Below are 57,671 nucleotides of genomic sequence, written 5' to 3'. Positions count from 1 at the left end.
GGCGTCCGGGGAGTACGCCATGCTGGTGTAGCCGGCCTTGAAGCGTGCCGATTGCGCAGCGATGCGCAGGTCGCAGCACAGCGTCAGGTCCATGCCGGCGCCCACAGCGGTGCCATTGATTGCGGCGATGGTCGGTTTTTCCAGGCTGTACAGGCGGCTCATCAGGGCGTGGGCGGTTTCGGTCCAGCCGTAGCTTTCGAGCGCGCCACGGGCTTCGGCTTCGGCCCATTCAGCGAGGTCGGCACCGGCACAGAAACTGCGGCCACTGCCGGTCAATACGACAACACGCACGGCAGGGTCGGCGTTGAATTCGTCGAGCAGGGCGTGGAGGTTTTTCAGGGTCGGGATGTCCAGCGCATTGCGCTGAGCGGTGCGATTGAGGGTGATCCAGGCAACGCCTGCTTCGACCTGGCTGAGCAGAGAAGGTTGAGTAGTCATTGCGAGTCCTCGAATTATTTTGATTGGAATGAGGTGATGCGACTTGGGGCCATACTAAACGAGTGTTCAGTAAGGCGGCAATTGGGGGGATGAATGGCTGTAACAGACGCGAAAACCACTTATCTTTCTGTTTTTTAAGGATTTTTTGTTTCTTAACGCGAAGACAGGGATGGGTTTGTTACAACTTTGAACAACTGGGTACACCGAGGGCTTTTCCGAACTCCACAATTCATCCGATACCCCGATACCCCCTGGAGCGCCGGGGGCGATTGGCGGGCATAAAAAAACGCGACGGTCACCCGTCGCGTTTTTCAGTTTGCCCCGCGCAGTTACACGGACGGCAAGCTCGGCGCTAGCACGCCCTGGCGTTTTCGGTAGATCAGGAAGTAAGCGCTGTAGCAGACCATAATGAAACCAAAGCCCCAATACAGCGAAGGACGTTGCGTCTCATCCAGTGCCAGGAACACAAACAGCGAGCAGCACAGTGCAATGCACGTCAGCGGAATCAGCGGGAACAACGGCGCACGGTATTTCAGGTCGCTGAGTTTGCCGCCATCACGCAGGAAGGCTTTGCGGAACTTGTACTGCGCCAGAGCGATGACGATCCAGGTCACGGTGCCCGACATGCCACTGACCGCCATCAACACCATGAACAACGTGTCCGCCGCGATGAAGCTGGTCATCAGTGACACGAGCGCGAAGCACAGGGTGATGCTCAGCGCCCGCAATGGCACGCCACGTTTGCTCAACGTCGACAGGCCTCTTGGCGCCATGCCGGTTTTCGACATGGCCCACAAAATGCGCGTCGAGGCATACAGACCCGAGTTACCGACCGACAGAATCGCGGTAAGGATCACGAAGTTCATCAAGTCGGCGGCGTACGGAATGCCGACCATGTCGAACACCTGCACGAACGGACTCTCCATCAGCCCCGCCTGCTCCCACGGCACAATGGCCGAGAGCACCACAATGGCCAGCACATAGAAAATCAGTACACGAAACACGACATTGCGGACCGCGCGGGGAATGCTTTTTTCCGGCTGATCGGTTTCGCCAGCCGCCACGCCCATGATTTCGCAGCCCTGGAACGCGTAGACCACGGTCATCATCACCGCGAACACCGCTGAAAGGCCGTGGGGGAACAGCGAGTCACCCACCAGGTTCGTCAACAGAGGCGCCGGTGCGCCGCTGGTCAACGGAATAGCGCCGAAGATCACCAGAATACCGACCACGATGAACCCGAGAATCGCCGCAACCTTGATGCCGGAGAACCAGTACTCCGCCTCACCGAAGGCACGGGTCGCCAGCGCGTTCAGGCCGAACAACACTGCCACGAACAATGCTGACCAGTACCAGATCGGGATGTCCGGAAACCAGCGCTGCATCAACATGCCAGCGGCGGTGAATTCCAGGCCGACGGTGGTGGCCCAGCTCATCCAGTACACCCAGCCGATCATGAAGCCTGTGGCCGGTCCGATGAATTTGGTGGCGTGGGTCTGGAAGGATCCCGACACCGGCATTTGCACGGACAGCTCGCCCAGGCAAACCATCACCAGGTACATCAGGAAACCGGCGACCAGATAAGCCAGAATCGCGCCCACCGGGCCGCTTTGATTGATGATGACGCCAGACCCCATGAACAATCCGGTGCCGATCACGCCGCCCAGCGACAACATGAAAATATGCCGGCTTTTCAGGGCTCGGGTGAGATGAATGCCTTCGCGTTCGATAGGTTTGCTCATATCGGCACCTCAGTATTTGACGAGGTGCATGGCGAATGACAGGACGTCACGGCGCGGGGAAGAGTCAGCATTACGGCGTTTCATTATTATTATCTCCAATAAGCTTCGAAGACCGCGCTTGCGGCGGTTGCCATCGATTATTGGAAGACCATGTAAGCTGGAGTTGAACGCAAGGATCAAAGATGTAAAAAGTCGTAACAAACTTGTACGTCAGGCGTGTAACAGTTCGCCCAAGGTCTGGCGGGAGTGCCGCAGTTGCTCATGAACCTGCGGTGCCAGCACTCGCAACGCCGCTTCGTCATTGATTAGCGCGGCCTCCTCCAGCGCTCGCAGTACGTTGGCCAATGCGCGGAATCCAAGTGAATCACTGCTGCCGGCTAACCGGTGCGCCAGGTGCGCGACTTCGGTGCAATCGCCGGCATCAATGGCTTCCGTCAGTGCTTCGCTGTGCTGCTTGATCGAGTCGCGCAACACCTCCAGCAAGCCCAGGAGTTTCTGTTCTCCGAGCAAGGTGCGATGCGTGTCCAGCAGCGGCCAATCCATCGCGTCGTCATCACGTTGCGGCACCGGCAACGGCAACGGCAATTGACCGGACAATGCCTGACGCAGATTGTCGAGCTTCAGCGGTTTGGCGAGGATGGCGTCCATGCCGGCATCCAGGTAGCCGCGCACCAGGGCCGGCTGTACGCTGGCGGTCAGGGCGAAGATTCGGCTGTGACGATTGGGCCCGTCTTCACTGCGCAGCTGTTTGCACAACTCGACGCCACTGATGCCAGGCAAATGCACGTCGAGCAGGATCAAATCGAACCTCTGCGCGGTGCATAGCGTCAGTGCCTGCCGGGCTTCTTCGGCGAACCAGACCTGATGCCCGTCCCGCTGCAACAATCCGTTGACCACTTCGCGGTTCAGCGCCACGTCCTCGACCACCAGAATGTTCAGCGCGCGGCCCGGGACGCTGCTCAACTTCACACTGGCCGCCGCAGCGGTAGGTTGCAACGCCAGTTCAAACCAGAAACAGCTGCCCCGCCCGACTTCACTGTCAACGCCGATCCGCCCGCCCAACTGCTCCACCAGGTGCTTGCTGATCGCCAGCCCGAGCCCGGTGCCGCCGAAGCGTTGCGCGACTTCTTCACTGGCCTGGGTGAAGCGTTCGAAGATCTTTTCCTGCATCGCCGGCGCGATGCCAATGCCGTTGTCGGTCACGCTCACGCGTAGCCACTGAGCAGCGTGATCAGAAACGGCAGGCAGCAGGATGACCTCCACCGTGACCTCGCCGCCTTCGGTGAACTTGATCGCATTCGCCAGCAAGTTACTGAGCACCTGACGCAGGAATTGCTCGGCCCCAAGATGTCGGTCCGCCACCTGTGGATCGACCCGGCATTGCAGCATCGTGTCGTTGCTCGATGCCCGTGGCTCAAGCAGCGTCAACACTTCATCGAGCAATTGTCGCAGGGAAAAATTGACCGGCTCGGGATGGCTTTCACCCTCTTCCAGCCGGGCGAAATACAGCACCTCGTTGAGGATCGACAGCAACCCTTCGCCAGCCTTGTACAACGCATCCAGACGTTTGCCGTCGCGCTCGTCCAGACGGGCGTCGCGCAGCAATTCGGCCATGCCAAGAATGCCGTTGAGCGGTGTGCGCAATTCGTGGCTCATGGTCGCGAGGAAACGCGATTTGGCGAGGTTGGCCGCTTCCGCTTCGTCCTTGGCGCGCATCAGGCTGGCGGTGCGGCGCTCGACCCTGCGCTGCAGTTCATCGCGGTTGGTCTGCAGGGCCAATCGATCGGTTTCGCGCCGGGCAATGTCGCTGAGTATCGCTCGACGCATGTCGTCCAGCGCGTAGGCCACGGTGTCGATTTCGTCTTCGTCAGGGTGCGATTTTTTGTCCAGGTGCAGCGGCTCGTGCCAGTCGCCCGCAGCGATGCGTCGGGCAAAGTCGGCCATCACTTGCAGATGACGCGTGACCAAGCGGTAAAACAATCCCGAGAGCGTCACGGCCAATCCGCACAGAAACACGCTCATCCACAACAGGCTGGTCAAACCGGTGGTGTACAGGCGTTCATACACGGCACCAAGGTCGGTGCTGACTTCCAGTTGCCCCAGATGCCGCAAAGGTCCCGACGGTGGCTGGTAGTCCAGCTCAAAACGCTCGATGCGCAACGGCCCCACCGGGTTCGGGTTCCCCTGCAACAAATCGAAATCGGGGCTGATCAGACGAACGCGCGCCACGTCGGAGAAGTCGACCAGGCCACGCAATTGCACGTTGAGTTGATCCTGGTTCAGGTCCCAGAGACTGCGTTCGAGACTGGCCAGGTAACCGGCGCGGATCAGCTCCATTCGCGAGTCGATGTCACGCATCTCGCGACGGTATTCGAAGTACAACTGAACGCTGCTCGCGAGCACGGTGAAGCACAGGCTGAACAACAGGATAAACCGCAGGAGACGCCGCAGAAGTCCGACCGGCCGCGCTTGAATCATGGTGAACTCGCCGGCAGGTTAATCATGTCGCGGTAGGTGACTTCACTCTCGTGCAGCAAACGATCGACCTCTCCTGAGGCAACCATGCGCTGCAACTGCGCATCGATGTCTGGCATTCGGGTGGCCAGTGGAGAACGGCGTGATACCGCTACGCGCAGATAATCCACGCCGAAGGATTCGGGTAAGGCGACGATGTCTTGTGCCCCCGGCAAGGTCTCTACCCGCATTTGCCCGGTGCGGCGCTCAGTGACGATAAAGTCGATGCGTGCGCGCATCAGTTTTCCGAAATTTTGCCGGCTGTCAGAGACCCTTTCGATGTTTTGATGTTTGGCGACGAAGCGGTCGAACACCACGCCATAGCTTTCACCGAACAGCAACCCGCCGCGGTAGTTGGCCAGGTCTTCCAGGCGATTGATCCTGACCGGGTGCTGGCGGTTGACGAACACGGCGACCTCTTCGCGCAACACCGGCACCATCGAGAAAACCATGCTCTGCTCGCGCTCCGCAGTTTTGTACATCAGCACCACGTCGACCCGGCCTTCGGCAGCGTCCAGCACACAGCGATTCCAGTTATCCAGTTCGAGTATCTCGACTTCGTAACCCAACTCCCCGAACAGTTTCTTGATGACGTTGGGGGCAACGCCACGCACCTGCGTGCCGTCGCTCCAGGAGATCGGTGGGTACACCGGATAGTCGCAGTAGCGAACTTTTTCAACCGCCATCGCGTTGTGTGTCGCCAGCGCCAACAGCAATAAAAGCAATCGCCGCATCGTGCTCAGGCCGCCGCGCTGGCGGTGAACAGATAGCCGGCACCATGGATGGTAATGATCAATTGCGGCTCGGCCGGATCGTCGTGCAACTTGCGACGCAAGCGCCCGACCAGCACGTCGATGGAACGGTCGTTAGGCACCCATTCACGGTTGCGGATCTGGTCCATCAACTGATCGCGACTCAGGGTATGGCCGCTGTTGCGCAGGAACACGCTGAGCAGCTGGTACTCGCCGTGGGTCAGCAGGGTTTCGCAGCCACTCTGGTCGATCAGACGCCGACGATCGGTGTCCAGCGCCCAGGCTGCGAACTGTTTCACCGGCCGGGAAATACTCGCAACCGGTTGCGGGGTATGGGCATGACGAACCCGGCGGATGAGGTTCTTCGCCCGGGAGACCAGTTCGCGTGGATTGAGGGGTTTGATCACGTAATCATCGGCGCCGCACTCAAGGCCGACGATACGATCGATTTCATCGTTACGACCGGTGATCAGAATGATCCCGACCTCGGAGCGAACCCGCAGTTCTCGGGTCAGGGTCAGGCCGTCCTTGCCCGGCAAGCGGATATCGAGCATCACCAGATCGACGGAATGGCTCGCCAGAAAGGTTTCGGCCAGTTCCGCGGTGGCGGCGCAATGCACTTCATAACCTTCCTGGGACAGGTAGGCCTGCAGCAGTTCGCGAATCAGCGGATCGTCATCGACGATCAATACCCGAGGAGTCATCGCTAGGTTCCCGCGTGTGCCCGAAGGCGTGTTTCTTATTAGAGTTTTTTACTGCACTGACGCCAGAGAGTATCCACTGCTGAACGATCGATCAACAGCCCGTCGTCTGGACGCAAAATCTCTGTCGACCGCCGGCTTGCAATCCATCGACCCAGGCTTCACAAATCTGGATGCCCTGTTCCGGGGTGAAGGTGCCGGGGTTCAATCCGGATTCCAGCCACAAGCCGTCGAGCAATGCACTGAGGCTGATGGCCGCCAGGTCGGAATCAAAGTTTTCCCAGCCCTCCTCCTGTGCCAGCTCATTCAGCACCTTGCGCAGGATGCCGCGGTACTCACCGTAGGAATGTTCGTGCGCAAGGTTGATCGCTTCCGCCGTTTTCACCGCGCCCCAGAACGCCAGCCAGGCATCGAGCAGTTGCGGGTCCAGCAGTTCTGCGGAAAACGAGCCCCGGAAGAAGGCCGAAAAACGCTCGCGGGCATTGGGTGCTGCCTGCTCCATCGCGGCGCGTAACAAGCCCATCACACGGCCGGTCACCGCCAGATAGGCTTCTGCGACCAGTTCGTCTTTGCCGGAATAGTGATGACTGATGAGGCCGACGGAGACACCGGCCTCGGCGGAAATCTTGCGGATGGAGGCGCCCTGAAAGCCATGGCGCTTGAGGCAAACGAGCGTTGCTTCGATGAGATTGGTTTTGCGCAGTTCTGGCGCCATTCTGGAGAATCGGACTTCCTGTGTCATTGGAGGACGTTCCTGGAGGCGAGAGTTGAGCCCTGAGCGAGCCGTTCACGAACTGAACGACTGTACAGCAACTACCCTCGCCGACTCCAGATGTAGATCCCGTTTACATCTCGGGGAATATATCGGAAGGAACAATGGCGCCGCCCTTCATGACCACCGGTGTTTTCTCGAGGATTGAGATGTCGGCGATCGGATCGCCATCGACGGCGATCATGTCGGCAAATCGACCGGCACTCACGGCGCCTACGTCCTGCTGCCAATTCAGCAAGTCGGCGGCAACCAAGGTAGCGGATTGGATCGCCTGCATGGGGGTCATGCCGTACTTCACCATGTAGGCAAACTGCCGGGCATTTTTGCCATGCGGGTAAATGCCCGCATCCGTGCCATAGGCGATTTTAACCCCGGCCTTCACCGCTTTGCGGAAACCTTCGCGCTGGACTTCAGTGGTTTCAGTATTTTTACGCAAGTAGTCTTCCGGCCACTTTTCCTCGCGCCCCACTTTATCGATGTAGTCACCGTTGTAGATGTCCATGACCAGATAGGTCTCGTTGTCCTTGGCCAACTTGACGCCTTCGTCGTCGAGTAACGAAGCATGTTCCACGGATTTCACCCCTGCGCGAATGGCAGCTTTGATGCCGTCGGCGCCATGGGCGTTAACAGTGGCATAGCTTTTATGAACCTTGGCTTCCTGCACCACCGCCCGCATTTCGTCTTCGGTCATTTCCATCTGACCGGGTTCGGTCCCTTCGGCCAGTACCGCGCCTGTACCGACCATCTTGATGGTGTCCACGCCATGCTGGAACAGGTAGCGGGTCTTGAGTTTTGCGTCATTGGTGATTCTTAGTTGTCTGACGCTATCTCCGGTAAAAGCGTGTTCGGCATACCGCACTCGAACCGACAGATCCTTCAACGGACCGCTTTCAACAACTGTTTTAAGGTCAACATCTCGCTCTATTTGCTTATCCGAATGAGCGAAGTAGGCATACAAACCATCAGGATCGACTTTTTCATTATCGATATCGAACCCGTAGATGTATTTGAAAGACAACGTCGTATGCAAGACGCCCGTTGAGCCAAAATCATATTCATACGCCAATCCGACTGATTGTTCTCCGGGGCCGTTGAAGTCCCCGTACTGCGAAGAGTTAGCTAAATAAATAGAGTCCATGCAGGTGCCGTCCGAAGCCATCAAATAATCAAACGGCTGACTCCCGTGTATTTTTTGATAGGACAGCGTGAAGGTGTGTGGACCGTTGGCATAGGCACTCGCTAACGACCAGGCAGTGACGTTGATATCCCCGGCACGGGCCTGGCCCTCGTCCAGAGAGCGATAGAGGTTGAAGTCGAAGCTCAGGGATTGTTCGGCATCCAACGCCAGGCTGTAGTTTCCGTTGACGTAGTACTGGCGCCACAGGTCTTGCGCGCGGGAGGCGTAGAAGCCGACGCTGCCTTCCTCCACCGGCGTGTAAGTCAAGCCGGCGTAGTCCACATCGCCAGCTTCCACTGCGGCGTAACCGGCCATGAAACCACCGTCGTGGTTAGTGCTGGTGTAGCCTCGCGTAGAGTAAAAATGCCCAATATCGATGTTGACCTTGTCGATATCATCACTTAACAACTGTATGCCCCGGGTGGTCATGGGCATCAGTCGCAGGTCGGGCGTTGCGAACACCGGGTTATAGGGGCGCAGGTCGCCATACTTCAAAATCGTGTTCGACACTTTCATTTTTACCGACGCATTGAGTGTCGATGACTCGGTTCTTTCATCGTCACCGTCAGCTTGATCGTCCTGTGTAAGTCAATTAACGCCATGTAACACCGTTATTACATCCCCCTCCAGGCATTTCTGCCCGTTGATCTGCCAGAAGTCCATCAGTAAAGAAATCTGTTGATTTTTTACTTACGGTAAATTCTTATAGAAAAATAATAATTGCCGAAAAACGGCCATTCGGCTTCAGCCTGCCTGGAGTACCTGCACCATGCCGACCTCGTCCAGCGCTTTTGCGCACCTTTTCGAACCGTTGCAGTTGCGTGGAAAACGCCTGAAAAACCGCATCATGTCGAGCGGCCACGACACCTCGATGCCCACCGACAACCTGGTGAATGATCAATTGATCGCGTACCACAAAGCACGAGCTGAAGGCGGTGCCGGGCTGATCGTGCTGCAGGTGGCCGGTGTGCATGACAGCGCCCGTTACACCTCCCACGTGCTGATGGCCACCGATGACGCGTGCATCGAGGGTTACCGCAAACTGGCACAAACCTGCCATGAACACGGCACGGTGGTGCTGTCGCAGGTGTTCCATCCGGGGCGTGAAATCATGGAGTCCAGTGATGGCCTGCTGGCGGTGGCCTACTCCGCTTCAGCAGTGCCCAACGAGCGGTTTCGGGTGATGCCACGGGCGCTGGATCAAGTGATGATCGACGAGATCGTCGCCGGCTATGGTGCAGCGGCGAAACGTCTTTATCAGGCCGGGATCGATGGCGTGGAAGTGGTCGCCAGCCATGGTTATCTACCGGCGCAATTTATCAACCCGCGGGTCAACCGTCGCACCGACGACTACAACGGCGAGCTGGAACAGCGCCTGCGTTTCCTGCGTGAAGTGATTGCGTCGGTGCGCGCCAGCACCGACGAACACTTCATCATCGGCCTGCGTATCTCCGCCGATGAGCGTGATCCCGAAGGGCTGACCGAGGACGAATCCCTGGCCGCCGTACAGTCGCTGCAACCGCTGCTGGATTACGTGCACATCGTCGCGGGAACATCGGCCTCGCTGGGTGGTGCGGTGCACATCGTGCCGCCCATGGCCATCGAAGCTGCGTACCTGGCCAAGGAGGCAGGGACGTTCAAGGCGGGCCTGTCGATCCCGCTGTTCGTCACCGGACGCATCAATCAACCTCAGGAAGCCGAGTTGATCCTGGCGCGCGGTCAGGCCGACGTCTGCGGCATGACCCGCGCACTCATCTGCGACCCGCAAATGCCCAACAAGACCGACACTGGACATGTCGAGGATGTACGGGCGTGCATCGCCTGCAATCAGGCGTGCATCGGCCACTTCCATAAAGGTCTGCCGATCTCCTGCATTCAAGCCCCGGAGACCGGGCGCGAGCTGATCTTTGGCCAGCGGCAACCTACGGGACAGCGTAAACGCATCATGATTGCCGGCGGCGGACCTGCCGGGATGAAAGCCGCTGCGGTCGCCGCTCAGCGTGGGCACGACGTCACCCTCTACGAGGCCAGTTCGCAGCTGGGTGGCCAGGTTCTGCTGGCGCAGCTTCTACCCCGGCGCAGTGAATTCGGCGGCGCCAGCACCAACCTGCAGCGGGAGATGGAACTGGCCGGCGTGCGCGTCGTGCGCAATACCCGTGTCGACCGGGCATTGGTGGAGCGTGAACGACCCGACATGGTGATCGTCGCGACAGGCGCCGAGCCGTATTGGCCAGCCTTCGAACGCGGCGGCGAGTTGCAGGTGGTGGACGCCTGGCAAGTGCTGCGCGATGAGGTGCAGATCGGGCGTTCGGTGGTGGTGGTCGATTGGCGTTGCGACTGGATCGGCCCCGGCATCGCCGAACGATTGGTGCGCGCAGGGCATCAGGTGCAACTCGCGGTGAACGGCACGCACTGCGGGGAAAACCTGCCGCTGTATGTGCGCGATCAACTGGCTGGAGAACTGCACAAACTGGGCATTCCGATTACGCCGTACGCCCGACTGTATGGTTGCGACGACAACACCGTTTACCTGCAGCACACCGCCAGCGGCGAGCCGATGCTGTTCGAAAACGTCGACACACTGGTGCTCTGCCAGGGACATCAACCCGTCGATACCCTGGGCGCAGAACTGCAAGGCCTGGTGGAGTTTCGGCGCATCGGCGACTGCCTTGCACCGCGCACCGCCGAAGAGGCGATTTACGAAGGTTTGAAAGTCGCCTGGGAGCTTTGAGCCTGTTTTATACTCCGGGGCTTTTACACGCAGGCTCGCGCGCGAGCCTCACCCCGGTTCGGAGCACGCCATGAGCAACAGCAGCAAGATGCCGCCTGCCCGCAGCGCGCCCACACAGGACAGCTCCCCGGCAGAGCCGCAGTTCCTGGGTACGCGCATTCGCGGCCTGCGCAAACGCCGGGGCATGACCCTGGCTGAACTGGCGCAAATGAGCGAACTGACGGCGGGGTACATCAGCCAGCTGGAACGCAACCTGGCTTACCCCTCCATCCCTGCCCTGTTCAATATCGCCCGCAGCCTGGGCGTGACCATCCAGTGGTTCTTCGCCAGCGAGGCCAACACCGCACCCGAGGACAACGGCGTCGTGGTGCGCAAGAACACGCGAATGAGTGTGCATTACGAAGACGGGATTGTTGATCAACTACTGACACCGCAACCGAACCGGCAATTGGAGATGCTGCACTCACGTTTTCCGCCCGGCACTTACAGCCAGCAAAGTTACAGCCATGAAGGCGAAGAGGCTGGGTATTTGCTGTCGGGGATTTTTGAGTTGTGGGTGGGGGAACGGCATTTTCAGTTAAGTGAGGGAGATAGTTTCAGTTTTTCCAGTCAGGAGCCCCATCGGTACGGCAATCCTGGGGAGGTGGATGCGGTGGTGATTTGGGTGATTACGCCGCCTACGTTTTGAAGCGGTGGATGCAATGGAGAGGCCTCGAAGCTTTGTTAGTTTCGGGGCTTTTTTTAGATGGGGGAACGAAGTTTTTTCCTACAGTCACTTCCTGATTTTTCCGAACTACTGGCGGGAGTTTATTTAACACTTAAGATCTGCGATAGCCCACGAGATCCTAATGATTCACTGTTAAATAATTATCACGACAAGGACAAAAGGAAATGGCATTTGACGCGTACCTGAAGATAGAGGGGATTCCCGGTGAAGCTCTGGATGAGCAGCATAAGGACTGGATAGAAACTACAGGTTACAGCTTTGGCACCCATCAGAGCACTTCGGCTACCGCAAGCTCTGCGGGAGGGGCTTCCTCAGGTAGAACGACCGTCACCGATTTAACCATTACCAAGCTTCTGGACAAATCCAGCTGCAAGCTGATCGAAGCCAGCTGTGCAGGCGAGCACCTTAAAGAAGTAGTTTTGTCCCTACACAGGGCGGGCGGAGATAAATTAAAATATTTTGAGATCACACTTGAAGAAGTGATTATTTCAAATTACTCGCAAGTTGCGAACGATGGCGTCCCAACCGAAACGATCAGCTTGAACTATGGGCGTATCAAAACGACTTACACTCAGCAAAAACGAGCGGATGGCGCTGGGGGAGGTAACGTCGCAGGTGGTTGGGACCGAATTAATAACAGAAAATACTCCTGAGGCGTTAACTTATGCCTGAGGTTTACAGCTTTATTAATCCACGAGTGCAACCCTATTCGTATTTGAAATCGAATCTACAGCTTGGGAAAAGTGTGAGCCGAAAATTCGACATTCTGAACGTGCACATCTTCAACACCGTGGTATTGCCGGGTGAGATTGTAATTATCGGGGATAACTCGACCCCGTCTTGTACGACTGAAGAAGCTTTTTATATGCGAAAAGCTTCTGAGACTCATATCGCATTAATGACAAACGGAATGCAAAATGATGGCTTCTTAATCGAAAACCACCAATTTTTGACTAAAATGCTCGGCTACTCTTCACTTGGTATGGGTACGGTAGGTGGTGCATGGAGCAAACACCTTGAGGGCATCCAGAGCACCCTGCTCGATATTGAAGCAGCGCATAACGATCACCTGAGAAGTCGCACGAAGCAAAGTCGAGATGATTTCTACTCAAGGCGCAGAGTGCTGTTTGACAAACTCGACAGCCAACTGAAAAGCTTTGGGGGCTATGGTTCAGGGATGCGGAACCAAGGTCCGATCAAAAATATGCTTGGGATCTCGACCAAGAGCTTTTTACATAAGGGAATCATCACGGGTTACGCGGACACCATCAGCGGTGTGGCGAAAGCTTCCAGCCTGATAAAAAATGGCACATACCTGGGGATTGGGTTAAACGTCGCAGCGACTGGAACTTCAATCTACGCAGCGTGCTCCAGCGGTCGAGAACAAGAGTGCCGAAAGGCCAAATATACGGAGGGGGGTAAGTTGGCGACGGGTATTGGTCTTGGAATGCTTGGTGGCACAGTCGGAAGCGCATTGGCTATTTCTGGTTGCGCCGTTGCATTTAGTCCCGTCACATTCGGAGGTAGCATTTTCGTCTGCGCATTGGTTGGCGGGGGTTTAGGAGGCTGGGCGGGAGGCGAATATGGCGGCAGAAGCGGAGAGTTTATCGGCGATATTATCTATGAGTACTCCCAATGAGCAGTAGCTTAACGTTAGTTATTGCCGGTATATTTATAATGACTGGACAAATCTCTTCAGTTATCTGGATCATCATCTCTGCGCACAAATTAACTGGACTAGCAGAAAACCACTTAAAAAAAAGCATATTCGTAGAGATCAACCGAAAAAGCTTTGAAAGTTTTGGAATTTTTGGAAAAGTCATCAGATACGGTCCGATAGCTCTGATGTTTTTAGCACCTAAATTTTTTGAGAGACGCGGGATGATCGACGCAAATGAGTTATCGAACATGCCGATCAACCTCAGAAACAAGCTTTTACTGCCGTGGATCGTCGGCATAGTATTTGCGATCGCTCTTTTTGCGTTTCCGTATATTGGAAAAAACCTTACATAAACTACTAAAAGGGACGGAGCCGTGAATTACCAGCGCAAAAATGGGACTGATCTATTTTTCGCCAGCACCCAGGCCCAGTCTACCCCCGTTTTAACCCGGCGAAGCCAGTGAGTGTAGCTGTGACGAGGCGCGGAAATCGCAACGATCGCGGGGAACGAAAAGCTCATTAACTTGTTTAGTTGCTGAGCTTTTTTTGTTTAACTCTATGGCGAACGCTAGTTTCGTCTGACATCCACTTCCTGATTTTGCTGATAGCCGGACATAACTAATATTTGCCTCTAAGCTCAGAAACGTTTGGGGCTGAACGGCCCTGGCATTAACATCTATTTGAACTCGAAAGGAGTTTCATCATGGCTAGAGACAAGGCGAAAGACGACAAGTACTTTAACTGCACTCAGAACCACGAGGCCGATTACGTGGCGGGGCTTTATCCTCATGCGAAAGAACAGGTCAAAACTTTCCTCGCGTCGGCGTGCGAGAAAAAGACCCTGAATAATTCTACCCATAAAGAGGTGTATGACCTGATCAAAAAGGAACTGGGTCACTCGCAGCCGTAAGCTTTAAGATCCGAGTGAAGCTGCTCTGATCGAGCAGCTTCACCCTGTGGATTCTAGATTTCCTTCACCGGGGTCTGACCGTGAGTCCCGATGATCAAGTTGATGGCATGCACGCAGTCAGCCTTATTGATATACGACTCCCCGCTGGCAATCGTTTCATGGTTACCCGCCCTCAAACGCCACCGCCACTGACCCATGCCAGTTTTTTCGGTGCCCCGGGTTTGCCTGTAAATCTCAAAATACATTGCTCGCTCCTTGCGATTGCTGGTGAAGACAGATGTGTGATCTGCGAAACCAGAGTAGATGAAGATTTTTCCGGGTAGCGGGTTTCAGTGTCAGGGGATGTTTCTTGAGACCAGGATTGATTGCTTGGGAGAACAAGGGCTACGAGCGTGGCTGAATCAGGAAGCGCGAAGAGGAATCTTTCCTTTGGAACGCGCTGATTTTTCGTACGGTCAGGAGATATCAGCGGGTCGTGGAAGTGATGCGATCATTCGATCAAAGACTGCCACCGCGTACCGTTCATCAAGGTTCTTCAAAGCTGGCATTTCTGCAGGAAAACCGAATTGCACTCTGCCGGGAAGTACTGCATCCATCGCTGAGTACCAGGTCAACAGCGTTTGTTGGAGGCGCACGTGTAACTCGAATCCACTCCGGCGGCGTGTGGTGTCGGCTTTGGCTCGCTCGCGCGCGAGCTGAGGATCGATGCTGCCAACAATGTAACAGTCAGCAAAGCCAATACGTCCTTGCGCGATCGTTTCTCTCGTGGCGTTCAACTCGCATTGCCAGTCGCGTTCGCTCGCCTCGCCGATCTGCCAAAGACACCAGATGTAGTGGAGCTTGAGGGGGGCGCTGTCGCACAAAGCCCACGAAGAAATGTCCTCCATGACCAGCGCTTTTTGCCAGCGCTCCACGTTTCGCTCTGCCCAAAAAGAGGCAGTTCCTACGGGATCCCTTTTTCGATCCGGCACATCTTCAAAACGGCCGTTTTCAGGAACAACCTGTTGCCCTCCATGCTTGGCGCACCAAGTGGTTTTCCCGCTGGCGCTGATACCCTCAACAACCAAAATCATCGTGACAACTACTCCGTTAATTGCGCGAGCTTTTTGAGTGTTCAAGTATGGGGCTTGCCTGATTTTTTGCGTCAGGCACTGTGCGTTAGCATCATCCTTGATTTGTAGGCGCGCATTAGAACTGCAGCCTCGGAAAACGAAAAAGCCCCGTAACTTTTCAGCTACGGGGCTTTTTCTATGTAATGGCGGAGAGATAGGGATTCGAACCCTAGGTACCGGTGAAGGTACAACGGATTTCGAATCCGTCCCATTCGGCCACTCTGGCATCTCTCCAACGGCGCGCATCATAACAATACTTTTGCCGGAAGCGAACCCCCTAAGCGAAATATTTCTGTGCTATCAGATGCTTGCGTCGATTACAGCGGTACGCCCAGACGGTTGGCGACTTCTTCGTAGGCTTCGATGACGTCACCGAGGCCCTGACGGAAGCGGTCCTTGTCCATTTTCTTGCCGGTGGCCTTGTCCCACAGGCGGCAGCCGTCCGGGCTGAATTCGTCGCCCAGGACGATGGAGCCGTCGCTGAACACGCCGAATTCAAGTTTGAAGTCGACCAGCAGCAGGCCGGCGTCGTCGAACAGTTTGTTCAGGACTTCGTTGACCTTGAGCGACAGTTCTTTCATGCGAACCAGTTGCTCGGCGGTGCCCCAACCGAATGCCACGACGTGGGATTCGTTGATGAACGGGTCGCCCTTGGCGTCGTCCTTCAGGAACAGTTCGAAGGTGTAAGGGTTGAGCTTCATGCCTTCTTCGACGCCCAGGCGTTTGACCAGGCTGCCGGCTGCGTAGTTACGCACGACGCACTCGACCGGGATCATGTCGAGTTTTTTCACCAGGCATTCGTTGTCGCCCAGCAGTTTGTCGAATTGAGTCGGCACGCCGGCGGCTTCGAGTTTCTGCATGATGAAGGCGTTGAACTTGTTGTTCACCATGCCTTTGCGGTCGAGCTGTTCGATGCGCTTGCCGTCGAACGCCGAGGTGTCGTTGCGAAACAGCAGGATCAAGCGGTCAGCGTCGTCGGTCTTGAAAACCGATTTGGCTTTGCCGCGGTAGAGTTCTTCACGTTTTTCCATGATGGGCTCCGCTTGCTAAGTAGGTGGGCTAGGCGATATGTCGCCAGTCGAGCCCTGAATCTTGATCGGCCAGTTGCAGCCAGTCCGGATCGCACCCGAGGGTGTCGACAAAACATTGCCGGGCCAGCTGCGGCAGGTTGTTCTTGCTGCTCAGATGGGCCAGGACCAGGTGTTGCAGGCCTTGCCAGCCCAACTCGGACACCAGGAATGCCGCCTGGTGGTTGTTCAAATGTCCCAACTCCCCGCCTACCCGCTGCTTGAGAAAGTACGGGTAGTGACCGCGAGCCAGCATGTCACGGCAATGGTTGGACTCGATCATCAACGCATCGAGGTCCCGATAGCCGTCCAGCACTTTGTTGCAGTACGAGCCCAGGTCGGTCAACAGGCCGAAGCGCCGCTCACCATCGCTGAAGACGTACTGCGTCGGCTCCTGTGCATCGTGGGCCACGGCAATGACGCCGATGCTCAGAGCGCCGATCTGCAGTTGCTCGCCGCCAGCCAGAAGGCCAGCAGGTTCAATCGGTTTGCGCATCCCGCGCAGGGTGCCGCGACTGAGGTAGACAGGCAGATTGTAACGCCGAGACAGCAAACCCACGCCATGCACGTGGTCGGCATGTTCGTGGGTTACGAGTATCGCGCTCAGTTGCGCCGGGTTTACACCCAGGCGCAACAGGCGTTTTTCGGTTTCCCGAAGAGAGAAACCACAATCCACCAGCACATACGTGTCAGCGCTGGCGATCAGCGTGCCGTTCCCTTGGCTACCGCTGCCGAGAACGGCAAAACGCATGTGATCAGCCCAAGTTGTCCTGAATAACGCTCAACACTTTGCGCGCAACCTCTGCAGGCGCGACGGTGTTGATGTTCTTCTCGACGGTGACCTGGACGTTCTCGCCAACCTTGCTCAGGCGAACCTGATAACGCTCGGCACGGGCTTCAACTTCTTCCTTGCTCGGCGCACTGCCAAACAGGCTGCTGAAGAAGCCAGGCTTGTCGTCCTTCTTCTCGGCCTTTTCAGACAAGTTGATGTAGTACAGGCCCAGGCTGCGGTTGATGTCTTCAACGCGCCATTCGCCCTGTTCCAGCGCACGGCCGACGCTCGACCAGGCGCGATCCAGGTCAGGACCCACGTTCAGTACCGGGTTGCCGCTACCGTCTTCGCTCAGGCTGACGCGGTTAGGGGTATCGAAATCACGGGAGGCCAGCATGGAGACGGAGCCGCCCTTCTCGGAAATGCGGCTCATGCTCGCGAGCATGTCATCTACCAGAGCAGCGTCCAGCCCGGTGTTGACCGAACGGTTAGGGAAGTCTACGTCTGCGGTGCTGCCAGCAGGACGTTCGGCACTCACCACGTAGATTTCACTGGTGTTGCGCTGCACGCCTGGCTCGATGCGCACCCGCACGCGGGTTTCGCTGTCAGTGCTGACACCGGCGGCGCTCAGGCGCTTGGCCATGGCGGCGGACAGTTCGTCGGAGTGCTGCCAGGTGGTGGTGAATTCACCGGTTTGCGGGCGCTGTTCGTCCAGACGGAAACCGTTGTCCTGGAAGAATTGCACCGCCACTGGCCAAGCTTCGGCCGGTGGGTTCTGGGCAACGATCCAGCGCGTATCACCGCTCTTCTGCAGCGAGTAGGCGCTGGCATCAGCCGAGGCCGTCAGCGGTTGCGGGCGAGGAACGATGTATTCACCTTTGACGGTGTCATCTGCCACGTTGCGCGGGATCGGCAAGAGCGGATCCAGACGTTTGGCGGTGGTGACATCCGGCGGCAATTGCATCGGTGCAGTCTGTTGCGCTTCGAGGTAATCGCTACCACGGTCACGGAAATAACCTTCCGGGCCCCAGACCCATCCGCAGCCACTGGTGCTGGAGATGATCAAGGCAAGTGCGGAAAGTCCGGCCAATCGCTTCATGCGTAGTGCTTCCTCAATTAAACCAGGACGCCGGACTGGCGCATGGCCTGCCGCAGCGGTTCGTGACAGGCAGTGCTGAGCCAGGTGAGCGGCAGACGGATACCGTCCGGCATCAAGCCCATTTCATGCAGTGCCCATTTCACGGGAATAGGGTTGGATTCGATAAACAGGGTTTTATTGAGCGGCATCAGCTTTTCGTGAATCGCACGAGCCGTGACGGCATCGCCTTTCAAGGCGGCGTTGCACAGGTCGGCCATGTCACGCGGGGCAACGTTGGCGGTAACGGAAATATTGCCCTTGCCGCCCAGCAGGATCAGCTCGACAGCCGTAGGATCGTCACCCGAAATCACCAGGAAGTCGTCGCTCACGCCGTCGATGATGGCTTTGGCACGCTTCAGGTCGCCCGTGGCTTCCTTGATACCGATGATGTTTTTCACGGTCGACAGGCGGATCACCGTCTCGGTCAGCATGTCGCATGCCGTCCGACCTGGCACGTTGTACAGGATCTGCGGAATGTCGACGGCTTCGGCGATGGCTTTGAAGTGCTGGTACAGGCCTTCCTGAGTCGGCTTGTTGTAATACGGCGTCACCAGCAGGCAGGCATCGGCACCGGCGGACTTCGCATTGCTGGTCAGCTCGATGGCTTCGCGCGTGGAGTTGGCGCCTGTGCCGGCGATCACCGGGATGCGCCCCGCAACCTGCTTCACCACGAAGCGAATCACTTCGATGTGCTCGTTCACGTCGAGGGTGGCCGATTCACCTGTAGTACCGACCGCCACGATGGCGTGGGTGCCGTTTTGCAGGTGAAAGTCCACCAGTTTGCTCAGGCTGTCCCAGTCGAGACGACCCTGTGCATCCATGGGTGTGACCAGTGCCACCATACTGCCCGCAATCATGCAACCGCTCCTGCCGGAAAAAGAGAGCGGTAATGGTACTGGCGCCAAGATGCTTGTACAAGCGAAGTACTGCGCTGCTGCCATTCCCCTTGGCGCTGCTTTTCGCTACCCTTCAGACTTTGATCGGTACTGATAAGCTCGTACGCCGTGTTTCAGCCTCCTTTTTCGGCATCACAAGCCCCGATCCAGCGTTGCCACCCTTCGCTCTTGCCACACTGGAGCACGTTGCAACCTGCCACTCGGGTTTTCTGAATTCGCATCCGCAGGCCCGTTTCCGGTAACAAGAGCCCTTCGAAGTATCGACCGCTCATCGCTTTAGGAATGCTGCATGTCCACCCCCACAGTTCGCGAACAATTCCTTGTCATCAGTGCCCTCGGCGCCAACCCTATGGAGCTGACTAACGTCCTGTGCCGCGCCAGCCATGAAAATCGCTGCGCCGTGGTCACCTCTCGCCTGACGCGTCATGGCGAATGCAGCGCGTTGGTCCTCGAGATTTCCGGCAGCTGGGACGCCCTGGCGCGCCTGGAAGGCAGCCTGCCGAGCCTGGCCAAGAAGCACGCTTTCACCGTCAACGTGGTGCGCAGTGCCGCCCTGGAGAATCGTCCCCAGGCCCTGCCGTACGTCGCTTATGTCAGCTCGGCCTATCGCTCGGACATCATCAACGAGCTATGCCAGTTCTTCATGGACCACAACGTCGAGCTGGAAAACCTGACCTGCGACACCTATCAAGCCCCTCAAACCGGCGGCACCATGCTCAATGCCACGTTTACCGTGACGTTGCCTGCCGGCGTGCAGATCAGCTGGTTGCGCGATCAGTTCCTGGATTTTGCCGACGCGCTGAACCTGGATGCCCTGATCGAACCGTGGCGCCCACAAAACCCAATGTAAGGAAGCTTTTCATGGCCGTTGCCATCGACCAACCGGTTGCCGACTTCGAAGCGCCTGCCACTAGCGGGCAGACCGTCAGCCTCGCCAGTCTCAAAGGCAAGCAGGTGGTGATCTACTTCTATCCGAAGGACAGCACGCCGGGTTGCACGACTCAGGGTCAAGGTTTTCGTGATCAGCTTGACGCGTTCAAGGCTGCCAACACTGAAGTGTTCGGCGTGTCCCGTGACAGCCTCAAATCCCATGAAAACTTCAAGGCCAAGCAAGCGTTCAACTTCGAGCTGATCAGCGACAAGGAAGAAGCCCTTTGCCAGCTATTCGATGTGATCAAGCTGAAGAAGCTGTATGGCAAGGAATACATGGGTGTTGATCGCAGCACGTTCCTGATCGACAAGGACGGCGTGCTGCGTCAGGAATGGCGTGGCGTGAAAGTGCCGGGGCATGTGGACGCTGTTTTGGCGGCAGCTCAGGCGCTGAACAAGGGCTGAGTTTTGTGGTGTCCATCAGGGCGCCATCGCGTGCAAGCCTTGCTCCCACTGTTGACTGCGTTGGTCATTCAGACGCGAATCAATGTGGGAGCGACGATTCGACCTGCTCTCGATGAAGCCCTCAGCCTCATATACCGTTAAAGCAGCGGCGCGACCACCGGCTCCTTCCGAGGCCAGGCATCCAGCACAGCCTTGAACAGCGTCGCGAGCGGTATCGCAAAGAACACGCCCCAAAATCCCCACAGCCCGCCGAACAACAGCACCGCGCAAATGATTGCCACCGGGTGCAGGTTCACGGCTTCCGAGAACAGCAGCGGCACCAGTACGTTGCCGTCCAGGACCTGGATGATTCCGTAGACCGCCATCAAATAGATGAACTGATCGCTCCAGCCCCACTGGAACAGCGCAATCAGCAATACCGGCACGGTCACCACCACAGCGCCGACGTAGGGCACGACCACCGACACACCCACCAACAGCGCGAGCAACGCCGCATAGTTGAGCCCCAGAACAACGAAGCCGATGTAGGTCACGCCGCCGCAGATGAAGATCTCGATCACCTTGCCGCGAATGTAGTTGGCGATCTGCCGGTTCATTTCATGGGCGACGCGGGTGATGAGCGCTCGCTCGCGAGGCAGATAGCCGCGCACCCACTGACCGATCATTTCCCGGTCCTTGAGAAAGAAGAACACCAGGATCGGCACCAGCACCAGGTAAATCATGATGTTCACCAGCAGCGGCAAGCTCGACAGGGAGAACGTCAGCGCCCACTGGCCGAAATTGCCGATCTCGCCTCGCGCCACTTCGATGGCCCGCAGCACTTGCTCATCGGATACCAGATGCGGGTAGCGCTCCGGCAGCAGCAATAGCAACGACTGCCATTTCGCTAGCATGCCCGGGAGCTCGTTGAACAGTGTGATCAGCTGATGCCAGAGCAACGGCAACACCACCACGATGAACACCAGCAACACACCCATGAACAGCGCGAACACCAATCCCACAGCCGCTCCACCCGGCACGCGCAAGCGTTCGAGGGTTACCACCAACCCTTGCATCAGGTACGCCAGCACCATGCCGGCCAGCACTGGCGCGAGCATGCCGCCCAGGGTCAATACAGCGGTGAACGCCAGAAACAGCAGGACCGCCAACACCACCGCTTCTTCATCGGAAAAATAGCGCTGGATCCAGTCGCGTAACACTTTGAACATCAAAAATCCTTAGAAACGAACGCTGCGGTTTTCAGGCTTTTTTCAACCAGTAGCGGTATACGCCTGCTTCATCTTCCTCGCGAAGCAGCGTATGACCGGCCAAACGAGCAAAGGTGCGGAAGTCGCGCTGTGAACCCGCGTCCGTGGCGATCACCTTGAGTACCGCGCCGCTGGCCATGCGATTGAGTTCCAGCTTGGCCTTGAGCAGTGGTAACGGGCAATTCAAGCCACTGGCGTCCAGTTCGGCATCATGGGCTACAGCGTCGGTCATTGCGTCACTCCGGGTCAGGCGATTGAGCGGGTTAGAATATCTGGTCCGAAGCGAAGTGTCCGGCTACAGTAAGGTCTTTGTCGACTAAGGCTTTGTGCATGACTTTTTTGCGCCCTACCCTGCTGACGCTCGCTTGCCTGCTCGCCTCTCCGGGCTTCGCCGACGACCTGCCGTCACTCGGCGACGCCAGTTCTGCCATCGTCTCGCCGCAACAGGAATACCAACTGGGCCGCGCCTGGCTTGCCCTGTTGCGCAGCCAGATCTCGCAGCTCAACGATCCACAGCTCAAAGACTACGTCGAATCCAGCGTTTACCGGTTGGTCGAAACCAGTCAGGTCAATGACCGGCGCCTGGAGTTCATCCTGATCAACAGCCCGCAGCTCAACGCCTTTGCGGCGCCGGGCGGGATCGTTGGGGTCAACGGCGGTTTGTTCCTTAATGCCCAGACCGAAGGCGAATATGCCTCGGTACTCGCTCACGAATTGGCTCACTTGTCCCAACGCCACTTTGCTCGCGGTGTTGAAGCGCAACAACGCATGCAGGTGCCGATGATGGCCGCGCTGCTGGCCGGGATCGTGATTGCTGCGGCAGGCGCCGGCGATGCCGGTATCGCGGCGATTGCCGGCACGCAGGCAGCGGCGATCCAGGAGCAGCGGCGCTTCTCCCGCCAGAATGAACAGGAAGCCGACCGCATTGGCATACTCAATCTGGAAAAAGCCGGGTATGACCCGCGCTCGATGCCGAGCATGTTCGAACGCCTGGGGCGCCAGTATCGTTTCGACGCCAAACCACCGGAATTCCTGCTGACTCACCCGGTCACCGAATCGCGTATTGCCGACACCCGAAACCGTGCGGAACAGGCCAAGCACGGCGGTATAGAAGACACCCTGCGTTATCAGTTGATTCGTGCACGGGTTCAACTGATCTACGAAGAAACACCAGGTCTTGGCGCGAAACGCTTCAGGGCCCAGCTTGATGAGAACCCGAAAAACGATGTCGCGCGCTATGGTTTGGCAATCGCCCAAATCAAGGGTGGCCAGCTGAATGAAGCGCGGGAGAGTCTCAAGCTACTGCTGGATAAGGCGCCGAACGAGATCATCTACAACCTGGCGCAGGTGGACCTGGACATCACTAACAATCGCCTGGCGGACGCTCAGTCGCGCGTTGACCGCATGCTGACTCAGTACCCCGGCAACTATCCGCTGAACCAGGTGCGTGTCGACCTGTTGCTGAAACAGAATCGCGCCGCCGATGCTGAAAAAGCCCTTGAAGGCCTGCTTAAGTCGCGCCCGGATGATCCGGACGTGTGGTATCAGGTAGCCGAGACGCGTGGCTTGTCTGGCAACATCATCGGTCTTCATCAGGCACGCGCTGAATATTTCGCCCTCGTGGGCGACTACCGTCAGGCCATCCAGCAGCTGGACTTTGCCAAACGCAAGGCCGGCAGCAACTTCCCGCTGTCGTCACGCATCGACGCTCGACAACGCGAGCTGATGGAGCAAGAGCGTATGGTCAAAGACATGATGGGCTGAGCAGGTTCAGCAGCGGTTTCAGAGATTGCCGGACACAAAAAAACCGCCTCTTTCGAGGCGGTTTTTTATTTAACCAACAACCGGTTTATTCAGCCAGTTTGAAGGTGATGAAGCTCGCGCGACCTTGACGCAGGACTCGCATCGACACCGAGCGATTCTTCGGCAATGCCTTGGCGATCTCAGTGAACTCCTTGGTGGAACCAATCGCCTGATTGTTCAGGTGAGTGATCACATCATTAGGCTGCAGGCCTATCAAGGAGGCAGGACCGTCCTGGACTTCCTTGATGACGACGCCGCCTTTGAGATCAAACGTCTTCTTCTGTTCATCGGTCAGCTCGGCCACCGAAACACCCAGGCGATTGCTGCTTCGCTCGACACCCGATTTCGGCAAGGCATCCAGCTCTTTGCCTTCTTCCGGAATGGCGCCAACGGTCAGCTCGACATTCTGACGCTTACCGTCACGAATCACTTCAAGCTTGGCCTTGGAGCCCGCTTTCAACGCGCCGACCAGGTGTGGCAAATCGGCAGACATGACGATCGGCTGACCGTTCATGCTGAGGATCACGTCACCGACTCGCAAGTCACCCTTGGCAGCCGGGCCATCGTCCTGGATCTGCGCGACCAGTGCACCGGCCGGTTTATCAAGACCGAACGACTCGGCCAGGTCCTTGTTGACTTCCTGAATCACTACACCCAACCAGCCGCGGCTGACTTTGCCACCGCTTTTCAACTGATTGGACACATCCATGGCCACGTCGATCGGGATTGCAAACGACACGCCCATGAAGCCGCCGGAGCGGGTGTAGATCTGCGAGTTGATACCCACGACTTCGCCATTCAGGTTGAAGAGCGGACCACCCGAGTTACCCGGGTTGATCGGCACGTCAGTCTGGATGAACGGCACGTAGTTTTCGTTCGGCAGGCTACGACCGATGGCGCTGACAATACCTTGCGTCACCGTGTGGTCAAAACCGAAAGGCGAGCCGATGGCCACCACCCATTGGCCAGCTTTCAGGTCCTGGGATTTGCCGAGCTTGAGTACTGGCAGATCCTTGCCTTCGATTTTCAGCAGCGCCACGTCAGAACGTGGATCGGTGCCGATCAGCTTGGCCTTCAATTCACTGCGGTCGGCGAGACGGACGAGAATTTCGTCGGCATCGGCAATTACGTGGTTGTTGGTGAGGATGTAGCCATCAGACGAGATGATGAAACCAGACCCCAGAGATTGGGCTTGCTGGCGATCACCCCGAGGTGAACGCGGCGTGCGGGGTTGAGGCATACCGCGCTCAAAGAACTCGCGCAACATCGGCGGCAAGCCTTCAAGGTCGGGCATATCCTCGCTGGACACTTTACGGTCCGGCAGTTTCTGCGTGGTACTGATGTTCACAACGGCGGGCGAGGCTTGCTCGACCAGTTGCGTGAAGTCAGGCAATTCGACCGCCTGGACAGCAACTGCCTGACCGAGCACCAGCACGGTAGCGAAGATGGAAAGGTAAGACTTCAAGCGTGGTATCGACATACGGCTCCCGTTACGACGAGCATGGTTAAGCGATATGGAGCAAGGAACACCGGGAACGATACGCCGGTATTTTTGTTCCGGGAACAACAAACAAGGCCAGAGCCGAGAGGCCCTGACCTATAAAAAACTTTGGGGGTATTTGCAAATTGAAATGCTCACCAAACATTTCGATATCGGCTCACTACTTGGTTGCAGTGGCGTCGGTGCGCATGGACAGCGCGATCCGTTCTGCGGTGCCGATTGGAATTTCACCGACGACGGTCACCATCATTTCGCCTTGAGGGGTGGTCAAGCGCCGAGAAACGGCAACGGTCGGCCCCAACTGGGTGCGCGTATCGGTGACAGTTGCACCGTTCAACGGCTCGAGAAACACCGAGAAACGAGCAAGCCCATCGTCGTACAGCAAGCTGTTGACCTGGGTTTTGGTTTCAGGATCTTTGCGGGCACTACTGCTTGTCAATTCGAAGCCCGGAGGCAACCAGTCCGAATGCCAGGATTGGGTCACTTTGGCAGCCGAAGCCTTGTCACTGTCCAGGTTAACGGTCTTGCAATCAGCCCCTGCACGCAAGTCGCTGTCAGAGGGAACATCTGCAGTGTTCAGTTGGGTGAACTGGAAACGCTCCAGCAACTGGCCCTTGTCGTTCAATAACAACGATTTAAGCGGCAGGCCGGTTTCTTTATCCAGATGCAGTTCAAAACCATATCGATGCTGATCACGCGGCGTCAGTGAAACGATCACTGCCGGACGCCCAGCCACACGCGATTTGCCGATGACGGCAAGGTCATACCAATTCTTGAGCTTTTGAGGATCGAGTGCACGCGCGGTGGAATTGGGAGAATCTCCAAGCCCCGCAATCAGGGTGCCGCTGACGCATTGAGTATGTCCATCAACGCGCACGACTTCCTGAGCCGAACCGTCGAGCTGCAGTAAACGCTCGCGGACCTTGCCATCCTGGACGCGGTGCCAGATGTTGTGGGTAGAGAAACTACCGTTACGCTCGTAAACGAAAGTACCGTAAAAGCTTTGCTTTTGCTCAGCTTGGCCCAGGCGGGTCAACCAGTCCTGGGCTTCATCGGCATGGGCTGGAACAACGAACCAGCCACTGAGCAGAAGCGTAAGTAGAGGTATGGCGCGCATGATCCTCCTTAACGGTTTTCCAGGCTTGCTGCACGAGCATACGGCAGTGCACTTTCAGTGCCTTTCAATGCAGCCTGTTGAGCGTGTTGGCGCAGATAGCTTGGCAGACGCTGATCGTGCCAGCCTGGCTGACCTTGCAGAACGCCATTGGCCATTGGGCCAGTTGCTTCCGAACTCTCACTATAGCCTGCCAAGACAGCTGGACCCTTGACCTGAGGAACGGCCAACGTCGGCTGGTTGGATTGCTGAGCCAGTTCAACGCCGGCAATTTCGTCTTGGTTATACAGGCGAACACCGGCCAATACGGCAACAGTCACGGATGCAGCAACTGCCAGGCGACCCAGACTACGCCAAGGACCACGGGTTGCTTTTACCGGTACGGTTTCGTCAGCCAGAGCTGCCGAGACGGCCGCCGCGATATCCAGGCGTGGAAGCAGCAGGTCCTTGTGCATGACTGCCCGAGCGATTTGATAACGAGCCCAGGTTTCACGGGTTTCAACATCGTCAAAGGCATTTAATACCCGACGCAATTCCAATTCGTCCGCTTCGTTATCCATCACTGCGGACAGCGATTCCTGCAGGGCTTCACGACTCATGGCGTTCCTCTCTTGGCTATCGCCGCTGTCTTTAGTTTTCCTGCAACAACGGCTGCAGGGCTTTATCGATGGCTTCCCGAGCGCGGAAAATCCGGGAGCGCACGGTACCCACCGGACATTGCATGACTGCCGCAATGTCCTCGTAACTCAGACCATCGAATTCACGTAAAGTTAAGGCCGTACGCAAATCTTCTGGAAGTTGCTGAATGGTTCGATGGACGGTGCCTTCGATCTCATCCCGCAGCAACGCACGTTCTGGTGACTCGAGATCCTTGAGGCCATGATCGCCATCGTAGAACTCTGCATCCTCGGAACTTACATCGCTATCCGGCGGCCGGCGGCCGCGTGAAACCAGATAGTTCTTCGCCGTGTTGATGGCGATGCGGTAAAGCCACGTGTAAAACGCGCTGTCTCCGCGAAAATTTCCAAGTGCGCGGTAAGCCCTGATAAAGGCTTCCTGTGCCACATCCTGGGCTTCATGGGTGTCGTGCACGAAACGCACGATCAACCCGAGAATTTTGTGCTGGTACTTCAGCACTAACAGATCGAAAGCGCGCTTGTCGCCGCGTTGAACGCGCTCGACCAGCTGCTGATCCTCTTCCTGGGTTAGCATGAACACTCCTCGATAAGCTCGGAGGAGGCTTGCATAACTAAACGACCAGACTTGCAAACATAGACTCGGGCTTTTCGCAAAAGTTCTCCCCTCCAGGCAAGTTTCCTGCGGGCTCTGATTTGGCACGCACGAAAAGCGCAGCGCGGGCTAGCCCGGCTGCGCGAATAGTCTTTTCATCGGATTCGTCGGCAAGGATCCAGCCACAGATCCCGCGTTGAAGCCGACACTGTCCCTTGATTCGGGCAACGGTCTATTGATCTTGGCCCTTTGGCAAAAGTTCCAAATATTTATAGCCGCGCGAACCGACATTGTGCGGATATGAACAGAAAAAGACTGTTAAATCCACGATACAGTCCTGTTGTCGCCGAACCGGCCAAAAAAACATCCGACGAAGCGTCCGATAAATTCCGTCACAGTAGTTTCACAATGCCATATAGGCTCGGCTATTGTGCCGCTCCCCCTCTCTATATACTAGTGGGCTGTGTGGCTGCCTTGACTCGCCGTTGCGGGAGTTTTGCGCCAACCCCGACCCGGGTCGCATTGAGCGGAATCCTGAAATGAGCCAACAGTTTCAACACGATGTTCTGGTAATTGGCAGCGGCGCTGCCGGTTTGAGCCTTGCGCTGACCTTGCCCGGTCATCTGCGCATCGCCGTTCTGAGCAAAGGCGACCTCGCCAATGGCTCGACGTTCTGGGCCCAGGGAGGTGTTGCTGCCGTCCTGGATGACACCGACACCGTTGAGTCTCACGTCGACGACACGCTCAATGCCGGTGGTGGCCTGTGCCACGAAGACGCCGTACGCTTTACCGTCGAGCACAGTAAAGAAGCCATTCAGTGGCTGATCGACCAGGGCGTACCCTTTACCCGTGACGAACAATCCGGTACCGAAGACGGTGGATTCGAATTCCACCTGACTCGCGAAGGCGGGCACAGTCATCGACGCATCATCCATGCAGCCGATGCCACCGGCGCCGCAATTTTCAGAACCTTGCTCGATAAAGCCAGGCAACGCCCCAACATCGAACTGCTGGAGCAGCGGGTTGCAGTCGACCTGATCACCGAGAAACGTCTGGGCCTGGAAGGCGATCGCTGCCTCGGCGCCTATGTCCTCAATCGCAGCACTGGCGAAGTCGATACCTACGGCGCCCGCTTTGTGATTCTCGCGTCGGGCGGCGCTGCCAAGGTCTACCTCTATACCAGCAACCCCGACGGTGCCTGCGGCGACGGTATTGCCATGGCCTGGCGTTCCGGCTGCCGGGTGGCGAACCTGGAATTCAACCAGTTCCACCCCACCTGCCTGTATCACCCTCAAGCCAAGAGTTTCCTGATCACCGAAGCCCTTCGCGGTGAAGGTGCGCACCTGAAACTCCCTAATGGCGAACGCTTCATGCACCGCTTCGACCCCCGAGGCGAGCTGGCACCGCGGGACATCGTCGCCCGGGCCATCGACCATGAAATGAAGCGTTTGGGTGTTGACTGCGTCTACCTGGACATCAGTCACAAGCCCGAGTCGTTCATCAAGACGCACTTCCCGACGGTCTATGAACGCTGCCTCGAATTTTCCATCGACATTACCAAACAGCCAATTCCAGTGGTGCCGGCCGCGCACTACACCTGCGGCGGCGTGATGGTCGATCAAAACGGCCGCACCGACGTGCCCGGCCTGTACGCCATCGGCGAAACCAGCTTTACCGGCCTGCACGGCGCCAACCGCATGGCCAGCAATTCGTTGCTGGAGTGTTTTGTGTACGCGCGGTCGGCTGCGGCAGACATTCTTGAACAGCTGCCCGCCGTATCGATCCCGATCGCCCTGCCCGTCTGGGATGCGAGCCAGGTCACCGACTCCGATGAAGACGTGATCATTGCGCACAACTGGGATGAATTACGGCGGTTCATGTGGGACTACGTCGGCATCGTGCGCACGAATAAACGCTTGCAGCGAGCGCAACACCGCGTGCGCCTGCTGCTCGATGAAATCGACGAGTTCTACAGCAACTACAAGGTCAGCCGGGATTTGATCGAACTGCGCAACCTCGCCCAAGTGGCCGAGCTGATGATCTGCTCGGCGATGGAACGCAAGGAAAGCCGCGGCCTGCATTACACGCTCGACTACCCGAACATGCTGCCGGTCGCCCTGGACACTATTCTGGTGCCGCCCACCTACGCCGACTGAACTTGAGCCGAACCCGCAGGCGTCGGTGCACATCCGCCGCCTGCGAATCCCGGGGCACACAGACCGACCGCACGCGCCGCTCCCCCCTCAGGCGAAAACGCAGCACCACTATCAATGGCAATGCGAGGCTGTCCGGCCGTAGCTGTACCGACTGCCAACCCGCCGCTTGATTCCATAACTGCCAGCCGTCGGCGTCACGCCGCAAACCGCGAAAAGCCTGGGGATGACTGAGCAGAATTTGCCGAGGCAGCACCCATGCGCCATGTATCAGACAGGCGAAAGCGCCGAGCAGACTTGCCCAGAGGGGAATTAAAAGCGGGAATAGTGAAACCAGCGCGAGCAGCTGGGCGATCAGATAAGCCGCCAGCAACTGCCGTGAGGCATGCCAGCGGCATTCAAACGAATTACTTGGGCTGGACACGATCCAGAATCATGCGAACCATGCGCTGAAGCTCCGGATCTTCCGATTCGGCCCGCTCCATGAACCAGCCAAACATGTCCTGATCTTCACACTCCAGCAGCCTGACGTAGCAGTCGCGATCAACCTGGTTCAAGTGCGGATAAACTTCCTTTACGAAAGGCACCAGCAACACGTCAAGTTCAAGCATGCCGCGGCGGCTGTGCCAGTAGAGGCGATTCAGTTCAACATTTTCGACCATGGAGCGCTCCTCAAATAGGCCGCAAGTATACAGCCCCCTGTCCGGGCGAACAGTCGGCTTTGGTCGGTCAATACGCTGCTTTTGTGAACTACCCATTTCAAGAGCGCGCCCTTATGATGTCCCCCAGACTCTTTACCCTGCGATGACCCATGGCCGATTCCGCTTTTTTCTGCACCCTGTCCCACGAAGGCGTTCTCGCGGTTCGAGGCGCGGACGCCAGCAAATTCCTGCAAGGCCAATTGACCTGCAACCTCAATTACCTGAGTGACACCCAAGCCAGCCTCGGCGCCCGCTGTACCCAGAAAGGCCGCATGCAGTCGAGCTTCCGCATCCTGCTCGAAGGTGACGGCGTTCTACTGGCGATGGCGACAGAGCTGTTGGAGCCGCAACTGGCGGACCTGAAAAAATATGCGGTGTTTTCCAAATCAAAGCTGACCGATGAAAGCCACGCCTGGGTTCGTTTCGGTGTTGATCATGGCGATGACGCGCTGACCGGTCTGGGCCTCGCCTTGCCGGCGGAAACCGACAGCGTCGTCCGTAACGACGGCCTGATCGCCATCCGTGTTTCGCCGAACCGCGCTGAGCTCTGGGTCGCCGTCGATAAAGCTGATGACATCAAAGGCAAGCTGTCCGCCGTTTTGCCCGAACGCGATCTCAATCAATGGCTGCTCGGACAGATCCGCGCCGGGATCGGCCAGGTCATGCCTGCTACCCGCGAGCTGTTCATCCCGCAGATGCTCAACCTGCAAGCCGTCGGTGCCGTCAGCTTCAAGAAAGGCTGCTACACCGGCCAGGAAATCGTTGCGCGCATGCAATACCTCGGCAAACTCAAGCGCCGTCTGTACCGCTTGCAGCTGGATGCCAGTGAACTACCCGAACCCGGCGCACAACTTTTCTCGCCGACCCACGCCAGCTCCATCGGCGAAGTGGTCATTGCTGCGCGCACTGAGCAAAACATTGAACTCCTGGCGGTGTTGCAAGCCGAAGCAGCAGAAGGTGGCGATATCCACCTGGGCGCGCTCGAAGGGCCTGCCTTGCAACTGCTCGACCTGCCTTATGAACTGGACCGCGACCGCGAAATCCAGCGTTGAAGGCAGCACCTGTCGCAATCCCCCTGGAAAGACGAAATGAGCGAGCTGGCGGATAAGGTCCAACAGGATTTGGTGGCGGCCATCAACAACGATGATCTGGTTCTGCCAACACTACCGGAAGTGGCCCTGCAGATTCGCAAGGCCGCTGAAGACCCGGAAATCAGCGTCAGCGCCCTGAGCAAAGTGATCGGCCGCGATACCGCGTTGTCGGCGCGACTGATCAAGGTCGTCAATAGCCCCCTGCTGCGCGCGACTCAGGAAGTGACTGACCTGCACACGGCCATCACTCGCCTGGGCGTCAATTACAGCAGCAACCTGGCCATCGGCCTGGTCATGGAACAGATTTTCAATGCCCGCTCTGAAGTGGTTGAGCAGAAAATGCGCGAAGTCTGGCGCAAGAGTCTGGAAATTGCCGGCATCAGCTATGCACTGTGTCGCCGCTACACCCAGCTCAAACCGGATCAGGCAGCACTTGGCGGGTTGGTGCACCAGATCGGCGTACTACCGATTCTCACGTACGCTGAAGATCACAACGAATTGCTGGCCGACTCCATCAGCCTCAACCACGTGATCGACCAGATACATCCGTTGATCGGCGACAAACTGCTCAGGGTCTGGGACTTCCCGGAAAAGCTGGTGAAGTTGCCAGGACAGTACCTGGACTTTCAGCGCGATTCCGAGCGAGTGGATTACGTGGATGTGGTGCAAGTTGCGAGTTTGTACTGCCACAAGGGCACCGACCATCCGATTGCGCGAGTGAATGCGTTCGACGTGCCGGCGTTCAAGAAACTGGGAATTGACCCTGACAATCTGGCTGTCTGCCAGGATCTGGAAGCATCGCGCTCGATGTTTTACTGATCACTGTGGCGAGGGACAGCGCCCTTGCCACAAAACCCTCACCCCGCAATAAAACTCACCCGCACCTTCAACCCGGCCTGCTCGCCATCGTGCAGGCTGATCTGCGCCAGGTGCGCACGACAGATCTCCCCAACAATCGCCAACCCCAATCCCGAGCCGGCCACTTGCTGATTGCGCCGATAAAAGCGCTCGAACACGCGCTCGCGCTCTTCGAGTGGAATGCCAGGGCCATCGTCCTCAACCTCCAGTACCGCAGGCGGCGTCACCCGCAAAATCACGTTACCGCCCGGTGGCGTGTGGGCCAGCGCGTTGTCCACCAGGTTGCTCAACAACTCATTCAACAGCGTCGGCTCACCGCGCAGCCACACCGGCTCGTCCGCTTCCAACGCCAACGCCACCCCGCGCGCATGAGCCAGTGGCGCCATGGCCATGCCCAACTCGCGAGCCAACTGACTGAGGTCGAGTAATTGCGCGCCACCTTCGGCAATCGCACGCGCCCCGTTTTCAACCCGCGCCAGCGACAGCAGCTGATTGGCCAGGTGCGTCAGGCGATCTGTGCCCTGGGCCGCCGTTTCCAGGGTGCTGCGCCACGTCTGCGGTTCGGTTGAACGCAGGCCCAATTCAAGTCGCGCCTTGAGCGCTGCCAAGGGTGTACGCAACTCATGGGCGGCATCGGCAATGAACTGCGCCTGACGCTCGAACTGTCCGCGCAGCCGTTCGGTAAAGTGATTGAGCGCGCGCACCAATGGCCCTAGCTCATGCTGCACTTCCACCAACGGCAACGGCCGCAAATCGTCCGGCTGACGCTCTTCCACTGCGGTGCGCAAACGTTCCAGCGGACGCAATGCCGCACTGACCGCAAACCACACCATCAGCAGCGCACCGATCGCCAGCATCCCTAACCGCAGCAACGTATCCGCCGCCAGGCTGCGCGCCATGCTGACCCGTGCCTCATCGGTTTCTGCGACACGAATCTCCGCCATGCCGTTCATGTTCGGCTCGCTCACCGGTTTGAGCAGGCTGACCACTCGGACGTTCTGGCCCTGATACTTGGCGTTGTAGAAGCGCGCCAGTGCGGGATAGTCATCCGTGCGAGGTGTTCCCGGCGGCGGCGGTGGAAGGTTTTCGTACCCGGAAATCAAATTCTGGTGGATGTCGTTGACCAGGTAAAAAATGCGCCCCGCACTGTCGTAAGCGAAGGTATCGAGGGCCACATAAGGCACATCGGCGCTGAGCGTACCGTCACGCTGCGAAACACCAGCGGCGATGGTTCGCGCGGAGGCCAGCAACGTGCGGTCATAAGCGGTGTCGGCGGCTTCGCGCCCGTTCCAGTAAGCACTCAATCCACTGGCCAGCATCAACACCACCAGCAACAGCGCGAGGTTCCACAGCAACCGCCAACGCAGGCTGCTGGGCTTATGCATCACGACTTTCCAGCAAATAGCCGAGACCGCGGAAGGTCACGATGGCGACCGGGTGGCCGTCGAGTTTTTTGCGCAAACGGTGGACGTAGATCTCGATGGCATCCGGGCTGGCTTCTTCATCCAGCCCGAACACCTGGGAGGCCAGTTGCTCTTTGCTCATCACCCGACCGGGACGCGCGATCAACGCCTCAAGTACGGCTTGCTCGCGGGAAGTCAGCGTCAGCAATTCTTCGCCGAGGGTGAAGCGCCGGGTGTCCAGATCATAGGCCAGCACCCCGCAGGTCTGCTGCCGTTCACCGCCCAGCACACTGCGCCGCAACAAGGCTTTGACTCGCGCTTCGAGCTCCGTCAGTTCGAAAGGTTTGGCCAGGTAGTCATCGGCGCCCAGGTTCAAGCCATGTACCCGATCCTTCACGTCGCTGCGCGCGGTCAGCATCAATACCGGCAAGTTTTTACCGCGAGAACGCAGGCGCGCCAGCACTTCGAATCCGTCCATGCGCGGCAGCCCGACGTCGAGAATTGCCATGGCATATTCCTCGCTGCTCAAGGCCAGGTCAGCGGCCACGCCATCGTGCAAAACGTCCACGGTCAGCCCTGTGCCCTTGAGCGCCTGAGCGACACTTTCAGCGAGCTGCAGATGGTCTTCGACGAGCAGGACACGCATGGATCATTACCTCATTCAGGGATGGTCGACGCCATTCTTTGGCGCGAAGTTTACAGCCGCATCCGTCGCTGTGAAGCCCGAAAACCGTGAAAGGTTGCTGAAAGGTTAGCGAAAGGTTGAGCCGTTAGAGTCGGCCCACGGATGGTTTCGACTGCAAGCCATCAACTCGTGCTTTGAAATGTAGCTCCCGAAAAACGCCTTGATGCGTTTTCGCCAATAAGAACAATAACCGAGGTACTGCACCATGCCGTTATTACAGCGCCAGGCTGTCCCGCCCTACCCTTTCCCTGAATCTCCACCGCTTGCCAGCGCCGCTACCGGTTGCACGGTGCGAACCCGCCTCGCCTGACTCATCTCGAAAAACAATAACTCCTGTGGAGACATCATGAATCGATCACTGCGCCGTTTCGCCCTCGCCGCCAGCTGCATGCTGTTTGCCGGCCAACTGATGGCCGAACCAAAACGCCCGGAATGCATTGCCCCAGCCTCGCCAGGTGGTGGTTTCGACCTCACCTGCAAACTGGTGCAGAGCGCGCTGGTCAACGAAAAGCTGCTGAGCAAACCAATGCGTGTGACCTACATGCCCGGTGGTGTAGGCGCCGTGGCCTACAACGCAGTGGTCGCTCAACGTCCGGCCGACGCCGGCACTCTGGTGGCGTGGTCCAGCGGTTCATTGTTGAACCTGGCGCAAGGCAAATTCGGTCGTTTCGATGAGAACGCCGTGCGCTGGCTGGCCGCCGTCGGCACCAGCTACGGCGCTATCGCGGTGAAAAGCGATTCGCCGTACAAGACCCTGGACGACCTGGTCCAGGCGCTGAAAAAAGACCCGAGCAAAGTCGTCATCGGTTCCGGTGGAACCGTCGGTAGCCAGGATTGGATGCAAACCGCGCTGATCGCCAAAGCAGCCGGCATCAATCCGCGCGACTTGCGTTACGTTGCCCTCGAAGGCGGCGGTGAAATCGCCACGGCACTGCTCGGCGGCCATATCCAGGTCGGCAGCACGGACATCTCCGACTCCATGCCGCACATCCAGAGCGGCGACATGCGCCTGTTGGCCGTGTTCTCCGAAAAACGCCTGGACGAGCCGGAAATGAAAGACATTCCGACGGCTAAGGAGCAGGGCTACGACATCGTCTGGCCAGTGGTTCGCGGCTTCTACCTCGGGCCAAAAGTCAGCGATGAAGACTACGCCTGGTGGAAAGACGCCTTCGACAAACTCCTCGCTTCCGAAGAGTTCGCCAAGCTGCGCGATCAGCGCGAACTGTTCCCGTTCGCCATGACCGGTCCGGAGCTGGACACGTACGTGAAGAAGCAAGTGTCGGATTACAAAGTGCTGGCCAAAGAATTCGGCCTGATTCAGTAATCGCCTCTGTCCAGCGGCTGCGTCCCCGATGATCGAGGGGACGCGGCACAGGAGTTCCCCATGCTCTTACAACGCATTTTTGCTTCGGTGCTGTTGCTGGCCTGCGTCGGCCTGGCACTGATGGCATGGCCGTATCAGGCCGCTTTTTCCTACGAACCGGTGGGGCCTCGGGCCTTTCCACTGCTGATGCTCGGCCTGATGGGCCTGGCGCTGCTGTACATGGTATTTCGCCCGGCGCCGATCAAGCACGACGCTGACGAACCCCCGATGGACCGTGAAACCCTGACCAAAATCGCGATTTGCGTCGTGCTGCTGCTGGTATTCGCCGGCACCTTCGAACCGCTTGGGTTCATTGTGGCCAGCATCCTGGTCGGCATTCCGATGGCACGCCTGTATGGCGGTCGCTGGGTGCCCAGCACAGTGATCATCAGCCTGATGGCGATCGGTCTCTACCTGCTGTTCGACAAGTTGATGGACGTGCCGCTGCCTCTGGGCCTGCTCGACGTTCTGGAGAACTGATATGGATACTCTTGGTTATTTGGGTCAGGGTTTCGGCGTTGCGCTGAGCCCGTACAACCTGGTGACAGCGCTCTGCGGCACCCTGATCGGTACGGTCGTCGGCCTGTTGCCGGGCCTGGGACCGATCAACGGCGTAGCGTTGTTGATCCCGATCGCATTCGCCCTTGGCTTGCCGCCAGAGTCAGCGCTGATTCTGTTGGCAGCGGTGTACCTGGGCTGCGAATACGGCGGCCGGATCAGCTCGATCCTCCTGAACATCCCGGGCGAAGCCTCCACCGTGATGACCACCCTCGACGGTTACCCGATGGCCCGTAAAGGCCTGGCCGGCGTGGCACTGTCGCTGTCGGCGTGGAGCTCGTTCATCGGTGCGTTCATTGCCACCTGCGGCATGGTGCTGTTCGCGCCGCTGCTGGCGAAATGGGCGATTGCCTTTGGGCCGGCGGAATACTTCGTGCTGATGGTCTTCGCGATTGTCTGCCTGGGCGGCATGGCCGGCGATCGTCCGTTGAAGACGTTTATTGCCGCCTTGATCGGCCTGTTCCTGTCCACGGTCGGGATCGATGCCAACAGCGGCGTGTATCGATTCACCGGGGACAACATCCACCTCACCGACGGTATTCAATTCGTCGTACTGGTGCTGGGCCTGTTCTCTATCAGTGAAATTCTCCTGCTGCTGGAAAAAACCCATCACGGCCAGGAAGCGGTGAAAGCCACCGGACGGATGATGTTCAACTTCAAGGAAGCCTCGGCGGTGTTCGTGGTGAACCTGCGTTGTGGCGTGCTCGGCTTCATCATGGGCGTACTGCCCGGCGCCGGTGCAACACTGGCCAGCGCTGTGGCCTACATGACCGAGAAACGCATCGCCGGTGCCAAAGGCACGTTCGGCCAGGGCGACATGCGCGGCCTCGCGGCACCTGAAACCGCCATCGGCGGCGCAGCGTGTGGCGCACTGGTGCCAATGCTGACCCTCGGCGTTCCGGGTTCGGGTACCACCGCGGTGATGATCGGTGCGCTGTCGCTGTACAACATCACCCCGGGTCCCCTGCTGTTCCAGCAACAACCGGACATCGTCTGGGGCCTGATCGCGTCGTTGTTCGTCGCCAACATCATGCTGGTGATCCTCAACATCCCGATGATCCGCATCTTCACCCGCATCCTCGCTGTGCCGAACTGGGCACTGGTGCCCGTTATCGCGATCATCACCGGCATCGGCGTCTACGCGGTGCATGCGACCACGTTCGACTTGTTCCTGATGATCGGGATCGGCATCTTCGGTTACATCCTGCGCAAGCTGGACTTCCCGCTGTCCCCGGTGCTGCTGGGCTTCATCCTCGGCGGCCTGATGGAACAGAACCTGCGTCGCGCCTTGTCGATTTCCAACGGTGCACTGGAAATCCTCTGGTCGAGCCCGATCACGTTCGGTGTCTGGGTACTGACCGCAGTGATGTTGCTGATGCCGCTTCTGCGGATCTGGCGCAAACGTTCTGTCGCCCGGCGCGTTGTGGCCGATGTCTGATCGCACACCGTTCAACGCCTGGTGGGGTACGCCGCTGGTCGGCGCGCTGGGCGGTTACCTGGCCAGTCTGATCGGCTGGCCATTGCCGTGGATGGTCGGGTCGTTGCTGGCGATCATCCTGGTGCGCTGCCTGACACCCTGGCAGCTGGCGGAAATCCCTGGTGGCCGCAAATGCGGCCAGTGGGTGGTCGGTATCGGTATCGGCCTGCACTTCACCCCTGTGGTGATGGAGCAGGTGCTGAGCCACTTCGGTTTGATCTTCTTCGGTGCGTTGGTCACCAGCCTGTCCGCCGTGGTCGGGGTCTGGTTGATGCGCCGTACCGGTGAAGATCGCGCCACCGCGTTCTTTTCCAGCATGCCTGGCGGTTCAGGCGAGATGGTCAACCTCGGCGCCCGCAACGGTGCAGTACTCAGCCGCGTCGCGGCCGGGCAAAGTTTGCGGGTGTTGGTGGTGGTTCTGTGTGTACCGGCAGCGTTCAAGTATTTGCTGGGCGACGGAGCACCGGTGTTTCACCCTTCCGCCGTCAACTGGTGGTGGCTGGCGGTTCTTTTCCCGGCAGGTGCCTTGGCTGCCTGGCTGTGGGAACGTCTGCGTCAACCCAACCCGTGGCTGTTCGGCCCTTTGCTGGTGAGTGCGGCGGTGAGCGTTGGTTGGGATCTGCACATCGGATTGCCCGACGGCGGCAGCCAGATCGGCCAATGGCTCATCGGCAGTGGCCTGGGTTGCCACTTCAATCGACAGTTTTTCCGTCGCGCACCATCGTTCATGGGGCGCACCTTGATCGGCACGGTGCTGACCATGTTGATCGCAACCGTGGCGGCGCTGGGGTTGAGTGCGCTGACCCACCTGGATTTGCGTTCGCTGACACTGGGCATGATGCCCGGCGGCATTGCCGAGATGAGCCTCACGGCGGAGACCCTGCAACTGTCGGTGCCGTTGGTGACGGCGATGCAGGTGATGCGGCTGTTGTTTGTGTTGTTTCTGGCGGAGCCGTTGTTCAAGTACTGGAACCGTAGTCCAGAGTAAAGACCGAGTTGAAATCATCGCCGGCAGGCGGGCTCCCACAGGTTTTGTGAAAACCATAGACCAATGTGGGAGCCCGCCTGCTGGCGATGCTTTTCAAACCGGCGGCAACCGCCACTCAATCGGCGTCTCGCCATTCTGCTCAAGAAATTTATTGGTCCGGCTGAAATGCCCGCAACCCAAAAACCCACGATAAGCCGACAGCGGCGACGGATGCACCGACGTCAGCACCAGGTGCTTGGTCGCATCGATCAGTTTCTGTTTACTCTGGGCATGCGCGCCCCACAGCATGAACACCAGATGCGGCTGATGCTGGCTGACCACCTCAATGATCCGGTCCGTAAAAAACTGCCAGCCCTTGTCCTTGTGCGCATTGGCACTTGCCCGCTCCACCGTCATGGTGGTGTTGATCATCAGCACGCCTTGATCAGCCCAGCTTTGCAGGTAGCCATGGCTCGGGATGTCGATGTTCAAGTCGCGCTTCAACTCTTTATAGATGTTCACCAGCGAAGGCGGCGCCGGCACGCCCGGCTGCACCGAGAAACACAAGCCATGGGCCTGGCCCGGGCCGTGATAGGGATCCTGCCCCAGGATGACGACTTTCACCTTGTCCAGCGGTGTCGAGTTGAGCGCATTGAAAATCATCGGTCCCGGCGGATAGATCTCCTTGCCCGCCGCACGTTCCTGTTGCAGGAAGTTGCGCAACTCTGTCATGTAGGGCTGGTCGAACTCAGCACGCAGTGCCTCCTTCCAGCTCGGTTCGAGTTTGATACGGTCGTCAGCAGTCATGGTTACATCCGGCAAAAACAATGGGGCGAACCCTAAGAAGGCCCATCACGCTTGTCAATTGATCTGACGCAGAACCGGCACTTTCTTGCACAGCGATCATACTGAACGCTCAAATTCCCGATCGAGGTCACGATGAATCTGCACTTCGAAGAACTCACCGGCACCGACGGCGCGCGCATCGGCGTTGCCAGCCTGGATGCCGAAAAGTCCCTGAACGCCCTGTCGTTGCCGATGATCAACGCCCTGAGTGATCAACTGGACGCTTGGGCCAAGGAACCGCAAATCGTCTGCGTGCTGGTGCGCGGCAACGGGGCCAAGGCATTCTGCGCCGGCGGCGAAGTCCGTAGCCTGGTAGAAGCCTGCCGCGCGCATCCGGGTGAAGTACCGCCCCTGGCTGCACAGTTCTTTGCGGCGGAATACCGATTGGACTTCAACCTGCACACCTATCCCAAACCGCTGATCTGCTGGGGACACGGCTACGTGCTCGGCGGCGGCATGGGTTTGCTGCAAGGGGCGAGCATCCGGATTGTCACGCCCAGCAGTCGCTTGGCGATGCCGGAAATCAGTATTGGCCTCTACCCCGATGTTGGCGCCAGCTGGTTCCTGTCCCGCCTGCCCGGCAAGCTCGGCTTGTTTCTCGGTTTGACCGGTGCACACATGAATGGTCGCGATGCCATTGATCTGGACCTGGCCGACCGCTTCCTGCTCGATGAACAACAGGAACAGCTGATTGAAGGCCTGCTGCAGTTGAATTGGCAGGAGCAGACATCAATGCAGCTCAACAGCCTGCTCAAGGCCCTGCAACAGGAAGCCCTTGGGCAAATGCCCGAGGCTCAATGGCTGCCCAGACGCCAGCAAATCGACGAGCTTCTGGATGTCAGCGACGTACGTTGCGCCTGGAAGGCCATCAGCCAACAGCGCGATCACACGGACCTGTTACTCAGTCGCGCCGCCCGAACCATGAGCGAAGGTTCACCGCTGACCGCGCACCTGGTGTGGGAGCAGATCATCCGCGCCCGACACCTGTCGCTCGCGCAGGTTTTCCAGATGGAATACACCCTGAGTCTCAACTGCTGCCGACACCCCGAGTTCAGCGAAGGCGTGCGGGCGCGATTGATCGACAAGGATCAGAAGCCGCACTGGCATTGGCCAGACATCAACACCGTGCCAGATGCTGTGGTCGAAGCGCACTTCCACAAGGCTTGGGAAGGCCGGCATCCTTTGGCGGATCTGGGGGAATACTGAACGAAATGTGGGAGCGAGCCTGCTCGCGATGACGGCGTATCAGCCAACTTTAAGGTCGACTGATACATCGCAATCGCGAGCAGGCTCGCTCCCAAATGGATTTTTCTACAACCTAGCGATGACCACCCCGTCCACCATTGTCACCACGGCCGTTGTGATCGCCTCGTCCACCGTGATTATTGTTACGCCCGCCCCCTCGATAGTCATTGTTCCCACCGCGATTGCGGCCGTCCCACCCATGATTCTGATGAGCCCGATAATGCGCCCGTGGCGCCGACTGGTAATAGCGCGGTGCCGGTTGATAAACCCGCGGCTGGTGGTAATACCGGGGGGTTGGCTGGTAGTACCGCGCCGGAGGGGCGTAGTACCGGCGAGGCTGGGTGTAATAACCTCCACCACCCGAATAGTAGGTGGCGCCACTTGAGTAATAGGCAGGTGCTGGCGAGGTGTAGACCTCGGAACTGTAGTAGCTGGATCCTCCGTCGGAATAAGGCACGCACGCCCCTAAGGACAATCCCACTACTGCAATAAGAAGAATTCGGCGGAGCTGTTTTCGACAGAGCATGGCGGCCTCCTGGACCGCGAGTGAGCCATACCAGCGACGCTGGCAGGCGACAGTCAATTATTCGGTGACTGTCGAAAGATAAGACATCGATTTCAGAATCTGGTGCGCCCCAGCAACAAGTTGAAACATCTAGCCGATGAAAGGTTTTTCATCCATTCACTCGCTGATTGATGGTGCTGGCGGCTGTATCCACCGCTGAAATGACGCGGCGCGTTCAATGTGGATTGGCTACAGGACACCGCCCCTCGTATCAGCAGTGTGGACGTTCCATTGCAGTGCACCTCTGCACCATCCCAAGGCAATCAACCCTGCATCCCTTATCGACTACGCATCTGAACGCCCACGCTAGAGCCTTCAGACGGACTTGGCACGCCTCTCGCTTTAACAATCCCGTGCAGGAGTCACTACAGGTTCGCGGCACCACAATTTGCAATGGCTGACTAGGGTTCCGGCTCGCTAAGGCGAGTGACTGGTCCGAGAGTTGGCGACCTCCAGTTGAGGTTACACGGCGGGACAAAAGCCCGGGAGACAAGCCACCGCTAGCGGTGCCGCGTTGCCTCCTGTCCGCCCTTGATCAACTGGAGAACCACCATGTCCCAGCTTCGTTTACCCACCCTGCTCGCCGCTGCATTCGCAGCCGTTGTGAGCTTCTCATCCCAAGCCGCACAAAAAGACCACTTCAGCGTCTGCTGGACGATCTATGCCGGCTGGATGCCCTGGGAGTACGCGGGCAGCCAAGGCATCGTCGACAAATGGGCGAAGAAATACGGCATCAAGATCGATGTGGTGCAGCTCAATGACTATGTCGAATCCATCAATCAATACACTGCCGGCCAGTTCGACGGTTGCACCATGACCAACATGGACGCGCTGACCATCCCGGCGGCCGGCGGCGTCGACAGCACCGCGCTGATCGTCAGCGACTTCTCCAATGGCAATGACGGCATCGTACTTAAAGGCGAGGGCAAAAAAGTCACCGACCTAAAAGGCATGGACGTCAATCTGGTCGAACTGTCGGTGTCCCACTACCTGCTCGCCCGGGCGCTGGATTCCGTCGATCTCGCCGAGAAAGATTTGAAAGTGGTGAACACCTCCGACGCCGACATCTCGGCGGCTTTCAACACGGATCAAGTCAACGCCGTCACCACCTGGAACCCGATGCTCTCGGACATCAAGGCCAAGCCCGGTGTGACCGAAGTCTTCAACTCCAGCCAGATCCCCGGTGAAATCATGGACATGATGGTGGTCAACAGCGCCACGCTCAAAGACAACCCGGCCCTGGGCAAAGCATTGACCGGTGCGTGGTTCGAAGTGGTCGAGTTGATGAACGCGAAAAATGCCGCCAGCAAAGCTGCGCTCGAACACATGGCCAAAGCCTCAGGCACCGATTTGGCCGGCTTCCAGTCCCAACTCGACACCACCAAATTGTTCGCCACACCGCAGGAAGCCCTCGCCTTCACCACCAGCAAACAGCTGCCGGACACCATGCGCAAGGTCGCCGAATTCTCGTTCCAGCACGGCTTGCTGGGTGAAGGCGCGAAAGACACCAGCGCCGTCGGCATGACCTTCGCCAACGGCGTGACCAGCGGCGACAAAGCCAACCTCAAGCTGCGCTTCGACCCGAGCTACGTGCAAATGGCGGCCGACGCCAAGCTGTAATCAGGAGGACATGGCCATGCGCCTGATCAATCGCCACCCGGATCGCCCGAGTCGCCTGTTACTGGTGATCCTGCCCTTCGCCCTGGTGCTGTTCGCCTACTTCATGGGCTCGGCAGAGCGGCTGATGGACAACCCCAACGACAAGCTGCTGCCCAGCGCCGTGCAAATGACCGACGCGGTCAAACGCCTGGCGTTCACTGCGGATACCCGCACCGGGGATTACCTGCTGTGGCAGGACACCGCGTCCAGCCTGCGACGCTTGGCTATTGGCCTGGGCATCAGCGCGATTGCCGGACTTTGCCTGGGCATCGCCGCCGGCACGCTACCGCTGTTTGGGGCGCCGCTGTCCCCCTTGCTGACGGTGCTGTCGATGGTGCCACCGCTGGCGATCCTGCCGATTCTGTTCATCGTGTTCGGGCTGGGCGAATTGTCGAAAGTGATGCTGATCGTGATTGGTATCACCCCCTGCCTGGCCCGTGACCTGGAACAGCGCGCCCGGGAAATTCCGGTCGAACTGCTGATCAAGGCCCAGACCCTCGGCGCATCCACCTGGACCTTGATGTTGCGCGTGGTGCTGCCTCAACTATTGCCGCGCCTGTTGATCTCGTTGCGCCTGATGTTGGGCTCGGCGTGGTTGTTCCTCATCGCCGCCGAAGCCATTGCCTCCACCGACGGTCTCGGTTACCGGATTTTCCTGGTGCGCCGTTACCTGGCAATGGACGTGATCCTGCCGTACGTGGTGTGGATCACCCTGCTCGCCTGGCTGATGGATTGGGGCCTCAAGCGCCTGACCCGGCGTGCGTTCCCCTGGCACGAAGGTGCCTCCAAATGAGTTCCGAAGGAGCCCGCGCATGAGCTTCATCACGGTGAAAAACGTCTGGCAGCAATACGCCGATCAGGTGGTGCTCGAAGGCTTGAACCTGAACGTCAACGAAGGGGAGTTCTGCACCCTGGTCGGCGCATCCGGGTGCGGTAAGTCGACCTTCCTGCGCCTGTTGCTCGGCCAGGAACGCGCCAGTCGCGGAGAGATCCTGCTCGATGGCCAAGCCCTCGCCAGCGAACCGGATTCCAGCCGTGGCGTGGTGTTCCAGCGCTACTCGGTGTTCCCGCACCTGACAGTGCTGGACAACGTCGCCCTCGGCCTGGAGCTGCCCCGCTCGCCGTTACTCGGTCGGTTGTTTGGCAGCGCCAAAAAAGACGCCCGCGAACAGGCCTCGGTACTGCTGCACAAAGTCGGCCTCGGTCATGCGCTGGACAGGTATCCGGCGCAGCTGTCCGGCGGCATGCAGCAACGACTGGCCATCGCTCAGGCGCTGATCATGAAACCGCGGGTATTACTGCTCGACGAACCCTTCGGCGCCCTCGATCCGGGCATCCGCAAAGACATGCACGGCCTCCTGCTGGAGCTGTGGCGCGAGACGCAATTGACGGTGTTCATGGTCACCCATGACCTGTCCGAAGGCTTCAGCCTGGGCACGCGTTTGCTGGTATTCGACAAGGTCCGCGTCGACCCGCACGCCCCCGGCGCCTATGGCGCGCGCATCACCTACGACATCCCTTTGAACAGCGACCGCCGCGTCAATCGCGCCGCCGTCGATGCCTTGCCGACGCCGTTGGCAGGCCTGCTTCGTACCGCTTAGAGGAGTTTGCACATGACTGATTCGACCCAACTGTTCCCGGTCTTCGCCGAAGAAACGCTCCCTGGCGGTGGCCATCGTTCTTTCATTATGAAGCGCGACCAACTGCTGCGCCTGACCGACCTGCGCGGCGGTGCCAATGTCAGCCTGACGTTGCTCAACGCGAACGAAAAAACCGAGCGCCTGAACCTGCCCGACAGCCTCAAATGCCAACACACCGCCAAGCTCACCACCGGCCATTGCCTGTACTCGGACATGGGCCGCGTGCTGGCCGCCATTACCGCCGACACCTGTGGCTGGAGCGACAGCCTCGGTGGCGTGCTCTGCGCTGAAGAAGTCGCGCAAAAATACGGCGCCGGTCGCTATCAGGAACTGCGTAACGGTTTCTTCCGCAACGGCACTGACAACCTGCTGGTGGAGCTGGGCAAATGGGGGTTGGGCCTGTCCGACTTGCTGATGACGCTCAATCTTTTCAGCCGAGTCAACGTCGATGAGGCCGGGCATTTTCACTTCGTCGAGGGCAATTCCAAGGCCGGTGACTACATCGAGTTGTACGCCCCCATGGACACGCTGGTGGTGCTCACCGCTTTGCAACACCCGATGGACCCCTCCCCTGACTACGCACCAAAACCCTTGAAGCTTAGCTGGATGAAGGCGGACGCCAGCGTCGCCGAACACTGCCGCACCTCGCGCCCGGAAAACGAGCGCGGCTTCATCAACACCGACCGTCTGTTCGCCTGAGGATCGCTGCCATGTCACTCGCTATTGCAACCGCACAACCACAGCCTGAAAACGCGGTGTATCGCGCCACGGTCCCGGCAGGTGAACCCTTCCTGACGGAGGTCAAGGCTGGCCAGACCCTGCGCATCCTTGATCTGGAAGGCAATCAAGCCGTCGACACCCTGTTCTACAGCGTGGCCAATCCGAAAGAACGCTACGACGTACAGCGCACGTTGCGCCGGCAGAACAGCGTCTACCTGAGCACCGGCAGCGTGCTCTATTCCAACCTCGGCAAACCGATGCTGACCATCGTCGCCGACACCTGCGGACGCCACGACACCCTAGGCGGCGCGTGCGCCCAAGAGAGCAACACCGTGCGCTATGCCCTGGAAAAGCGCTACATGCACAGCTGCCGCGACAACTACCTGCGCGCCTGCGTCCACGATGGTCGACTGGGCAAGGGCGACATCGGGCCGAACATCAATTTCTTCATGAACGTACCGGTCACGGCGGACGGCGGACTGACCTTCGAAGACGGGATTTCAGCGCCAGGCAAATACGTCGACCTGCGCGCCGAGATGGACGTGATTGTGCTGATTTCCAACTGCCCGCAACTGAACAACCCCTGCAACGCCTACAACCCGACCCCGGCGGAGATCCTGGTATGGAACTGAAAATGACGCGGTTGCGTAAATGGCTGTTCACCCTGTGCCAGGCCCGCTCCGGGCAGTGCCTGAAAAAGTAAAAACACCGCAGTCCCCCTGTGGGAGCGAGCCTGCTCGCGATAGCGGTGTGGCAGTCGACATCCATTTTAAATGTGCCGACGCCATCGCGAGCAGGCTCGCTCCCACAGGGGACTGCGGTGTTCTGAAGAGAATTGTTTTTGCCGCCCGAGGACGACCCCGGCGCTTATCGAAAAACTGCGGGACGGCCCGCATCCCAGGTCGAGGCTGATGCGCAATCGCCTCCGGGGGTTATGCCATGTTCGAAAAAGTCCTGATTGCCAACCGTGGCGCCATTGCCTGCCGCATTCTGCGCACCCTGCGTGAACTGCAGGTCAAAGGCGTCGCCGTGTATTCCGAAGCTGACGCTGCCAGCCTGCACATCCTGCAGGCCGATGAAGCTCACAGCCTCGGCGAAGGCGCTGCCGCTGGCACGTACCTGGCCGTCGACAAGATTCTCGCCATCGCCCGGGCAACCGGCGCCACGGCGATCCATCCCGGCTACGGCTTCCTCTCGGAAAACGCCGCGTTCGCCGAAGCCTGCGAAGCGGCCATCATCGCGTTCATCGGCCCGACGCCAGAGCAACTGCGGGTGTTCGGCCTCAAGCACACCGCACGCGCCCTGGCCAAACAGCATGGCGTGCCGATGCTCGAAGGCACCGAGCTGCTCGACAGCCTCGACGCGGCATTGATTGCCGGCGAACACGTCGGCTATCCGGTGATGCTCAAAAGCACCGCCGGCGGTGGCGGCATCGGTATGCGCGTCTGCCGCAGCGCGGCGGAATTAAGCGAATCCTTTGAAACGGTCAAACGTCTTGGCCAAAACAACTTCAGCGACGCTGGCGTGTTTATCGAGAAGTACATCCAGCGCGCCCGCCACCTTGAAGTCCAGGTGTTCGGCGACGGTCGAGGTGACGTCATTGCCCTCGGCGTGCGCGATTGCTCCGTCCAGCGTCGCAATCAGAAAGTCCTTGAAGAAACCCCAGCGCCCAACCTGCCCGACGGCATGGCCGACGCGCTGTGTGCCGCAGCGATCAAGCTGGCCAAAGCAGTGAACTACCGCAGCGCCGGCACCGTGGAGTTTGTGTTCGACAGCGAAGCCCAGCGTTTCTACTTCCTTGAAGTGAACACTCGTTTGCAGGTCGAACACGGTGTCACCGAACAAGTGTGGGGCGTGGATCTGGTGCGCTGGATGGTGGCGCTGGCGGCCGGTGATCTGCCGCCCCTGAGCGAACTGAGCCAAGGTTTGAAACCCGATGGCCATGCCATCCAGGCACGCCTCTACGCCGAAGATCCAGGTCGGGATTTCCAGCCAAGCCCAGGCTTGCTGACGGCCGTTCATTTCCCTGCCGCCGATGGTAAACAGTTGCGCATCGACACCTGGGTCGAGGCAGGTTGCGAGATCCCGCCGTACTTCGATCCGATGATCGCCAAGGTCATCTGCTGGGCGCCGACCCGGGCAGAAGCAGCCGCCGATCTGCATCAGGCATTGGGCGACAGCGTGCTGTATGGCGTGGAAACCAACCGCGATTATCTGCGACAGATCCTGCTCGACGCGCCCTTTGCCAGCGGCCAGCCGTGGACTCGCTGCCTGGAAGATCTGGTCTATCAGGCCAACACGTTCGAGGTGCTCAGCGCGGGGACCCAAACCAGCGTGCAGGACTATCCCGGTCGTCTTGGTTATTGGGCCGTGGGCGTTCCGCCGTCCGGGCCGATGGACAGTCGCGCGCTGCGTTTGGGTAATCGTCTGCTGGGTAACGACGAAGGTGCCGCGGCACTCGAAATCACCATGAGCGGGCCGTTGCTGCGCTTCAATTGCGAGGCGGTGGTGGCGGTCACCGGGGCCGTGATCCCGCTGGCGTTGAACGGCGAAAAAGTGTCGATGAACACCACGCTGCTGATTCCGGCGGGCGCTACGTTAAGCCTCGGCACGATCGCCGGCGCGGGCGCTCGCAGCTATGTGTGCGTGCGTGGAGGCCTTCAGGTACCGGATTACCTGGGCAGCAAAAGCACCTTTACCCTTGGCCAGTTTGGTGGGCACGGAGGACGTGCCCTGCGGGCGGGGGATGTGTTGCATATCCCTGTTTTGAGCGACCGTCAGCATGGTGAACATCTGCCCGAAGAACAGGTCACCGAGCTGCCAGGCGTACGGCAAATCCGGGTGATCTACGGCCCCCACGGCGCGCCGGAATACTTCACCGAAAACTACATCGGCACCTTCTTCGCCACTCAGTGGGAAGTGCATTTCAACTCCAGCCGAACCGGTGTGCGGCTGATCGGACCGAAGCCGCAATGGGTGCGGGCTGATGGCGGCGAAGCCGGGCTGCATCCGTCGAACATTCATGACAATCCGTATGCGATCGGCGCGGTGGATTTCACCGGCGACATGCCGGTGATCCTCGGCCCGGACGGTCCCAGCCTGGGCGGTTTTGTCTGCCCTGTCACAGTCATCGAAGCGGACCTCTGGCAACTGGGGCAACTCAAGGCGGGCGACAAAGTGCAGTTCCTCCCCGTCGACCTGAAGACTGCCCGTAACCTTGCGACACAACGCTTTTGTGGCGAGGGAGCTTGCTCCCGCTCGAGTGCGAAGCAGTCGCCAGGTCTATCAGAAAAAACGGGGGATCAGGACTTGGGGCCGCTTCGCGACCCAGCGGGACGGTGCGACGATTCGACAAGCTCGCTCGCCACAGGGTTTGTGCTCCCCCAGGCGGTCGTGTCGCCTGTTGTGCTGGATTTGGGCCAGGACGATACCCGGCTGGTTGCACGCCTCTCCGGCGACACGCATCTACTGCTGGAAATCGGCGCCCCCGAGCTCGATCTCGTGTTGCGCTTTCGCGCCCACGCCCTCATGCAGGCACTGGAAAGCAAACACCTGCACGGTGTGATCGACCTGACGCCAGGCATCCGCTCACTGCAAGTGCACTACCAACCCGAACAACTGCCGCTGGCGGATTTGCTTGGCATCGTCGCCGGTGAATGGGACGCCGTGTGTGCCGCCAGGGACCTGCAAGTCCCGTCGCGCATCGTCCATCTGCCCCTGTCATGGGATGACCCTGCCTGTCAGCTGGCCATCGAAAAATACATGACCACCGTGCGCAAGGACGCACCGTGGTGCCCGAGCAACCTGGAGTTCATCCGCCGCATCAACGACCTGCCCAATCTCGACGAAGTGCAGCGCACAGTGTTCGACGCCAGCTACCTGGTCATGGGCCTGGGCGACGTCTACCTCGGCGCCCCGGTCGCCACGCCCCTCGACCCGCGGCACCGCCTGGTGACCACAAAATACAACCCCGCGCGCACCTGGACCGCCGAGAATTCGGTGGGCATCGGCGGGGCCTACATGTGCGTGTACGGCATGGAAGGTCCCGGCGGATATCAGTTCGTCGGTCGCACTTTGCAGATGTGGAACCGCTATCGCGAAGTCGCCGCATTCGATGGCAAACCGTGGTTGCTGCGCTTCTTTGACCAGATCCGTTTTTACCCGGTCAGCGCCGATGAACTGCTGCGCATCCGCCGGGATTTTCCGCTCGGGCGTTTCGATTTGAACATCGAACACAGCCAGCTGAACCTGGCGGATTACCAGGCGTTCCTGGCGAAGGAAGCCGAGACCATCGCCGCGTTTCGCGATCAGCAAAAAGGCGCCTTCAACGCCGAGCGCGAGCGCTGGATCGCCAGTGGCCAGGCGCATTTCGACAGTGAAGAACTCACCCCCGAGGTGACCGAGGATGCACCACTGGCCAGCGGTCAACAGAGCGTCGACAGCCACATCGCCGGCAACCTCTGGCAGGTTCAAGTTGAAACCGGCAGCCGGGTTCAGGCCGGCGACGTGCTGGTGATTCTGGAGTCGATGAAGATGGAAATTCCGCTATTGGCACCCATGGCTGGCGTGGTGCGCGAGATTCGCGTGCAACCGGGTTCGGCGGTGCGCGCCGGGCAGCGTGTCGTGGTGCTGGAACTCGACTGAAACCATTTCTAAAAGGATCAATGCCATGAACATCAATCTGCAACTCGACGCCCTGCGCAATGCCTACCGCGACGGCAGCGTCACGCCTCGGCAACTGCTGCTGAGCCTGCGCGACAAAGCCGCAGCGTTGAACCCGGACTATCACCTGTTCATCCACTTGCTCAGCGTCGAAGAACTGGAGCCCTATCTGGCCGCCCTCGATGATCAAACCATCGACAGCTTGCCGTTGTTCGGCGTGCCGTTCGCGATCAAGGACAACATCGATTTGGCGGGCATCCCCACCACCGCCGCGTGCCCGGCATTTGCCTATGTGCCAGAGCGCTCGGCGACCATCGTCGAGCAGTTGCTGGCGCTGGGGGCGATCCCGTTGGGCAAGACCAATCTCGACCAGTTCGCGACCGGCCTCAATGGCAGTCGATCTCCCTACGGCGCCTGCCCCAACAGCGTGTTGCCGGAGTATCCATCGGGGGGTTCCAGCGCCGGGTCTTCGCTGGCCGTGGCACTCGGTGTGGCGAGCTTTGCCCTAGGCACCGACACGGCGGGCTCGGGGCGAGTACCGGCGGCGCTGAACAATCTGGTCGGACTGAAAGCCAGCAAAGGCTTGATCTCCACAGCGGGTGTCGTACCCGCCTGCCGCACGCTCGATTGCGTCACCACCTTTACGGCGACCGCTCGAGAAGCCAGCCAGCTATTGGCGCTGACCGCGCAGCTTGATCCTCGGGACGAGTACAGCCGCAGCAACCCGCTGTGGAATGACGGCTCGGCGTTCGGTACGCCTCATCCATTTCGTTTCGGAGTACCCCGTGCGCAGGACCTGCAATTCTTCGGCTGCCCCGAAGGTCCGCTGTTGTTCGGTGATGCCATCGATCAGCTCAAGGCTTTGGGTGGTGAAGCGGTGGAGCTGGATTTGTCGCCGTTCCTCGAAGCCGCCCGCCTGCTCTATGAAGGGCCGTGGGTCGCCGAACGCTACAGCGTCGCCGGGGAGCTGATGGAGACCCATCCCGAAGCCGTGCTGCCGGTGATTCGTGCCGTGCTGGCCAAGGCGCCGGCGGTGACCGGCGTACAAACGTTCCGCGCGCAGTACCGCCTGCAAGCCCTCAAGGCGCTGTGCGACAAGGCACTGGAGGACCTCGATTGCGTCATCACGCCAACCATCGGCCGCCCGGTGACGCTAGCCGAACTGGAAGCCGAACCCGTGCTGCGCAACTCGCAATTGGGTTACTACACCAACTTCATGAACCTGCTCGACTACGCGGCCGTCGCCGTGCCGAGCGGCTTGATGGGCAATGGCTTGCCGTGGGGTGTAACGCTGTTCGGGCGGGTATTCACCGACCAGTATTTGTTGAGCGTGGCGGATGCGTTGCAGCGTCACCAAGGTTCAACGCTATCAGCACCAACGACGGTCGCCCGCAACGACCGCGCACGGCTGGTGGTATGCGGGGCGCATCTGGATGGCCTGGCGTTGAATTGGCAACTGAAACGGCGTGGGGCCACGTTGGTCGAGACGACCCACAGTTCGCCGGACTATCAGTTGTACGCACTGGCCGGTGGGCCGCCCTTTCGCCCGGGTATGGTTCGGGTGAAAAACGGCGGCGTGGCGGTTGCAGTGGAGGTGTGGGAATTGCCGAGCAGCGAACTGGGCTCATTCCTGACCGGAATCCCGGCGCCATTGGGATTGGGCAAGGTGCAACTGGCGGATGGGCGCTGGGAGAGCGGGTTCATTTGCGAAGGGTACGGGCTGGAGGGGGCTGTGGATATCAGTCACTTCGGAGGGTGGCGCGCGTACCTGAAAAATCTGCAGTGATCCCGAGGTTCCCCCTGACCCTGTGGGAGCTGGCCTGCCAGCGATGGCGGAGTATCAGTCGACTAGTGCTTTGACCGGCACACCGCCTTCGCGAAATTCACACAGAACCCTGTGGGAGCTGGCCTGCCAGCGATGGCGGTGCGTCAGTCACAGCAGCATTAACTGACACACCGCCTCCCGCGAAACTCTCACAGTTCCCTGTGGGAGCTGGCTTGCCAGCGATGGCGGTATGTCAGTCACAGTTGTGTTGACTGATACACCGCCTTCGCAAAATTCACACATAACCCTGTGGGAGCTGGCCTGCCAGCGATGGCGGTGTGTCAGTCGACTAGTGCTTTGACTGGCACACAGCCTTCGCGAGCAAGCCCGCTCCCACAGTCGTTTTGTGCGCATGGAAATAGTGTGATTTTTCAGCGCCAATCGTTTCATCCTCGCCATTCAGCGAATCTTCCTACCAACCACACCTCCCCCGCCTGACTTCTTTCCCCGCTGATCCCCCGCACAGTCTCCCGCGCCATTTTTCCTGCGCGAGGGACTGCTCATGTTCGACCCGATTGTGTGTTCGCCTGCGTTCGAAGCGCCGCGCTGATGGAACACAGCGCACGCATTGAGCAGGCACTCGACGACTTCCCCAACACCCTGACGCTGTATCGCCAGCAGCTCGATCACTGGTTCAGCCGTGCCGCCGACACCGTCAGTCACGCGACGGATCTGCCGTCGCTGATGGACATGGATCGGCGGATCAAGCTCGGTGATAGCACCACGGTGGTCGGTCGTCGCGATGACGATTTTATCTCCACGGTGGCGCAGTGCCCGAGCGGCGGGATTCTGCTGATCGAGAGTACGTTCGAGTCGGTGTATGACATTCCGTTGGGGAACATTCAGGTTGATGTGATAGCGGTCGAGGGTGGCGAGCGCAAGTCGGTCACGCTGGATGAGCACGGCAAGGGAGAGTTCGAAGGTATTCCCGGGAAGTTTTACCGGGTGCATGTGCAAAGTGCGGTGACGAAGGATCAGGTTGATGCGCTGTTCAAGTCTTACGACGGACTGACCGGGCAACTGGAAGACTGGCTGCGTAAGGAGTGGCAGGGGTTCAAGCCGCAGTGGTCGCAGTCGGTGTTTGCGGCGGCGGGGAACGGCATGCTGGCCGGGAGTTGGGCCGCGATTGTTGGGGTGTGGGACACCATCAGCCTGGTCTTCGACATTCTTAAGGATCCTGAAAAATACCGTGAGCGGCTGGGCAGCAGTGCGCAATCGCTGATGGATCTGGCTCGAGAGTCCCCCGCAGCAATGGAAAAAGCCATGCTGCTGGCGAGTGATGAAGCGGTGCTCATTTTACTGCTGCGAACTGCCAGTCTGTGGTGGGAGATGCTGCCGCCCAGTGAGGTGGCGGGTGCCACAGGAGAATTAATCGGACAGGTCCTCATCGATACGCTCATCGCGCTGGCGCTTGCGAGCACCGGGGTAGGAATACCAATCGCTGCGGCCTATCTGGCATTTCGCGGACTGAAGTACGGTTCGGTGTTGGCCGGCCTTGCGCTGCGATTCGTCAAGGCGACTTTTCACACCCTTAACTCGATCACCCAATACGTCCACGACTACAAAGCCGCCGCCGCACGCGGCATCGCGGCCGGCGCCAATCAGGGTCGCCTGCTGCTGAACTGGAACGCCCGCAAGAACACCACCCTCAAGCAGAACGAACACCGCGACGACGCCTCGAAACAAGCGAAAAACCCCAACGGTGACAGCGCTGATTCTGTATCAAAAACCGCGACTAACAAGTGCCCGGTGTCGATGGTCACCGGCGAAGAACTGCTGACCCTCACCGACGGCACGCTCGACGGCGTCCTGCCCTTCGACTTCACCCGCCTCTACCGCACCAGCGCCGCCGAGCTCGATGTCGGCCTGGGTTTCGGCTGGAGCCACAGCCTGTCCCATCGCCTGGAAATCGTCGGCGACGAAGTCATCTGGATTGATCACGAAAACCGTCGCACGCCTTTTCCCTTGCCGAACAACGAACGCCCGGCGATCCACAACAGCCTGTCGCGGGCGGCGATTTTTCTCGGTGATGCGGCCGAAGAACTGATCCTTGCCCAGGCCGGCGACGCACCGCGTTTTTACCATTTCATCAACGGTCGCTTAAGCGCGATCAGCGATGCCTACGACAACCGCCTGCACCTGACCCACGACTACCACGGCCGTCTCGAGCGCGTGGACAACGGCGCTGGTCGCGCCTTGCTGCTGCGTTACGACCGTCGCCACCTGATCGCCGTCGACTATCAGCGGTTTACCCCGGCGCCCACCGTGGCCCAGGGCTGGGTGACCGAGCAGACGCTGGTTCGTTATCGCTACGACGAGCACCAGCAGCTGATCGAAGCGACCAACGCCGCCGAGGAGAGCGAGCGTTATCGCTATGACGAGCAGCACGTGATCCTGCAGCGGCAACTGGCCGGTGGGGCGAGTTTCTTCTGGGCGTGGGAGAGGTCTGGCAAGGCGGCCCGCTGCATCCGTCACTGGGCCTCGTTTGCGCAGATGGATGCGCACTACGTCTGGGATGATCAGGGCAGCGTCACGGTCAAGAATTTCGATGGCAGCGAAGAGGTGTACGTCCACGATGATCGGGCGCGGCTGGTGCGCAAGGTCGAGCTGGATGGCGGCGAACACCTCAAGTCCTACGACGATCAGGGTCGTTTGATCGCCGAGCAGGACCCGCTGGGCGCGGTTACCGAGTATCACTACGACGAGGCCGGACGGCTGGTGGCGCTGATTCCGCCAGAAGATGCGCCGACGGCCTACGAATACCGTAACGGTTTCCTGCACGCGCGCTTTCGTGGCAAGGCCGAGTGGAAGTACCTGCGCAATGCCCAAGGCGATGTCACCGAGGCCATCGACCCCGACGGTCACGCCACGCACTACCGCTACGACGCGCAGGGTCGCTTGCTATCGATCCGTTACCCGGATCACAGCCGTCATCTGTTCGTCTGGAACGCGCTGGGCCAGCTCGTTGAAGAAACCCTGCCAGAAGGTGGCAAGCGGAAGTTTTCCTACGATGCTTTGGGGCGGAGGATTACCCAGGAGGACGAACACGGCGCCGTCACGCACTCGCAGTGGGATGCCGTCGGCCGACTGATCCACAGCACCTCCCCCTCCGGAGCCACCTGCGCTTACAGCTACAACGCCTACGGCACGCTCACCTCTGCCACCGATGAGCTGGGCCAGGTCACGCGTTACGAGTACGTCGAGGACCTGCACCTGGTCAGCCGCCGGGTCAATCCGGACGGTTCGCAGCTGCAATATCGCTACGACAACGCACAGTTGCTGCTGACGGAGATCGAGAACGAGGCCGGCGAAAAGTACCTTCTGGACTACACCGCCAACGGACTGATCCGACAGGAAACCGGCTTCGACGGTCTGCGCACCGCCTACGAATACGACCTCAACGGGCACCTGCTGGAGAAGACCGAGTTTGGCGAGGACGGCTCGCAACTGGTCACCGGGTATACACGCGATGCGGCCGGACGTTTGCAGGTCAAGACCCTGCCCGATGGCACCTCCGTTACCTATCACTACGACAGCCTCGGCCGTCTGACCAGTGTCGACGACGGTCACGACCACCCGCTGGAATTCGAATACGACCGCCAGGATCGGCTGATCACCGAACACCAGAGCTGGGGCACCTTGCGCTATGGCTACGACGCCAGCGGCCAGCTCAACCGCCTGCGCCTGCCGGACAACAGCGTCCTCGATTACCACCACGCGGCGGGTGGCGCCCTGACCGGCATCGACCTTAATGGCGCCCGGCTGACGGCACACCACTTTACCGGTGGCCGCGAACAGCAACGCCAGCAGGGCCTGCTGCTCAGCGACTATGCCTACGACGATCAAGGTCGCCTGACCGCCCACGCCATCGGCAAACCGCAACAACCCCTGTATCGCCGCGATTATTCCTACGGTGCCAACGGCAACCTCGAACTGATCTCCGACACCCGTCACGGCCGCCGCAGTTACCAGTACGACCCGCTAAACCGCCTGACTAGGGTCAACCACGCCCGCGACGACGACCCGGAAACCTTCGCCCACGACCCGGCGGGCAACCTGTTCATGCAAGACCGCGTCGGCAGGCCGTCCGTCAAAGGCAACCGCCTGTTGATGCAGGGCGACCGCCACTACGACTACGACGCCTTCGGCAACCTCATCCGCGAACGCCGCGGCACCGCACAAAAACTCGTCACCGAATACCGCTACGACTGCCAACACCGCTTGATCGGCCTCACTCGCCCCGACGGTCAAACGGCCAGCTACCGCTACGACGCCTTCGGCCGCCGCATCGCCAAAACCGTCGACGGCCTCACCACCGAGTTTTTCTGGCAAGGCGACAACCTCGTCGCCGAAAGCAGCAAAAACCACTACCGCAGCTACCTCTACGAACCCGGCAGCTTCCGCCCACTGGCCATGCTCGACGGCAAAGGCCCACGCAAGGCTTGCCCGTTCTACTACCAACTCGACCACCTCGGTACGCCGCAGGAATTGACGGATTTCAGCGGCGAAATCGTCTGGACGGCGAAGTACAACGCCTACGGCAAACTCAGTCGTCTTCAACACGGCGGCGGTGAGCAGCTGGAGCAGCCGCTGCGGTTTCAAGGGCAATACTTCGACGCCGAAAGCGGCCTGCACTACAACCGGCATCGCTACTACAATCCGGATGTTGGCCGGTATTTGACGCCCGACCCGATCAAGCTGGCGGGTGGGTTGAAGCAGTACCAGTACACGCCGAATCCGACGGGGTGGGTGGATCCGCTGGGGTTGAGTTGTCCGCCGCCGGGTAAGACTGGGTGTGGTGCGCCGGATGATGTCACTGGCGTAACGGTTGATGAAGGCGCGCCTGGACTGCCGAAGCTGACTCGTGAGGAACGACGGGCGCGGATTGATGAGTTGGCTGAGGCTAATGCATATCGAGAATTGAAAAAAATGGAAGATTCCATAATAGGTGCCCACTTCGTGGAAAAACATGGCAAGCAAACCACGTTGGAATCTCAGCGTGAGCGTGTAACTTCTGGTCGAAATCCAACAACGGGAGAAATTGAAAGGTATCAGAATGGAAATAAGGCAGGCGAGCCGATGATCCCCCCTGCCGCCACACACTTTTTGAGCCACCGCGATCAATTAAACGCCATATATAGAGCGAAATTAATTTTCCGACAAACCGATCTACAAACATCACGTAGACCTATAGACATGGGAAAAATAATTGGAGAGGGGTATAAGCGCGACGGTCTGGAGTATGGTCAGCAGACCAAAGCCATTGTCATATTGAATAATAGCGGCCACCCTAAAACTTCTTTCACGGATTTCGACTAGTGAAAAATAACTTTAACATCGCAGATATACGCAGCCTTCTTTTTGTTTTCGACATAGAAAACACCTACGACGCAGAAAGAGAAACTATTATAGCTTCAAAAAACGTAAACAATGAGCGAGAGCTCACCGAGATGTTTGACATCTTAATGGAACCAGAATTTCTTGCTTACACCTCTAAAGAAAGAGACTCTCTAATATGCACAATCGAGTATTTTCTACGCGAGAGTGATACTTTTGATCGGGTATTCGAGAAAATGACAACCTATTTCGACGACGAAGTTGTCAACCGAAAGGCATTTATGGAAGTACTTCTTCGCTGCCTACGACGATACCAAGAAAACAATCATAATTAACTAGAGTGCGGCTTAATTAAACTCACGTTACCAATATTAAATTTTCGTGACTTCCGCGAAATCGATCCTACAACCAGCGATTTTTCCGGACAATCTCGTCGGAAATTTCCTTCAATTTCTAGCGGTGTTCATGAACTGGTGCGAGATGGGTTCCATCGATAGTCTTCGATGGTCGCTGCAATTGCAGCGAGTGCGATCCACGAACCCCACATTCCAAGCCAATAGCTGACGGCTGATGCTGT

At 58.8% G+C, this 57,671-nt stretch carries 50 protein-coding genes, 1 tRNA gene, 1 pseudogene and 1 riboswitch (1 of these 53 running past the window's edge); of the genes and pseudogenes, 25 read left to right on the top strand and 27 right to left on the bottom strand.

Annotated elements, in window-relative coordinates; genetic code table 11:
* From AC3ZVB_RS00260 to AC3ZVB_RS00225, 8 genes and pseudogenes are all read right to left on the bottom strand, one after another.
* Positions 1-438, bottom strand: partial view of an enoyl-CoA hydratase/isomerase family protein gene (locus tag AC3ZVB_RS00260; protein ID WP_194690747.1) — the 5' portion only. Its footprint begins 354 nt before the window's first position; only the first 438 of its 792 coding nucleotides appear in the window; the start codon lies at positions 436-438; its stop codon lies off the left edge, out of view.
* A gap of 329 nt (positions 439-767) precedes the next feature.
* Positions 768-2,180: an amino acid permease gene (locus AC3ZVB_RS00255; protein ID WP_162439483.1), complete on the bottom strand. Its 1,413-nt coding sequence runs from the start codon at positions 2,178-2,180 to the stop codon at positions 768-770.
* Between the two features lie 210 nt (positions 2,181-2,390).
* Positions 2,391-4,658, bottom strand: coding sequence for an ATP-binding protein (locus tag AC3ZVB_RS00250; protein WP_490145482.1), 2,268 nt, complete (start codon positions 4,656-4,658; stop codon positions 2,391-2,393).
* Positions 4,655-5,428 carry a substrate-binding periplasmic protein gene (locus AC3ZVB_RS00245; RefSeq protein WP_490145481.1) on the bottom strand — a complete coding sequence of 258 codons (774 nt, stop codon included), beginning with the start codon at positions 5,426-5,428 and terminating at the stop codon, positions 4,655-4,657. Before AC3ZVB_RS00245 ends, AC3ZVB_RS00250 begins: the two co-directional genes overlap by 4 nt.
* Positions 5,429-5,433: 5 nt before the next feature.
* Complete coding sequence (locus tag AC3ZVB_RS00240) at positions 5,434-6,150, bottom strand: response regulator (RefSeq protein ID WP_162439480.1); 717 nt, start codon at positions 6,148-6,150, stop codon at positions 5,434-5,436.
* A 91-nt stretch (positions 6,151-6,241) separates the two neighbouring features.
* Positions 6,242-6,889 carry a TetR family transcriptional regulator C-terminal domain-containing protein gene (locus AC3ZVB_RS00235; protein ID WP_162439479.1) on the bottom strand — a complete coding sequence of 216 codons (648 nt, stop codon included), beginning with the start codon at positions 6,887-6,889 and terminating at the stop codon, positions 6,242-6,244.
* A gap of 103 nt (positions 6,890-6,992) precedes the next feature.
* Entirely contained in the window at positions 6,993-7,679 is a 687-nt protein-coding gene (locus AC3ZVB_RS00230) for a metal-dependent hydrolase family protein (protein WP_490145677.1), read from the bottom strand.
* A gap of 81 nt (positions 7,680-7,760) precedes the next feature.
* Positions 7,761-8,642 (bottom strand): annotated as a pseudogene (locus tag AC3ZVB_RS00225) (OprD family outer membrane porin); the annotation flags it as partial.
* 223 nt (positions 8,643-8,865) lie between these two features.
* Here AC3ZVB_RS00225 and AC3ZVB_RS00220 point away from each other — a divergent pair.
* The 6 genes from AC3ZVB_RS00220 (at position 8,866) to AC3ZVB_RS00195 (ending at position 14,124) form a co-directional block, all read left to right on the top strand.
* On the top strand, positions 8,866-10,827 hold the full coding sequence (locus tag AC3ZVB_RS00220; protein ID WP_490145480.1) for an oxidoreductase: 1,962 nt from the start codon (positions 8,866-8,868) through the stop codon (positions 10,825-10,827).
* A gap of 88 nt (positions 10,828-10,915) precedes the next feature.
* Positions 10,916-11,515, top strand: a complete 600-nt coding sequence (locus AC3ZVB_RS00215; protein ID WP_162439485.1) for a cupin domain-containing protein — start codon at positions 10,916-10,918, stop codon at positions 11,513-11,515.
* A gap of 203 nt (positions 11,516-11,718) precedes the next feature.
* Complete coding sequence (locus AC3ZVB_RS00210) at positions 11,719-12,207, top strand: Hcp family type VI secretion system effector (protein WP_162439476.1); 489 nt, start codon at positions 11,719-11,721, stop codon at positions 12,205-12,207.
* A gap of 11 nt (positions 12,208-12,218) precedes the next feature.
* Positions 12,219-13,193 carry a hypothetical protein gene (locus AC3ZVB_RS00205; protein ID WP_490145479.1) on the top strand — a complete coding sequence of 325 codons (975 nt, stop codon included), beginning with the start codon at positions 12,219-12,221 and terminating at the stop codon, positions 13,191-13,193.
* On the top strand, positions 13,190-13,567 hold the full coding sequence (locus tag AC3ZVB_RS00200; protein WP_162439474.1) for a hypothetical protein: 378 nt from the start codon (positions 13,190-13,192) through the stop codon (positions 13,565-13,567). Before AC3ZVB_RS00205 ends, AC3ZVB_RS00200 begins: the two co-directional genes overlap by 4 nt.
* A 350-nt stretch (positions 13,568-13,917) precedes the next feature.
* The gene (locus tag AC3ZVB_RS00195) at positions 13,918-14,124 is read left to right on the top strand and encodes a hypothetical protein (RefSeq protein ID WP_162439473.1); all 207 of its coding nucleotides are present in this window, start codon (positions 13,918-13,920) and stop codon (positions 14,122-14,124) included.
* A 53-nt stretch (positions 14,125-14,177) separates the two neighbouring features.
* On the opposite strand, the gene AC3ZVB_RS00190 is transcribed toward AC3ZVB_RS00195, so the two are convergent.
* The 7 genes from AC3ZVB_RS00190 to dapA all read right to left on the bottom strand — a co-directional run bounded on the left by AC3ZVB_RS00190 (position 14,178) and on the right by dapA (position 19,070).
* Positions 14,178-14,369: a YegP family protein gene (locus AC3ZVB_RS00190; RefSeq protein WP_162439472.1), complete on the bottom strand. Its 192-nt coding sequence runs from the start codon at positions 14,367-14,369 to the stop codon at positions 14,178-14,180.
* A 210-nt stretch (positions 14,370-14,579) separates the two neighbouring features.
* Complete coding sequence (locus tag AC3ZVB_RS00185; RefSeq protein WP_490145478.1) at positions 14,580-15,242, bottom strand: hypothetical protein; 663 nt, start codon at positions 15,240-15,242, stop codon at positions 14,580-14,582.
* A gap of 138 nt (positions 15,243-15,380) precedes the next feature.
* Positions 15,381-15,470: transfer RNA gene (locus AC3ZVB_RS00180), tRNA-Ser, on the bottom strand.
* A gap of 83 nt (positions 15,471-15,553) precedes the next feature.
* On the bottom strand, positions 15,554-16,267 hold the full coding sequence (gene purC, locus AC3ZVB_RS00175) for a phosphoribosylaminoimidazolesuccinocarboxamide synthase (protein WP_092271820.1): 714 nt from the start codon (positions 16,265-16,267) through the stop codon (positions 15,554-15,556).
* Positions 16,268-16,295: 28 nt separating this feature from the next.
* On the bottom strand, positions 16,296-17,054 hold the full coding sequence (locus tag AC3ZVB_RS00170; RefSeq protein ID WP_008153089.1) for an MBL fold metallo-hydrolase: 759 nt from the start codon (positions 17,052-17,054) through the stop codon (positions 16,296-16,298).
* Between the two features lie 4 nt (positions 17,055-17,058).
* The gene (gene bamC / locus AC3ZVB_RS00165) at positions 17,059-18,174 is read right to left on the bottom strand and encodes an NlpB/DapX family lipoprotein (protein WP_162439470.1); all 1,116 of its coding nucleotides are present in this window, start codon (positions 18,172-18,174) and stop codon (positions 17,059-17,061) included.
* Between the two features lie 17 nt (positions 18,175-18,191).
* Positions 18,192-19,070 (bottom strand): 4-hydroxy-tetrahydrodipicolinate synthase, encoded by an 879-nt coding sequence (gene dapA, locus AC3ZVB_RS00160; RefSeq protein WP_162439469.1) that lies wholly within the window; start codon positions 19,068-19,070, stop codon positions 18,192-18,194.
* 328 nt (positions 19,071-19,398) lie between these two features.
* On the opposite strand from dapA, the gene AC3ZVB_RS00155 reads away from it, so the two are divergent.
* Together AC3ZVB_RS00155 and AC3ZVB_RS00150 are read left to right on the top strand one after the other, a co-directional pair.
* Complete coding sequence (locus AC3ZVB_RS00155; protein WP_162439468.1) at positions 19,399-19,959, top strand: glycine cleavage system transcriptional repressor; 561 nt, start codon at positions 19,399-19,401, stop codon at positions 19,957-19,959.
* Between the two features lie 11 nt (positions 19,960-19,970).
* Positions 19,971-20,444 carry a peroxiredoxin gene (locus tag AC3ZVB_RS00150; protein ID WP_162439467.1) on the top strand — a complete coding sequence of 158 codons (474 nt, stop codon included), beginning with the start codon at positions 19,971-19,973 and terminating at the stop codon, positions 20,442-20,444.
* A 137-nt stretch (positions 20,445-20,581) separates the two neighbouring features.
* Here the strand turns inward: AC3ZVB_RS00150 and AC3ZVB_RS00145 are convergent, their stop codons facing one another.
* Together AC3ZVB_RS00145 and AC3ZVB_RS00140 are read right to left on the bottom strand one after the other, a co-directional pair.
* Positions 20,582-21,652 carry an AI-2E family transporter gene (locus AC3ZVB_RS00145; protein WP_162439466.1) on the bottom strand — a complete coding sequence of 357 codons (1,071 nt, stop codon included), beginning with the start codon at positions 21,650-21,652 and terminating at the stop codon, positions 20,582-20,584.
* Between the two features lie 31 nt (positions 21,653-21,683).
* Complete coding sequence (locus tag AC3ZVB_RS00140; RefSeq protein ID WP_028621876.1) at positions 21,684-21,923, bottom strand: sulfurtransferase TusA family protein; 240 nt, start codon at positions 21,921-21,923, stop codon at positions 21,684-21,686.
* A 98-nt stretch (positions 21,924-22,021) separates the two neighbouring features.
* On the opposite strand from AC3ZVB_RS00140, the gene AC3ZVB_RS00135 reads away from it, so the two are divergent.
* Positions 22,022-23,455, top strand: coding sequence for a M48 family metalloprotease (locus tag AC3ZVB_RS00135; RefSeq protein WP_490145477.1), 1,434 nt, complete (start codon positions 22,022-22,024; stop codon positions 23,453-23,455).
* Between the two features lie 85 nt (positions 23,456-23,540).
* Here AC3ZVB_RS00135 and AC3ZVB_RS00130 read toward each other — a convergent pair whose 3' ends face one another.
* The 4 genes from AC3ZVB_RS00130 to rpoE all read right to left on the bottom strand — a co-directional run bounded on the left by AC3ZVB_RS00130 (position 23,541) and on the right by rpoE (position 27,321).
* Positions 23,541-24,974 carry a DegQ family serine endoprotease gene (locus AC3ZVB_RS00130; RefSeq protein WP_194691126.1) on the bottom strand — a complete coding sequence of 478 codons (1,434 nt, stop codon included), beginning with the start codon at positions 24,972-24,974 and terminating at the stop codon, positions 23,541-23,543.
* Between the two features lie 181 nt (positions 24,975-25,155).
* A complete protein-coding gene (locus AC3ZVB_RS00125) occupies positions 25,156-26,112 on the bottom strand; it encodes a MucB/RseB C-terminal domain-containing protein (protein ID WP_490145476.1) in 957 nt (318 codons plus the stop codon).
* 8 nt (positions 26,113-26,120) lie between these two features.
* Positions 26,121-26,708 (bottom strand): sigma-E factor negative regulatory protein, encoded by a 588-nt coding sequence (locus AC3ZVB_RS00120; protein ID WP_162439462.1) that lies wholly within the window; start codon positions 26,706-26,708, stop codon positions 26,121-26,123.
* Positions 26,709-26,739: 31 nt separating this feature from the next.
* A complete protein-coding gene (rpoE, locus tag AC3ZVB_RS00115; protein WP_490145475.1) occupies positions 26,740-27,321 on the bottom strand; it encodes an RNA polymerase sigma factor RpoE/AlgU in 582 nt (193 codons plus the stop codon).
* Positions 27,322-27,878: 557 nt separating this feature from the next.
* Here rpoE and nadB point away from each other — a divergent pair.
* Positions 27,879-29,495 (top strand): L-aspartate oxidase, encoded by a 1,617-nt coding sequence (gene nadB / locus AC3ZVB_RS00110; protein WP_162439461.1) that lies wholly within the window; start codon positions 27,879-27,881, stop codon positions 29,493-29,495.
* On the opposite strand, the gene AC3ZVB_RS00105 is transcribed toward nadB, so the two are convergent.
* Both AC3ZVB_RS00105 and AC3ZVB_RS00100 read right to left on the bottom strand, forming a co-directional pair.
* A complete protein-coding gene (locus tag AC3ZVB_RS00105; protein WP_162439460.1) occupies positions 29,464-29,916 on the bottom strand; it encodes a protein YgfX in 453 nt (150 codons plus the stop codon). The genes nadB and AC3ZVB_RS00105 overlap by 32 nt on opposite strands.
* Complete coding sequence (locus AC3ZVB_RS00100) at positions 29,900-30,154, bottom strand: FAD assembly factor SdhE (protein ID WP_045058777.1); 255 nt, start codon at positions 30,152-30,154, stop codon at positions 29,900-29,902. Before AC3ZVB_RS00100 ends, AC3ZVB_RS00105 begins: the two co-directional genes overlap by 17 nt.
* A 149-nt stretch (positions 30,155-30,303) precedes the next feature.
* Between AC3ZVB_RS00100 and ygfZ the strand changes: the two genes are divergently transcribed.
* On the top strand, positions 30,304-31,245 hold the full coding sequence (gene ygfZ / locus AC3ZVB_RS00095; RefSeq protein ID WP_490145474.1) for a CAF17-like 4Fe-4S cluster assembly/insertion protein YgfZ: 942 nt from the start codon (positions 30,304-30,306) through the stop codon (positions 31,243-31,245).
* A 36-nt stretch (positions 31,246-31,281) separates the two neighbouring features.
* A complete protein-coding gene (locus tag AC3ZVB_RS00090; protein ID WP_162439458.1) occupies positions 31,282-32,103 on the top strand; it encodes an HDOD domain-containing protein in 822 nt (273 codons plus the stop codon).
* A 38-nt stretch (positions 32,104-32,141) separates the two neighbouring features.
* Here AC3ZVB_RS00090 and AC3ZVB_RS00085 read toward each other — a convergent pair whose 3' ends face one another.
* Both AC3ZVB_RS00085 and AC3ZVB_RS00080 read right to left on the bottom strand, forming a co-directional pair.
* Positions 32,142-33,527 (bottom strand): sensor histidine kinase, encoded by a 1,386-nt coding sequence (locus AC3ZVB_RS00085; protein WP_162439457.1) that lies wholly within the window; start codon positions 33,525-33,527, stop codon positions 32,142-32,144.
* Positions 33,520-34,191, bottom strand: a complete 672-nt coding sequence (locus AC3ZVB_RS00080; protein ID WP_162439456.1) for a response regulator — start codon at positions 34,189-34,191, stop codon at positions 33,520-33,522. Before AC3ZVB_RS00080 ends, AC3ZVB_RS00085 begins: the two co-directional genes overlap by 8 nt.
* Before the next feature lie 385 nt (positions 34,192-34,576).
* On the opposite strand from AC3ZVB_RS00080, the gene AC3ZVB_RS00075 reads away from it, so the two are divergent.
* The 4 genes from AC3ZVB_RS00075 to AC3ZVB_RS00060 are packed head-to-tail and all read left to right on the top strand — an operon-like array spanning position 34,577 to position 38,616.
* A complete protein-coding gene (locus tag AC3ZVB_RS00075) occupies positions 34,577-35,554 on the top strand; it encodes a Bug family tripartite tricarboxylate transporter substrate binding protein (protein ID WP_162439455.1) in 978 nt (325 codons plus the stop codon).
* Between the two features lie 60 nt (positions 35,555-35,614).
* Complete coding sequence (locus tag AC3ZVB_RS00070; RefSeq protein WP_162439454.1) at positions 35,615-36,073, top strand: tripartite tricarboxylate transporter TctB family protein; 459 nt, start codon at positions 35,615-35,617, stop codon at positions 36,071-36,073.
* 1 nt (position 36,074) lies between these two features.
* Complete coding sequence (locus tag AC3ZVB_RS00065; protein ID WP_162439453.1) at positions 36,075-37,589, top strand: tripartite tricarboxylate transporter permease; 1,515 nt, start codon at positions 36,075-36,077, stop codon at positions 37,587-37,589.
* Complete coding sequence (locus AC3ZVB_RS00060) at positions 37,582-38,616, top strand: AbrB family transcriptional regulator (protein WP_490145473.1); 1,035 nt, start codon at positions 37,582-37,584, stop codon at positions 38,614-38,616. The genes AC3ZVB_RS00065 and AC3ZVB_RS00060 overlap by 8 nt, the downstream gene beginning before the upstream one ends.
* 93 nt (positions 38,617-38,709) lie before the next feature.
* Here AC3ZVB_RS00060 and ung read toward each other — a convergent pair whose 3' ends face one another.
* Positions 38,710-39,402, bottom strand: coding sequence for a uracil-DNA glycosylase (gene ung, locus AC3ZVB_RS00055; RefSeq protein WP_162439451.1), 693 nt, complete (start codon positions 39,400-39,402; stop codon positions 38,710-38,712).
* Positions 39,403-39,534: 132 nt separating this feature from the next.
* Between ung and dspII the strand changes: the two genes are divergently transcribed.
* A complete protein-coding gene (gene dspII / locus AC3ZVB_RS00050) occupies positions 39,535-40,647 on the top strand; it encodes an enoyl-CoA hydratase/isomerase DspII (RefSeq protein WP_490145472.1) in 1,113 nt (370 codons plus the stop codon).
* Between the two features lie 112 nt (positions 40,648-40,759).
* Here dspII and AC3ZVB_RS00045 read toward each other — a convergent pair whose 3' ends face one another.
* Positions 40,760-41,212: a hypothetical protein gene (locus AC3ZVB_RS00045; RefSeq protein ID WP_194691132.1), complete on the bottom strand. Its 453-nt coding sequence runs from the start codon at positions 41,210-41,212 to the stop codon at positions 40,760-40,762.
* Between the two features lie 429 nt (positions 41,213-41,641).
* Positions 41,642-41,742, top strand: a riboswitch (guanidine-I (ykkC/yxkD leader).
* 61 nt (positions 41,743-41,803) lie between these two features.
* Here AC3ZVB_RS00045 and AC3ZVB_RS00040 point away from each other — a divergent pair.
* The 8 genes from AC3ZVB_RS00040 to AC3ZVB_RS00005 all read left to right on the top strand — a co-directional run bounded on the left by AC3ZVB_RS00040 (position 41,804) and on the right by AC3ZVB_RS00005 (position 57,076).
* Complete coding sequence (locus tag AC3ZVB_RS00040) at positions 41,804-42,871, top strand: putative urea ABC transporter substrate-binding protein (RefSeq protein WP_194691133.1); 1,068 nt, start codon at positions 41,804-41,806, stop codon at positions 42,869-42,871.
* A 16-nt stretch (positions 42,872-42,887) separates the two neighbouring features.
* On the top strand, positions 42,888-43,703 hold the full coding sequence (locus AC3ZVB_RS00035; RefSeq protein WP_162439448.1) for an ABC transporter permease: 816 nt from the start codon (positions 42,888-42,890) through the stop codon (positions 43,701-43,703).
* Between the two features lie 19 nt (positions 43,704-43,722).
* Positions 43,723-44,511, top strand: a complete 789-nt coding sequence (locus AC3ZVB_RS00030) for an ABC transporter ATP-binding protein (RefSeq protein WP_162439447.1) — start codon at positions 43,723-43,725, stop codon at positions 44,509-44,511.
* A 12-nt stretch (positions 44,512-44,523) separates the two neighbouring features.
* Positions 44,524-45,249, top strand: coding sequence for an urea amidolyase associated protein UAAP1 (locus tag AC3ZVB_RS00025; RefSeq protein WP_490145471.1), 726 nt, complete (start codon positions 44,524-44,526; stop codon positions 45,247-45,249).
* Positions 45,250-45,260: 11 nt separating this feature from the next.
* Complete coding sequence (locus tag AC3ZVB_RS00020) at positions 45,261-45,902, top strand: urea amidolyase associated protein UAAP2 (RefSeq protein WP_490145470.1); 642 nt, start codon at positions 45,261-45,263, stop codon at positions 45,900-45,902.
* Positions 45,903-46,209: 307 nt separating this feature from the next.
* Entirely contained in the window at positions 46,210-49,914 is a 3,705-nt protein-coding gene (uca, locus tag AC3ZVB_RS00015; RefSeq protein ID WP_490145469.1) for an urea carboxylase, read from the top strand.
* 25 nt (positions 49,915-49,939) lie between these two features.
* Complete coding sequence (gene atzF / locus AC3ZVB_RS00010; RefSeq protein WP_490145468.1) at positions 49,940-51,718, top strand: allophanate hydrolase; 1,779 nt, start codon at positions 49,940-49,942, stop codon at positions 51,716-51,718.
* 588 nt (positions 51,719-52,306) lie between these two features.
* Complete coding sequence (locus tag AC3ZVB_RS00005) at positions 52,307-57,076, top strand: RHS repeat-associated core domain-containing protein (protein ID WP_490145467.1); 4,770 nt, start codon at positions 52,307-52,309, stop codon at positions 57,074-57,076.
* The last annotated feature ends 595 nt before the right edge of the window (positions 57,077-57,671 follow it).

The sequence above is a fragment of the Pseudomonas sp. MDV22-iso1 genome, assembly GCF_058145095.1.
The sequence above is the reverse complement of the archived record's forward strand: the minus strand, read 5'-3'. Positions and strand labels throughout refer to the sequence as shown.

Coding starts and splice junctions, on each gene's coding strand:
- AC3ZVB_RS00020 (WP_490145470.1), top strand. CDS start 45,261: ATGTCACTCGCTATTGCAACCGCACAACCACAGCCTGAAAACGCGGTG.
- dspII (WP_490145472.1), top strand. CDS start 39,535: ATGAATCTGCACTTCGAAGAACTCACCGGCACCGACGGCGCGCGCATC.
- AC3ZVB_RS00060 (WP_490145473.1), top strand. CDS start 37,582: ATGTCTGATCGCACACCGTTCAACGCCTGGTGGGGTACGCCGCTGGTC.
- nadB (WP_162439461.1), top strand. CDS start 27,879: ATGAGCCAACAGTTTCAACACGATGTTCTGGTAATTGGCAGCGGCGCT.
- purC (WP_092271820.1), bottom strand. CDS start 16,267: ATGGAAAAACGTGAAGAACTCTACCGCGGCAAAGCCAAATCGGTTTTC.
- AC3ZVB_RS00035 (WP_162439448.1), top strand. CDS start 42,888: ATGCGCCTGATCAATCGCCACCCGGATCGCCCGAGTCGCCTGTTACTG.
- AC3ZVB_RS00245 (WP_490145481.1), bottom strand. CDS start 5,428: ATGCGGCGATTGCTTTTATTGCTGTTGGCGCTGGCGACACACAACGCG.
- ygfZ (WP_490145474.1), top strand. CDS start 30,304: ATGGCCGATTCCGCTTTTTTCTGCACCCTGTCCCACGAAGGCGTTCTC.
- AC3ZVB_RS00120 (WP_162439462.1), bottom strand. CDS start 26,708: ATGAGTCGTGAAGCCCTGCAGGAATCGCTGTCCGCAGTGATGGATAAC.
- AC3ZVB_RS00190 (WP_162439472.1), bottom strand. CDS start 14,369: ATGTATTTTGAGATTTACAGGCAAACCCGGGGCACCGAAAAAACTGGC.
- AC3ZVB_RS00235 (WP_162439479.1), bottom strand. CDS start 6,889: ATGACACAGGAAGTCCGATTCTCCAGAATGGCGCCAGAACTGCGCAAA.
- dapA (WP_162439469.1), bottom strand. CDS start 19,070: ATGATTGCGGGCAGTATGGTGGCACTGGTCACACCCATGGATGCACAG.
- AC3ZVB_RS00140 (WP_028621876.1), bottom strand. CDS start 21,923: ATGACCGACGCTGTAGCCCATGATGCCGAACTGGACGCCAGTGGCTTG.
- AC3ZVB_RS00100 (WP_045058777.1), bottom strand. CDS start 30,154: ATGGTCGAAAATGTTGAACTGAATCGCCTCTACTGGCACAGCCGCCGC.
- AC3ZVB_RS00090 (WP_162439458.1), top strand. CDS start 31,282: ATGAGCGAGCTGGCGGATAAGGTCCAACAGGATTTGGTGGCGGCCATC.
- AC3ZVB_RS00250 (WP_490145482.1), bottom strand. CDS start 4,658: ATGATTCAAGCGCGGCCGGTCGGACTTCTGCGGCGTCTCCTGCGGTTT.
- AC3ZVB_RS00070 (WP_162439454.1), top strand. CDS start 35,615: ATGCTCTTACAACGCATTTTTGCTTCGGTGCTGTTGCTGGCCTGCGTC.
- AC3ZVB_RS00065 (WP_162439453.1), top strand. CDS start 36,075: ATGGATACTCTTGGTTATTTGGGTCAGGGTTTCGGCGTTGCGCTGAGC.
- AC3ZVB_RS00150 (WP_162439467.1), top strand. CDS start 19,971: ATGGCCGTTGCCATCGACCAACCGGTTGCCGACTTCGAAGCGCCTGCC.
- AC3ZVB_RS00125 (WP_490145476.1), bottom strand. CDS start 26,112: ATGCGCGCCATACCTCTACTTACGCTTCTGCTCAGTGGCTGGTTCGTT.
- AC3ZVB_RS00025 (WP_490145471.1), top strand. CDS start 44,524: ATGACTGATTCGACCCAACTGTTCCCGGTCTTCGCCGAAGAAACGCTC.
- uca (WP_490145469.1), top strand. CDS start 46,210: ATGTTCGAAAAAGTCCTGATTGCCAACCGTGGCGCCATTGCCTGCCGC.
- AC3ZVB_RS00130 (WP_194691126.1), bottom strand. CDS start 24,974: ATGTCGATACCACGCTTGAAGTCTTACCTTTCCATCTTCGCTACCGTG.
- AC3ZVB_RS00240 (WP_162439480.1), bottom strand. CDS start 6,150: ATGACTCCTCGGGTATTGATCGTCGATGACGATCCGCTGATTCGCGAA.
- AC3ZVB_RS00005 (WP_490145467.1), top strand. CDS start 52,307: ATGGAACACAGCGCACGCATTGAGCAGGCACTCGACGACTTCCCCAAC.
- AC3ZVB_RS00080 (WP_162439456.1), bottom strand. CDS start 34,191: ATGCGTGTCCTGCTCGTCGAAGACCATCTGCAGCTCGCTGAAAGTGTC.
- AC3ZVB_RS00205 (WP_490145479.1), top strand. CDS start 12,219: ATGCCTGAGGTTTACAGCTTTATTAATCCACGAGTGCAACCCTATTCG.
- AC3ZVB_RS00255 (WP_162439483.1), bottom strand. CDS start 2,180: ATGAGCAAACCTATCGAACGCGAAGGCATTCATCTCACCCGAGCCCTG.
- AC3ZVB_RS00195 (WP_162439473.1), top strand. CDS start 13,918: ATGGCTAGAGACAAGGCGAAAGACGACAAGTACTTTAACTGCACTCAG.
- AC3ZVB_RS00135 (WP_490145477.1), top strand. CDS start 22,022: ATGACTTTTTTGCGCCCTACCCTGCTGACGCTCGCTTGCCTGCTCGCC.
- AC3ZVB_RS00220 (WP_490145480.1), top strand. CDS start 8,866: ATGCCGACCTCGTCCAGCGCTTTTGCGCACCTTTTCGAACCGTTGCAG.
- rpoE (WP_490145475.1), bottom strand. CDS start 27,321: ATGCTAACCCAGGAAGAGGATCAGCAGCTGGTCGAGCGCGTTCAACGC.
- ung (WP_162439451.1), bottom strand. CDS start 39,402: ATGACTGCTGACGACCGTATCAAACTCGAACCGAGCTGGAAGGAGGCA.
- AC3ZVB_RS00200 (WP_162439474.1), top strand. CDS start 13,190: ATGAGCAGTAGCTTAACGTTAGTTATTGCCGGTATATTTATAATGACT.
- AC3ZVB_RS00210 (WP_162439476.1), top strand. CDS start 11,719: ATGGCATTTGACGCGTACCTGAAGATAGAGGGGATTCCCGGTGAAGCT.
- AC3ZVB_RS00040 (WP_194691133.1), top strand. CDS start 41,804: ATGTCCCAGCTTCGTTTACCCACCCTGCTCGCCGCTGCATTCGCAGCC.
- atzF (WP_490145468.1), top strand. CDS start 49,940: ATGAACATCAATCTGCAACTCGACGCCCTGCGCAATGCCTACCGCGAC.
- AC3ZVB_RS00075 (WP_162439455.1), top strand. CDS start 34,577: ATGAATCGATCACTGCGCCGTTTCGCCCTCGCCGCCAGCTGCATGCTG.
- AC3ZVB_RS00215 (WP_162439485.1), top strand. CDS start 10,916: ATGCCGCCTGCCCGCAGCGCGCCCACACAGGACAGCTCCCCGGCAGAG.
- AC3ZVB_RS00155 (WP_162439468.1), top strand. CDS start 19,399: ATGTCCACCCCCACAGTTCGCGAACAATTCCTTGTCATCAGTGCCCTC.
- AC3ZVB_RS00170 (WP_008153089.1), bottom strand. CDS start 17,054: ATGCGTTTTGCCGTTCTCGGCAGCGGTAGCCAAGGGAACGGCACGCTG.
- AC3ZVB_RS00030 (WP_162439447.1), top strand. CDS start 43,723: ATGAGCTTCATCACGGTGAAAAACGTCTGGCAGCAATACGCCGATCAG.
- AC3ZVB_RS00045 (WP_194691132.1), bottom strand. CDS start 41,212: ATGCTCTGTCGAAAACAGCTCCGCCGAATTCTTCTTATTGCAGTAGTG.
- bamC (WP_162439470.1), bottom strand. CDS start 18,174: ATGAAGCGATTGGCCGGACTTTCCGCACTTGCCTTGATCATCTCCAGC.
- AC3ZVB_RS00085 (WP_162439457.1), bottom strand. CDS start 33,527: ATGCATAAGCCCAGCAGCCTGCGTTGGCGGTTGCTGTGGAACCTCGCG.
- AC3ZVB_RS00145 (WP_162439466.1), bottom strand. CDS start 21,652: ATGTTCAAAGTGTTACGCGACTGGATCCAGCGCTATTTTTCCGATGAA.